The organism is Paenibacillus glycanilyticus NBRC 16618 (assembly GCF_004000805.1).
GTDB lineage: Bacteria > Bacillota > Bacilli > Paenibacillales > Paenibacillaceae > Pristimantibacillus > Pristimantibacillus glycanilyticus.
The window spans coordinates 173,015-230,685 of record NZ_BILY01000005.1 but is presented as its reverse complement, the minus strand read 5'-3'; the positions used below and the strand labels follow the sequence as shown (position 1 = coordinate 230,685).

The window sequence follows — 57,671 nt, the reverse complement described above, 5'->3', positions numbered from 1 at the left end:
TTAGCTGCCGCCCATTCCTTCACATCCATTATACCCTGATCTTCATTCACGGCGAAACTGAAGCACAATGGAAGGGGCACAATCCATTTCCCTTTTGGTTTAATGCCTATTACCGGATTGAAATAGCCCATTTTCATGATTACTTTTATATCACGAGCTGCTATGGTATGACCATTCACCAAAATTGTATTTTCATGTATGGATAACTCGGTAGGTTTTCTCAAAGCTCTAAATACGGTTAGAATTAATACGACAAAGTAAAATAAAAATATAAGAGAGTTAGAGTTTAAGAGAAGGAATTCCCACCTGTCTCTACTTGAATAATCCCTCCAGTAATGGATAATTATAAACAACCAAATGAGACACGCCACTGAAAATACGATCATATTTTTTAGCCGGGTAGGGTTTTTCACGGAATGCGTAACACTCAATGCCGTTCCTCCTCTATGATGCGTAACTGATTTTAGCCATCTGCTCCATCCAATAAATTCCACGCGATACCCGCATATCCTCCCCGTAAAGAAAAAAAACGAATACCGTCAGGTATCCGCTTGCGATACATGCGAAGGCAGCTCGTTCTGCTGCTCTTCTTCCTTATGCTCATTCATAAAGGCCAGATGCTTGAAGCCCCAACCGCACATATCGGTCAATACGGATCCAAGAGACTCCCCATGATCGGATAATTGATACTCCACTTTGGGAGGAACCTCCTGATACACCTTCCGCACAATAAGTCCGTCCCTCTCCATTTCCCGAAGCTGATTAGTCAGCATCCCTTGCGTCACATTCGGAAGCATCCGCCTCAGCTCTCCGAACCTCTTCGTACCTTCGTACAACAAAATAAACAAGATCAACGGCTTCCACTTCCCTCCTATAGCTTGAAGGGTAGCGATTATTCCTTCCGTGGAGGCAGGCCTTTGGCTGTCCTGGTTCATTGTTCTCCTCCGTTCCGCATAGCTCTCAGATGGTATTTATTATAGCAGAGCCTTACGCAACGGCAATACGGTACGGTAAACCGTACTAAGTACGGAAAAAGAGCGTACTTTTCAGCTTCGCCTTCATGCTCAATAATGGGGATACTCCACTTGAAAGGAAGATACCCATGAACATTCTGGTCATCGTTGCCCATCCCGAGCTGACTGCCTCTAGGGCCAACAAAGCTTTATTGCAAGGGCTAAACAAGATTCGAGAAGATATTCATATTCACAAGCTGTATGAGCTCTATCCGGATTGGAAAATAGATACGGAGAAGGAACAAGCGCTTCTGCTGCGTTACGACCGTATTATTCTGCAGTTTCCCTTCTATTGGTACAGCTGTCCGCCATTATTGAAACAATGGTTCGATGATGTGATGATACCAGGCTGGGCATATGGCCCGGGAGGCACCAAGCTGGTTGGCAAAGAGTTTCTTGTCGCCACGACAACCGGCGGGACGGATAAGTCCTACCGCTCAGGCGGAGACAATCAGTTCACAGTCAGCGAGCTCTTGCGTCCGATTGAGCGCACCATTGCCAAATGCAGCGGTGTTTATCTCCCTGCCTTCGTAAGTTATGCCGTTGATGCTTCAACAGACGAATGGCTCGAACAGGAAGCTAATCGTTATGCGGAGTATATTCGAACTCCTTTGCCCGTGCTTACGCATTAATCAGGAAGCGGCAAGCATTCGTTTGCGAATCATGCTCGCGAACAAGAAGATAATCGGGAAGCCCACGATAAATATCGGGAAGATTAACCTGATCCAAACCAAGTTCGCGAAATCTAGCAAACCAAAAAGATTGGCCGGAGTTAAGGTGGCCGCGAAAATAACGGGAGCCGTAAACGCAATCATTTTCCGCCATTTCTTAACTCCCAATAGTTGTGCTGTTCCGTAACTGTTAATGAACAGATAAATAGACAGCTTAACGAATACGCTGAAGATCCAAATAAAAACAATCCATACATCCATGTTTTGAATAAAATCCAGGTAATTAATAAACCTCACCATGCTGAAATAAGGGAAATACAAGGTGGATCCGATTTGAATGCCAAATGTGGAAACAACCATAATGGCCGTAATAATAGCCAGCATAGATGCGATGCAAATGGAGAAAATCACGGGTTTGAGAATCTTTTTTGGATTAGCGACAAAAGGAATCAGCATCATAATCATCATGGACTCTCCCAAAAATGAGGCATTCACAAAAGATCCCTTCAAAATGGACATCGCTCCGGTATCCATAAATACCGGTAGCATAAGCGTCAGACGCAGATTGGAAATATTGAGTATAAAGGTAATGAGAATGCCGAGCAATAGAAGCGGCCCGGCCATCTCGCTGAACCGGGCAATTGCCTCTACGCTTCCAACCAAAGCGATGTACGCCATGGCGATCATCATTAGCATGGAAATTATCCACATTGGCGTATCGTGAAACAGAACCTGCTTGATAAACAAGGAAAAAATGCGAAGGATATCCGCACACACGGAATACCAGACCAGCAAGTACAGCACGCCGATTAGTTTGCCAAGCCATTTGCCGAATAAAGTCTGCGCAAACTCTATCAAGGTTTGCGAAGCGTGTCTCTGACTTACTTTAACTAAGACCCACGACAGGGCGAGTCCGATAATTCCCGCTACGACAAGCGAGATCCAGGCGTCCTGTCTGGCAATTTCAATCGTAGGAGATACCGTTAGCCATATGCTCATGGAAATCTCCAGAGTCGTCAAAATCCAAAATAACTGCCAAGACGAAATCTTCACTCTCTTGCTCCTATTCTAGGGATACGCTTGCGAATATCCCCCGTGCTCTGAATTTTAATTCCGACATCAACGGCAACCTCTATAGTCGGGAATTTTTGATCCCATTGAGCTTTAAGCTTTTTCCATTGCTTCGGATGTTCCCGGTGAAACTCTTCTCCGAAGCCGAATACATCTTGACCGTATTCTTTTTGTATTTTTCTGATGGTGGCCTCAATTTGTTGGGCTTTGATCTTATTAAACTTCCGTTCCGTATGAATACGCTGGGAGGATACGGAAAGATCAATAGGCGTGTTGTTTTCCACAACCCTTGCATTCCCTATCAATTTCACGCGTACCTTAAGCTTATCCCCTTCGATAGTGGTACTGAACTTTCTTTTCAGATTGGATACATACAAGGAGATGCTGCCTTCCCCGGTCTCTTCCGATACGTACTGATTTTTGAGCACGCCTTTTACCCAGAACAGTTCTAGGGATTCCCGGTCCCGGACTTTCCCGACCATTTTTAAATCCTTGTTAAAAATAGCGACAGCCCTTACTTCAATGATTTTATTCTCCTCCAGCTTGTTCACCGGAGCAATATCGATCATCGGCATGGAAGGTCTGATGCCGTCCCTCCCCGCATCCAGCAGGAAATCCCGCAAGGACGTATCTCCCAGCCGGCAATAACGGTCTTGATGCACCGCCACAATCGCCGAAAACTGGTTGAAGGGACTGTTGATCGTCAAAGCGTCCTTGCCCTTGCCATCGTTAACGACGAAAATATCGGTACGCATCCGGGTATCCGGATTTCGGGTAAACTGATCCATGATATCGACCAGCCCGTTATGAGCCAGCTTTTCCCCAATAAAAATGGATCGGCGATGTCCCAAAAAAATCCGGCGGGGCAGCTTTTCCTGGATTTGTTGAATCAAATCAACAATGGAGCTGCCCGTTGCCGATACGACAATGTTGGCCCTCTCCCCTTTCCCCCCGCTTCCCTTTAGCGTCTTGAACTCGGCGGGAATGGCGATTTGAGCGCTTTTCTCCAGCTTTCCCGATTCGGTTACATCAAGAGCGGTACCGATCCAGAAGGCATATTCGTTTATTTCATTCCTGTCCCAGCAACCCGTGAGCAGCAGCGAGCAAAGAGAACAAATGATGAAACACCTGAATATTTTCATTTTCTGCGTTGTGCCGGAACGAAACGTTTATTCATGCGTACCAGCGTATCCTTCCAGAAATTCGGCAAGATTGGTGCCGTTGGTTTGAGATAAGGCGTGCCGAACGATTTCAGGGTTACAAGATGAATCGCGATAATCATGATCCCGATCGCGACACCGTATAAACCGAGAAAACCGCCTAAGATTAATAGCGGAAACCGGAGAATCCGGAATGGCAGAGCCAGGCTATAGCTAGGAAAAGCGAACGAGGCAATTCCCGTGCCCGCAACGATCATAACGATTGGCGCCGAAATAAATCCCGCCTGTACCGCGGCTTCCCCGATAACAAGCGCGCCCACGATACTGACGGCCGAACCAATGGCTTTGGGTAACCGAAGCCCCGCTTCCCTGAGGCCTTCAAACATGATCTCCATAAGCAAGGTTTCGATAACGGTCGGAAACGGAATGCCTTCCCTGGCTGCCGAGATACTGAGCATGAGATTCAGCGGTATCATTTGCGGATGAAAGGTTGTAAGGGCAACATACAAGGACGGCAGCAGGCATGACATTACGGCAAGCAGCATCCGCAGCATTCTTACCGCGGAGACGTACAAGAATCGCTCGTAATGGTCTTCCGCCGCTTGGAACCCCGACCAGAACGTCATTGGGAGAATAAGCGCGTTCGGAGAACCGTCTACAATGATAGCTATTTTTCCTTCCAACAAGCTGGAACAGACGGTATCCGGACGTTCCGTGTTTCGAATCTGCGGGAATAGCGATAACGGTTTATCTTCAATAAACTCTTCGATATAACTGGAATCCAGCAATTGATCGGTGTGGAAGGATTCAAGTCTGCTTTTCACCTCCTGGAGAAGCTCAGGCTTCACGCAACCCTCTATATAAGCAATAATAAACTCCGTATTTGACAATTCTCCGGCATGGTAGCTTTCAAATTTCAGCCTGGAGTGACTGATTTTTCTCCGGATCAAGCTTAGATTGGTTTTCAGATCTTCCGTGAACCCTTCCCTTGGTCCGCGGATGGAAGCCTCATTGGAAGGCTCGTCGATGGAACGCTGCTTGAAGGCAGTGAGGTCAGCCATATAAGCAACAGGCAGCCCGTTCATAAAGATAGCCGTACTGCCTTTAAGTACTTTGGCTACAATCTCAGAATAGCTATGAACAATCGCGTACTGCGTCAATCGGCTATAATCGTCATTCATCATGCAGGCAGAAATTATCTGCTCCAATTTGTTCGTGTCCGTCAATTCGTCGATATAGACAAGCAAGATACCCGAACGGTCAGGAAGATTAAGCGGCCGAAATACGATATCGGCGCAGTGATGGAAAATACTGCGGAGCACAGTTTCGTTATCTTTTATGTTCGCGCTCACACTCACTGGATTAAGCGGCTCCATCGCATTTACCACTCCTTTCCTGATCTCGTGGATATTTTTAGCTAATTCGGATTGCGTTATTCGCGAGCAAAAAAAGAAGCACTGCCTGTAACGGCAGTGCTCTCTCGTGTATACATTTGTATATTTCATCAAGCGGCCAGCATCATCGACGGTACGGAATCTCCACGGCGAGCTTGATTCGAGGCTGCCCGAAGTCTTCTGCCTTGCAGAGCCGCGATTGCCGGCCCCGGTTCCAGCTCTCCTTGCTGCACGAGCGTAAGCATCGCTTCAATATCGCCGCCTTCATAAGCAATAGCAAGCGCGCGCAAGACATCCCGCAGCCCTTCGTCTTTCGGAACAGGAAGCGAACCTGCTTCAACCGCCTGTCTAACCTGCGGTAATGCCGCGCGGGCCCGATGCAAAGCTGCTTTTACCGCGCCTGGAGTTAGTCCTAATCGCAATGCCGTCTCCTGAGCCGAGTACCCGATAACGTCTCTCAGCAGAAAGACCGTCCTTTGAAGCGGAGACAGGAAAGTCATAAGCGCCTGCATGACCACTTCGGTTCCGATTCGGCTTTCGTCCGGCATGGTATGATAAACCGCTGATCCCCGAACGGATTCCATCATCCGTGCATGGCTCGACTGGCGTCTTAACCGGTCAATCCAGTTATTACGGGCAATTCGAAGCAAATAAGCTTCAGGATTGGCATGCTCCGTCAGCTGCGCCGAATCCATGACCTTAATCCATGTATCCTGCGATAAATCCTCTGCTTCCACCCGGGATTTGGTTAAAGTCAGGCAATAGCGGCCGAGCACTTGTTGCAGGCGTTTCAATTCTATATGTTCATTATCCATTGTTGCTTCAGTCATATCGGACACCTCCGCTTTTTCCTATTATACGCATCCTTAATTCAGTAAACGAGTGAGCCTGCGAAAAAGATACGCAACAGCAAAATAAATTTTACGGCGTATCCTTTCGTATCCCCTTTTCGTTTGCCGAATTGTAAGAGATCAAACAAAGGAAAGAGGGATTACGATGAGCAGCTTTATCCCCTATGTGGTTGAACAGTCCAATCGCGGAGAACGTTCCTATGATATTTATTCGCGGCTTTTGAAGGACCGGATTGTCTTCCTTGGCTCAGCCATCGACGACCAGGTTGCGAACAGTATCGTAGCACAGCTGTTATTTCTTGCCGCCGAGGATCCGGATAAGGAAATCAGCCTGTACATTAATTCTCCCGGAGGCTCAACAACGGCTGGCTTTGCGATCTATGATACGATGCAGTATATAAAACCCGAGGTTCATACGATTTGCGTTGGAATGGCGGCATCCTTCGCTGCTATTCTGCTTCTAAGCGGCGCCAAAGGCAAACGGTTTGCCCTGCCGAGCAGCGAGGTCATGATCCACCAGCCGCATGGCGGCGCCCAGGGCCAAGCCAGCGATATCGCGATCAGCGCGAAGCGGATTCTCGATACGAGAGCCCGGTTGAATCGGATCGCTGCCGACCGTACCGGTCAGCCGCTCGAGAAAATCGAGAAGGACATGGACCGCGATTATTTTCTCTCCGCCCAAGAAGCGCTTGACTACGGGATTATCGATCAGGTCGTCCATACGGTTTGAGGACTAGGAAGAGGCTGCCTTCTGTGGCAGCCTCTTATATAAATGTTACCTTAGTTCACCATTCTTCTTTTGCGTTCATACGATTTAATTCGTCTTGAAGTCCTAACTTTTCCATTTGTGATACGACTGCTTCCTTTACTTCGTCATCGAAAAATCCAATTGCGTTAAAATCACGGATTAAGGCAAGTATACCTGAAACCGTAGCCTGTTCTAAATAATCCTCAAGCTCTTCGAGACCAAGATCTTCATCTGCATGCAAGCTCTTGTGCAATTTCCCCTCATCTTGAGGTAACGTATGAATGATTCCAAGACCGTCGTGGGTAGGAATCAATACGCGTTGTCGTCTCTCTTGTCTAACGCTTTTTAAATAGGTATACGGATTTTCAACCTCCGGGAGTTTTAAAGCATCAATCATTGATGCCATTACTTTCCTCTTTCTGGCTTTATCCTCGTCGGTTGGCAGCCATTCCGGATTACTTTCTGCAAGTTCAGCTTCTTCTTCCAGAACATACCTCTCGTATGTTTCTTGATTATCAAACTCACTATAGACTAGAGTACTATCGATTGCATTTATTCTCAGAAATTCTCTTATGTTATTGGCAATATACTCTACCGCTTCGTCTCCTCCCATGGGAGACACTCGGACGATAGCGGCATCTTCCAGATTTTCTACCGCTCCAAATTCAGTCAGAAAGCCATAATGCTCACCGTTCCCACCCGTATGGCCAAAAACAATAACATCGTATGGCGTACTGTTGTAAGGGCTATGATCATTACTTATGTAAAATCCTATATCATCCAATAATGAATTTCCTTCTTGTTCTAAACGAAGACCAAATTCATTCAGATCGTTCAGGATTTGAGGAACGGCATATTTGCCATAATTGATCTTTGCGCTTTCTTCCGGACTTAATTCTTCAGGCTCATCTTCATCAATGTGCTCGTCTGCAATGAATACAAAAGCGTTTGTATCCGACTCGTCGGTAATGGTAATTGTTGAAGAGCGGTCACTAATTATGATTTCCGTATTTGTTACATCGCTTAACCGGTTGGAACGAATAAAAATTTGTCCTTCAATCTTAAGAAGGGTATCGTCCCATTCATCACGCATCCACATGGTTCGTTTACCATTAGGTGAATCTAGACTCACGGCCAGAGCGCCATCCTCTTCTATCCAATAAGTCCTGCCCAATGCCGTCAGAATTGAATCGAGATGGAGGAATGCTCTTCTTCCGTCTTTAAAAGGCGTAAAATCCGTTTTAATCTCAACACCATTAACGATTATTTTCAATTGATATCCTACTCTCTATTCATTATGGAAATCCCTTACTTTATCGTCACTTTTAAAAGGAAAACGAAGATCTTATCCCTTCTTGGCATCCACCTTATGCAAATTCAAAAGAAAGACGGCTGCAATGATAACAATTCCAACGATTAGAAATGCAAGACCCAGCTTCTCGTGCCCGGTTGAGTATAATGCAGCTGAAGCCGCAACGAAGACGACAAGTTTCAGGGCTGTCCTTACCGGGTAGGAGAAAATGGCCACAGATGCTTTTGGCGAGAGAAACATCCCCCAGAGAACCGCCAGAACAAGAGGAAACGCCACTGCCAATAGAATACTTATCATTTTTACGGACTGCAGCTGATACCCCCAATAACCAAACACGACAAATGCGGCAAGCTCAAGCAGAAAAAATACCGTAAGCAAAATGGCCGTACCCGGTCCTTTCATCCCATCCCCACCTTTTCGCAACAAGGCTACCTTGTTTTTCCATACGCTATTGCCATTCTATCACCTGTACGCAAAATTGGAACAAAAAAAACCGCAATTTGCGGCATTTCATGCTTAGCAAGCTTATAGAGTTGGTGCTTTTAACATAGATCATTCCAACCCGTTCAAGAACTTAGTTCGCGACCGACATGGCATTGTAAGCAATGATATGCTCGATAGCTTCAGCAACGGAATGGACAACCGTACTCGCCTGCTCGCGGATTTCATCATGGCTTTCGACCATTGCAAAACTATGCGGGGTTAAAGCAAACATCGAAAGATCGTTAAACGAGTCTCCGATGCATGCGATTTCATGCGGAGCAATTCCCAATTCCCGAATGAGGAGCGATATCCCCGTACCTTTGGAGACGTTTAGCGGCATAATATCCAAACAATCCTTATCGCTGATAAAAGTCTCGATCTGTCCGGGGAATTGGCGGTTCAATTGGGCTTCCAGCTTGCTCAGCTTGCCTAATTCTCCGAAACAAGCAAGCTTGCTGCAACGGAACTCATCGTTTGCCAGAGCTTCCTCCAACTTGTGATGAGTAGAGCTTTCCGACATAATGCGGTTCTCGACGGAACGGGAAACTTCATTATCCACCCGCGCATAGTAGGAGTCGTCCGTGCAATGAACGAAGCTTATGAATTCCTCGCGAGGGACCACTTGAAGCAGCTGCAAGGTTAATTCGGGCGCAAAATCCATCGCTCCAAGCAGACGCTCGTTATTCAGCCGGACGGTTGCCCCGTTTTGACCAACGGCATGATAGTTATTCGGAAATGGGCGCATAATGACGGTAATCTCGGCATTCATCCGGCCGGACGCGATACATAAATCGAGCCCGCTTTCATAAGCTTTTCTTACCGCGCGGCGATCCCGCTCGTTAATTTGTTTGCTTTTATCCAGCAGCGTGCCGTCCAAATCACTGACAATAAGTTTAATCATCCAAATCCTCCTCCGATACGACGCGTAATTCTACATGATGCTCCGCAAGCTTCTCCATCATATCCCGGTCAGGCTGTTGATCCGTAATCAGGAGATCGATGGCGTCTAAGCCCCCGATTTTATAAAACATCTGTTCGCCGAATTTCGTATGGTCAGCCAAAAGAATAACCTGATTCGCCTTCTTGATCATCTCGCGTTTAACCACCCCATCCTCCACATCGGGATAGGATAAACCGTTTGCCGTTATTCCGCATGCCCCAAGGAACAATTTGTCCACCTGGTAATTAGCCAAATTATCAATCGTCGCCTGGCCATACAGGAAGCGGTGTTTGGTATTCAACTCCCCGCCGAGCAGATACGTCCTTAAGGCCTTTTTCCGCGACAAGGCATCTGCAATGTCAATGGAGTTCGTAACGGCAACCACTCGTTCCGCGGTAATGTGCTCGGCGGTGAACTGTACGGTAGTTGAAGCGTCCATCATAATATAGTCTCCATCTTTTACAAGCGATGCGGCAAGGCGTCCGATATCGCGCTTAACGTCGGAATCTTTGACAAGACGATCCTTGTACTCGAATACCTCCCTCGACTTCTTCGGCAGTACCGCTCCCCCATGCGTTCTGAGTATAAGACCAAGCTCCTCCATCCTCAGCAGATCCCGGCGTGCCGTATCGCGGGATACGTCGAACTTCTGGCACATGTCTTTAATATCGATCCGCTTGTGCTGATTCAAATGCTCCATAATGGCATTGATTCGTTCTTCCTGAAACATAACCCCTTTACCACCTCTTCCGGATTTTCTCAAATACCTAAGCCGTTGTGCAACATTGTTTAAGTTATTGTATGCTTTAATCTTCATTTATGCAACATTTTGTTCAAAATGCACGACAATGACTTATGTTTGCGCAAAAGAAAAGACAACAGCCGATTGTTCGGCCGTTGCCTGTCTAAATTTAATGTTATGTAACCTTCATCCTATCAAAATCTTCCGTTTCGCTTTTCGTCCAGATAGATATCTAACGCCGCAATACCCCGAATCAAGAATTTAATAATAAGATAAAGAGCGTATAACCCCATAAGGATAAACAACCCATATACAACTACTAAAATCATTGGCAGAATAGCAAACATGGAAAAGACGCTTTCACTAGACATTTATGATCCTCCTGGTTTTCTATACTTATGATGTTTCAAGCTTAACACAAATGAGGATTTTTTTTCCTTATTTTTTCCGGATGTAAACCTTTATGCAATTATTCCGTCTATAAAGTTATTCATTAACCGATGAACCATGGGAGTTGATTCCTATTGTTTTTTACTAAAAATCGATTTGCTGTAACACTCAGACGGAGATTATCCAGTAAATCTTCATTCTCGCTAAATTTCAAAACCTCCCCTCCGTCAAGGAGAGGAGCTTCTATTATCCTCATTGTTACGCATCCAACAAGCCGGTCTATGTCATAATCGAGCCGCCATTAACGAAGTACACCTGTCCCGATATGTAGGAAGAATCGTCGGATGCCAGCAGCACGTAAGTTGGAGCAAGCTCAAACGGCTGCCCCGGACGTCTTAAGGGAACGTCGGTAGCGAATGTTGTTACCTCTTCTGCCGTAAATGCCGAAGGGATTAACGGGGTCCAGGTTGGACCCGGCTCTACGGCGTTTACCCGTATTCCCTTTTCCGCCAGCTGCAGCGATAATGAGCGCGTAAACGAGACGATAGCCCCTTTGGTTGCGGTATAATCGACCATATTGGCCATCCCCGAAAAGGCCGTATCCGACGTTGTATTGATAATCGTGCTTCCCGCGCAGAGATGCGGCAAAGCCGCTTTGGTCATATCGAAAAAAGAGATGTATAATACGGATTATCCGATAAGGGGCGCGGAATCATCGGATATTCGAATCCCGGATGGCGGTTCTGATGCTGCGGCGGAAATACGAGCGGCACGTTGGTACATTGCTGCTTCCAGCCGATATAAGGATAATAGAGATAGGACATTTTTTCACCTCACCGAAATGATTTCCTATCTTCATAGTATTCTTCTCCATAGAATAGATGCCGAGCGGTAGGATGCAAAATAAGCCGCACTACCGTGCGGCTTCATGATCATTCCGATAAACGAATGGCATTTTCATCCGTTTTATTGTCTTTCCATAGGTCATAAGGCTTCAAATAAACAATCTCATCGGCTAGACCTTCAATATATTTCTCATCGCTTACGGGGATGATCACCGACGCACCGGATTCTCTTAAGATACCGAGCAGTTTTCTTCCAAGCACCCCTAGAATATAGAAGAGTCCATGGGGTTCGATCCAAGGAACGCAATACAGCTTTTTCTGAAAAGCATAACCGATCGCCATGGAAGCTCTCCATCGCTCGCCGCTGTTGAATTCAAGGGGACGATAAATTCGGCCCTGATAGCGCTTTGGTTTATCCATTCCGGTTAACTCGAACAACAGGGCGATTTGCTCCAGGGTTAACGGATTCCCGCTCCGCTTGATCCCCTCTTTAATTTGGTCGGCGACCGACCGTACTCCTTTTATTTTCCATGTGAAAGGACCGGGATAGTTCTTGAAGATGCGATACGGAAACTCGGCGACCCCTTCGCCTACATAACAAGAAATACGCTTCAAGACATCATTGTTTACGGGATGATCATCCAAGGTTATGATCGAGTGGGACATATCCAGGCATTCCGACAACAGTTCTTCTTTTCCGGCTAAAAAATAACTGAGGAGCCAACCTCCGCTGCCAAAGGATCCAACTAAACCGTAGATTTTGCCGGGTTCAATGGTTAGGTTGAAATCTCGAATGGAGTCGATCATCGAATACTGATGGAAAATCGTTGGCGTCGAGCTGCTGTTCAGGTTCCGGATCTGGATCTTCATGGTCGTCCCCACCACCCTTTTCCCGAGTTTCCCAGTCATTATTATTTTATGCGATAACCCTTGAAGAAAGGAAGATAGACGGATGAGAAGTGAACAGGATATGAGGCGGATGCTTTTGGATTTTGCAAAAAATCATGAAACGATCCGGGCAGCTACGCTGGAAGGCTCCCGAACGAACAAGAACATTCCCCCTGATTTGTTTCAAGATTATGATATTTCCTTCTTTGTAACGGACATGGATGCGTTTAAGGAGAATGACCAATGGCTGGATACCTTCGGCAAACGCCTTCTAATGCAAAAGCCCGAAGACATGGAATTATTCCCGTCGGAGCTTGGCAATTGGTTCTCTTATCTCATTCTATTTGAGGATGGGAATAAGCTAGACCTCACTTTGATTCCCCTTGAAGAATTGGACGAGTATTTTGCCAAAAGCGATGGCTTGGTCGAGGTACTGCTCGATAAGGATAAACGCATCGGAGCCGATGTCATTGCAACAGACCAGCAATATTGGATTAAACGGCCGACGGCAAGGGAATTTGACGATTGCTGCAATGAATTTTGGATGGTCTCCACTTACATCGTAAAAGGGCTGGCGCGAAGGGAAATCTTATTTGCCGCCGATCATCTTCATGAGATTGCTCGGCCTAATCTGCTCAGAATGATGGCCTGGCAGATTGGCTTTGAACGTGGCTATACGTTTAGCGCAGGGAAAAACTACAAGTTCATTAACCGGTATCTCCCGGCAGATGACTGGTTAGCTCTCCTTACAACTTATTCTCAAAGCAGCTATCCGGATATGTGGAATTCTTTATTTACATGTTATGCGTTATTTCGCAAATACTCGATGTCCGTAGCTGCTGCTCTCGGTTACCCCTACCCGGATTATGACGAAGCTATATCTGCTTACACGGGGGAGATTTATAAGTCCATCACACCCAATGAAAAATAAAACTCCACCGTTCCATCCTGCGCCGCATGTCCGTAATTGGCATGATGCTTCTGCAGTATGGATGCGGTGATGGACAGACCAAGTCCTGTGCCGCTCAATTGTTTGCTGCGGGATTCTTCCAAGACGAAGAATGGCTCCCATACCTGCCCCCACTTCGCTTCATCGCTTGTATCCGCTTCATTCAAAATGCTGAAATGAACGGCGGACGATTGGACTTCCGCGGCAACGCGGACCCACTTCCCCTCGGCATATTTCAATGCATTGGAGAGCAGATTGCGCAGAACGGATTCGAGCTTGCGGCTGTCCGCCATGACCCAAGCTTCCTCGGGAAGCTTGTCGTCCACGATCAGCTCCATATTCTTATGACGAAAGGCTGCGCGATAATCATCAATCGTTGTTGTCAGCAGCCGGTGGAAATCCGTTGGCATAAGCTCGTAAATTTCCGTCTGAAGCCTGGACAGCTCGAGCAGCTGATCGATCATCCCTGCCATATGCTTCGTTTGGCGCCCGATGACTTCGGCGTATGTACCATCGTCAAGCCCGTCCTGAATACCCGCCGCATAGGCTTGAATCAAGGACAACGGAGTTTTCAGCTCATGCGAGATATCGGCTATAAACGTCCGCAGATTCGCGTTTCTTGCCTCCAGCGACTGCTGCGAAGCTTTCAGCTTATCGCTCATCCGGTTGATGCTGCCGGCCAAAGACTCGATCTCATCCCCTGTCCGGATATCCGCATGAGTGAAGGATAAATCGGCAATGGATTTAGCCGTATCGTTCAGCTTCGCCAGCGGTTTCACGATCCTTGCCGTATACAAGGCTGACAGGACGATCAACAGCAGCAGCATACTCGCCCAAATATACAGGTTAAACCGGTTCACGATCCCAATGGTCTCCTTCGAATAGGAGATCGACTCTCCTACCGCCAGCACGTTGCCGCCGGAAGGCAGGAAATTAACCAGAAAGCTGGATTTCAGCTTAGCTTGATCATAGAGCTTGTTAACCCGGCTGCCCGCCCGCAGCAAAGCGATATTTTCTTCGCTTAACCAGAATTTGCTTAACGTAATTCCCTTCAGGTTCAACTGCCGCAGAATCCGGTCGTTTAGGTCATCCGTGTTCTGAGCCAAGCTTGTATAGACGATCGTCACGTCTCTCGCCTGCTCCAGCTTCGGGATTATCGAGTCGAGCGCATCAGCCGGCACACTGGACAGCTCGGCCGTCAAGGATGCCAGCTTCTCTTTCTTCTGATATAAAAAATATTTCGGCAGAAAATAAGTATTCATCGCAAAAGTCAAAATAAATACCGCCAGCAGCGCCAGCGTGATACGGGTAATCAGCTTATAGCCAAGCTTACTCATCCGGATGCTCCTCTAGACTATACCCTAAACCCCGGAACGTCTTGATCCGGTTCTCCCCGATCTTCTCCCGCAGCCTGCGGATATGGGTATCCACCGTCCGGTCATCCCCGTAATAGTCGAATCCCCATACCTGATCCAACAGCATTTTCCGGGGGACGATCTGACCTTTGTTCTGAATGAGGTACTTCATTAACTGGAACTCCTTCGAGGTTGCCTGCACATCGTTGCCGTCACGATATATTTTCTGAGCTTCCATATCCACCACCAAATCGCCTGAACGCAGCTGAGAATCCCAGTTCAACAATTTACAAGCACGGGCGATTAACACTCGGGGATCAAATGGCTTGCGCACATAGTCGTCCGCACCGGCATTTAGAGCATAGAGCTCGTCTTCCGGTTCGCCTTTCGCCGTGAGGAGCAGTACCTTCGTCCGGCTGACCCTCTTGATCTCCTTGCATACCTCTACCCCGTTCACCTTCGGCATCATCCAGTCCAACACGGCAATATCCACCCGATGCTCGTAAAACAACTCCAGTGCTTCTTCGCCATCCCCGGCCGTCAGCACGTTAAATCCTTCTTTCATAAAATAGCTTTCTAAAATTTGCAGCATCATCGGCTCGTCATCGGCCAGCAGCAAGTTCATACGTCACCCACTCTCCAGATATCAGTCTTGCCCATTCATCGGCTTTGTTTTCTACTATATAAAAATCAGGTGACGCGAATGTGACGAACCGCCTCGCATTTGGCACATTGCTGTAACATTCGTCCCTTAGACTAACCTCGATTTCGCAAATGAGAAATGGAGGAACAAAGCATGAAATCAAAATTGACGTGGATGGTCACCGCTACTCTATTAACCGTGTTGTTAGCCGGATGCGCCAACAGCAGCAGCAACCAGACCCCGCCGGAAGAAACAGGGACCCTCGTTCCCCTTCAGAAAACACCGCTTCCCGGTGGCGAGCCCTTTGAGTTCGAGGTAGACCCCGATACCTTCGCGCTTACCATTATCAAAGACGGAGTGAGAGAACAAGCATCTCTGCCGCTGCCAAAGTCGAAGGTAACGAATCTGGTCAAGAAGGACAACTCGGTATCCTGGACCTATCCCGGCAGGATGAACATCTCGATTACCAAGAAGGATCATTATCTCGATATTCAGCTGGAATCCGTCGGCGCGGAGTCCTTCGAGTGGCCGATTGTTCAAGCGGACAGCTACATGCTGCCGCTTGGCGAAGGCAAGCGAATTCCCGCGGATGACAAGGATTGGAAGACTTTTCTTCGCGATCAGACTTACACGTTCAGCGAGTCGTTCTCGATGGATTTCTTCGCTTTAAACCATAAGTCGTTCTCGATGGTGTATCTGGTCAACAACAAATTTAACGACGAGGTTCACTTCGACACGGAACCTTCGGTGCAAATGCAATTCTCGCATGACTTTCCTGCGATTAATCCGGACAAAAGCTACGGCTTCCGCCTTTATGTAACGGGAAATGATCCTCAGCAGATCGTTCAGCCCTATAAAAACAAAGTAATCGAGAGCGGAAATTTCGTTACCCTGGAACAGAAGGCCGATGGAAATCCGAATATCCGAAAGCTTTACGGGGCGCCGCAAATCTACTTGTGGAGTCCAACTATTTTGACCGTCGAGAACGTGAATTGGCCGAAAATGAAAACCGTGCTGAATGGCAAGCTAGGCGCATGGCTTAAGCATCTGATGGATGAAACCGCGGACGGCAGCAGCGAGCTCGCCGATACGCTTAAGCAGCTTTCCGATCAGGACTATATGGATAATTATCAGAAAAAGGTTGTGTTAAGCGCGCTTAATCAGGCTGTCCGAATGAAAGACTTCTATTCTGCCGAGATGTTCCCTGATACGGGCACAGAAGCGACCGCCCTTATTCAACAAGGCGTGTCCAGCCTAAGCGAGCAAAAGCTGTATGAGCTTAACAAGCTGCTGTTAAAAGACAGCTTAGGTGAAGCGGCAGCCGATTTGAAAGATTGGGGACAAGCCGGCTCGACTGACTTGATTAAAGCCATGCATGACGCCGGTATCGATAAAGCCTGGATTGGTCTATCGAATTGGGCGGATGGCTTGATTAATCCGGCTATGGTGAACGAAGCGGCGAGTGACGGTTATCTTATCGCCCCTTATGATTCCTACCATTCCATTCAAGAGAAGCCGGATCCATCCTGGAATACGGCTTCCTTCCCGGATTCAACTCTTTATGAGGAAGCTACCATTACCCGGAAAGACGGCTCGAAGGTAGCCGGTTTCCTTAACCGGGGTCGTAAGCTTAATCCTACATTAGCCTTGCCAAGTGTCAAGCAGCGCGCCGATAGCATTCTTAAGGAAGGGATTGCCTTTAATTCCTGGTTTGTCGACTGCGATGCGACGGGTGAAATTTTTGACGATTACTCCCCTGCCCATCTGACGACGCAGTCGCAGGATCTGGACGCACGGCTTCAAAGGCTAAGCTATTACGCGAAGGACAAGCAGATGGTCGTTGGCTCCGAAGGCGGCAACGATTACGCCAGCGGCGTCATCGCCTACGCGCAAGGGATAGAAAGTCCGATTATCGCCTGGGGAGATCCCGATATGCGCGATAACAAAAACAGCGAATATTACGTTGGCGGCTATTATGCCATGTCGGGGATTCCGGAACGCTACGGCAAAGCCGTGCCGGTAAAAGCGTTGTACGATAAAGTGTATCTGGATCCGACCTACTCTCTGCCTCTCTACAAGCTGGTCTACAACGATTCCATTATTACAACCAATCATTGGGAATGGGGCAGCTACAAAATCAAAGGCGCCGAAGCGGAACGGATGCTGTATGAGCTCTTGTACAACGCTCCTCCCCTTTACCATTTGGATGAGGCGGCATGGAAGCAGCAGCAAGCCAGCATTACCGGCTTCCTGAAGGTATGGTCTCCGTTTCACAGCAAGGCGATAATGCAAGAGATGACGAAATACTCCGTATTGTCCGATGACCGGTTAGTGCAAAGCGCCGAATACGGCGATCAATTAAAGGTTACCGTCAATTTCTCCGATAAAGATTTCGCCGCGGATGGTCAAACGGTAAAAGCCAAGTCGGCCGTTATTACCGAGGACGGAAAAACCACGGTTTTTGATGCGCAGGCTAATGCAAAGCTATTAACGGCAAAATAATCACGCAAAAAAAGCTGGCTCCGACAAGGAGCCAGCTTTTTTCCTTTACACTTATAAGGCGCCAACAACGCGGTGAGGAACATACCGTTCCTCCAGGTACTTAATCTCGTCCGGCGTTAACGTCAGCTCGATCGATCCGATCGTTTCCTCGAGCTGAGCCATGCTTGTTACGCCGATAATCGGCGCCGTTACCTGTTCCTTTTTCAGCAGCCATGCCAGGGCAACCTGAACGCGGGGAACGCCGCGTTGCTCCGCAATCTCCGCAACCCGCTCGGCAATGACGCGATCCTGCTCGGCGAATGCGTCATACTTCATTTTTTGAGCCTGATCGGTTTCGGAACGGTGCGTAACGGTACCCCAGTCGCGAACCAATCGGCCGGAGGCAAGAGGACTATACGGAATTGCGCCAATCTTCTCCTCTTTAAGCAGCGGCATCATCTCGCGTTCTTCCTCTCTGTACATGAGGTTAAGATGATTCTGCATCGCGACAAAGCGGGTCCAGCCATTGCGCTCCGCAACATGCAGAGCTTTCTGGAACTGCCAGGCATACATGGCGGAAGCTCCTATGTATCTTGCTTTGCCTGCCTTCACCACGTCATGCAAAGCTTCCATTGTCTCTTCAATCGGCGTATTGTAGTCCCAGCGGTGAATCTGATACAAGTCCACGTAATCGGTTCCCAACCGCTTCAGGCTGTTATCGATTTCGTTCATAATCGCTTTACGTGATAGACCCGCGCCGTTCGGGCCCGGCTGCATGCGGAAGAATACTTTCGATGCAATCACGACTTCATCCCGGTTGGCGTAATCCTTCAAGGCGCGACCGACAATTTCTTCGCTTGCACCAGTCGAATAAGCATTCGCCGTATCAAAGAAATTGATTCCCAAATCCAAAGCTTTCTTAATAATCGGCCGGCTGTTCTCCTCATCAAGAATCCACGGATGATTCCAGCGTTCTACGTCACCAAAGCTCATGCAGCCAAGACAAAGGCGTGAAACATCCAATCCTGTATTCCCCAATTTCACGTATTCCATCCATATCCCCTGCTTTCCTTTTAGTCGATCCTATTATCTCACTTGGAGTTAACTCCAAGTCAAGACACGTCTGGCAATTCGAATGCGTATTCCCTAATCCCACCTCTGGTCTAATTTATCCGCATAGAACAGTAACGCTTTTCGATAGGATTGTATACCTTGGTCTCCGCTTGTCTCTGCTAGTTGCTTCAGCAAGATTTCCATAGCCGCGTTATGCTCCTCAAGGTTATAAAGCACCATGGCATAAAAGACCTGGAACTCCCGGTTATCCGGATATTCTTCTATCGCTTCCCGGAAAATCGATCGCGCCTGGGCGTACATGCCCAATGTCCGGTAAGTGCTTCCCAGTCCCAAATAAGCGCCTTGCCGGTCCTCTCCGCTAAGGCCAAGCTCTATTGATTTTTGATAAAAAGGAACGGCTTCCCTCTCGAGTCCCATCGAATCATGCACCCACGCGCATTGATACCAGACGGACGGATTGGCGGGATATCGTTCAGTGAGCGCCAGCAGCATGGATCTGGATTCCTCTAATTGTCCCGATTCTCTTAGTTGTATGGCGATTTCCAATTCATTCAATGTTATGGCTCCTTCCGAAAAAGCCTCCCGCCATGCAAGCAGCTTGTTCGCATGCTTTTTCAAACGGTGAATACACTTAAGTATTCAAGCGTTTTTTCAGGAGGAAAGTATGGCACATCCTAAATCATCATTCGTAAAAGGTACGTTAGTCTTGTCGGCCGCCGCTTTCATTAACCGGATTCTCGGCTTTATCAGCGGCATGTACATCGCCCGCGCGCTTGGCGCGGAAGGCATTGGTCTTCTTATGATGGCGCATCCGCTTGTTCCGCTGGTCATTACGATTACGGAGCTTGGACTTCCCGTTGCCATCTCCAAGCTGGTCGCCGAAGCCAATGAGCAAGGCGACCGCGCTAAGATCAGGCGGATACTGAATGTCTCTCTTGCGATCACATCCGTACTCAGTATATCGCTGACGACCTTCTCGCTTATTTTCTCGGAGTGGATTTCTTCGATTCTGTTAAGCGACCAGCGAGCTTATCTAGCAATGCTCGCCATCACGCCAATTGCTCCGATCGTAGCGATCTCCGCCGTCTTGAAAGGCTATTTCCGCGGCATGCAGCAGATGAAGGCGATTGCCGCATCCGATGTCCTTGAGCATACGGTACAAATCGCCTGCGTACTGGCGCTCGTCCACTTGCTTCTGCCTTATGGCGTGGCTTATGCGGCGGCAGGCGCTATGGCCGCTTCCGTCATTAGCGAGATGATCAGTCTTCTCTTTCTCGCTGCCAGCTATAAGCTTTACGGCGAGCGGAAAGCCGCGGGAGAAACGTGGAGAAACCATCTCAAGCACGGAAGAAGCACGCTTAACGAGCTGCTAAACCTAGGAATGCCAACGGCAGGTCAAGGCGTTATTCACTCGTTATACAGTGCCTTTCAACCGCTGCTTATTACAACCAGTCTTGCGATGGCCGGTATCGGCACGGCTATGGCGACCAAACAGTTCGGTTTGCTGGCTGGTTACACATTTCCCTTGCTGTTTATGCCCAGCTTTATAACCAATTCTCTCTCAACCGCGCTAGTTCCTGCCATCAGCGAAGCGGCGGTCAGCAAGAACACTTTGCTCATACACGAACGGATGAACCAAGCCATGATTGTAGGCCTTTTGATCGGCGCTCCGGCAACCGTTATTTTATTTCAGTGGGCAACGCCGCTAACATCCGTCATTTACGGGGCTCCCGATGCGGGAATGCTGCTGCAGATCCTGGCTCCGATGTTCTTCTTCCATTATTTTGACGCACCGCTTCATGCCATTCTTCTGGGACTTGGCCGGACGAACGCCGCCTTATGGAACTTTATCATCTCCACCGCCTTCAAAGCCGTCTCCATCTTTGTATTCGGCAGCCAATTCGGCATTGTTGGAGTTGCGTTTGGCATCGGGATCGGCATGGTTCTGCAGATGATGCTTAATTTCTTTTCCATCTCCAGCTCGATCGGCTTCTATTGGCCGGTAGAGCCTTACATTAAGGTAGGCTTGTGCATGGTGCTCATGGCGCTCTTCGGCCGCTGGTCCATGGCGTTCTTCACCTACGAAGGCTGGCCGATGTTATGGAGCATGGTAGCCTCCATCGTCGTCTCCACTCTCTTCTATTTCATAACCCTTATGCTGACGAATACGATTAATTGGAAAAGCTTTCGGCGAGCAATTCCGCTGCCGTAACTTTAGTTACCGTAATTAATATTATGTAAACTAATATGAATAGGCATGAAAAAGCCTGCAGTCGAGCTGCAGGCTTTCTTTCTTCGTATCTTTATTTTCCTTTTGCCGATTGCCCCATCCGGTCGGCAAGCTGCTGCAGGTCCATTCCCTTCAAAGCGCCTTCGATCAACTCCGCCAGTTTATCCGGCGTGCAGCCAAAGCAAGGAATGCCGTATTGCGCCAGCTTTTTCGCGACCGATTCGTCATAGGACGGTACGCCGTCATCCGACAAGGCGAGCAGACAGACGGTTTTTACGCCGGACTCATGCATCTCCTTCAAGCGCCGGATCATTTCGGTCCGGTTGCCGCCTTCATACAAGTCGGAGACGAGAATAAAGATCGACTTCTTCGGTTCGGTTATAAACGGCTCGCAATATTGGAGCGACTTATTGATATCGGTCCCGCCGCCAAGCTGAATGCCGAACAGCATATCCACCGGATCGCTCGCACACTGCTCGCTTAAATCCACCACCTCGGTATCAAAAGCAACCACCTTTGTCTCCAGAGAAGGCATGCTCGCAAAGATGGAACCAACAAGCGACGCATAGATGACGGAATTGGCCATCGAGCCGCTCTGGTCGATATCGAGAATGACGGTCCATTCCTTGCTTTTCCGCGCGCGGTCGAAGAAGTAGACCTTCTCCGGGATAAGCAGCCCGCGTTCTCGATCGTAATGCTTCAGGTTCTTGCGAATGGTTGCCCCCCAGTCAAGACCGCTCAAGGAAGGCAGCGGAGAATGCTGCCTCCGGTTCAAAGCGCCGGTAACCGCACGGGTAAGATCCTGCTCGAGGCGCTTCATGATATCGTCCACGACTTCCCGCACGAGTGTCCGCGCGGTATCTTTCGTGCGCTCCGGAATTTGGCCGCGAAGCGACATTAAGGTGGCGACCATCCCGATATCGGGCTTAACCTGGGACAGCAACTCCGGTTCGAATAGCAGCTGGGTAAGCCCCTTGCGTTCTACGGCATCGGCCTGAATGACGGACACAACATCCGGCGGGAAAAAATGCCGCACATCGCCAAGCCATTTGGCTAACCTGGGGGACGATGCCCCCAATCCGGCAGATCGGGATTTGGAAGCATTGCCGTTGCCCTGACCGCTAAGCCCGGCTCCAGACCCCGTCCCTTCTCCTTCGTAAATAGCCGCCAGGGCTTCATCCATCAGCAGATCCTCATCGTTTAATAGAGGTCTACCTTGCGGACCGCCTGCTCCCTGCAGCTTTTGTTCGGCGGAAGCTCCCAATATAAGCCTCCAGCGTCTGACTTGTTCCGGATCCATTGTCGTCATAAGCTAAATATCTCCAAAGTCAAAATCGTTAAGTTCATCCAGCCGCTCCTTCTCTTCTTCGTTAAGCGGACGTTGAAGGGCTTCGCCGGTTGGTTCCGCTCCGCTTCCCCACAAATCGCCCAGCAGCTCGGCAATCGCCGCTTTCTCCCTCGGTTCGAAGCCGCCGAATGCGCGCCGCAGAAACACAAGCGAGCGCTTGAACGGCTCTTCCTCCAGCGAATTCACGTATTCATCCAGCTGACGCCATAAATAATCTCTCGACAATAATGCGTAACGGTTGCGCATCGACATGCCTTCGAACCAGCCGGAACCAATGTCCGCCGGAATACCCGGCGACAGACGGCGCGATACCTCCCTCGCGCAATCCTCTTCGCCAGCTTCGTTCTTCTCGAGCACGATCGCAAAGGCGAAACCGGACAGCTTGGCGTTGCGGTCATCCCTGGCCGCAAGCTCCTTCAGCTTGTTCATCCAAAGCGATCCGTCCACGAGCTGGTAATGCTCTTCCGCCGCCGCATCCATCGCTTGAATAGCGGTTACCATCGCTGCCGCCGCGTCGTCATTGCAGCCGGCGGCATCCTGCAGCATCAGGGTGCCTCGCAGGAACAGCTGCTGCATTATGGGCACCAAAGTCTCCGTCTCGATCCGGCGGATGGAGCCGTACTGCAGCAGGATGGACAGCTCTTGCACCGTTTCGGCAATTTGCTCGAAGCTGCCGGCGTCAACGGCAAGCCGCTGCAAAGCGCCGGTCGCCTGCCCCATCACCTGCGGCAGCCCGCATTCGCAAGATTTGCGGATCAGCTTGGCTGCCTCGGCGATGTTCGTGCAAGCCAGCAGCTCTTCATGAATTACGTAAGCGGCTGCAAGCTCAACCGTTTCTCCTTTTAAGGTAGATTCGACCGTCTCGATCTCGGCTTCCGGCGACCATTGCAGCACCCAATGCTCCGCCCAGGTTGCGTCCGCCTGACTGACCCGCTGCTTGCGGACAAAACGGATTCCCAGCACGGCAAGCCGGTGCAGGAAAACCGATCGGTTCAAATCAAGGAAGGCGGATTCCTCGGATTTCACCCGCCTGTTTTCCCTCAGATCCAGTTCCAGGCCGGCGGCAACAAGCGTCTTGTATTTATCCAGCTTCAGCCGTTTGAGCTCGCGGTTCAAATCATCCTGCACGGGTGTCTGGCTTACGCCTTCCGGTAAGCTGCCGATTACCGTTCCGATGTCCACTCTCGCAAGCGCTTCTGCGACAGAGGACAATTCTCCAAAGCCAAAAAGGACAGTGGCCGCGTCCCGCAAGTCCTTCCAGGTCGGCAGCACGCCGTCATGCATATACGCCAGCGCATCTGCCATTCTCACAGCCTCAATGACCAAAGCCGTCGAACGCCATGTTCCTAGCTCCCGCATTTGCATGGCGACGGAGGACAGATACAAGGCCGGCAATTCCTTCATCTTCCCTTGCTTCATGCATTGCCACAGCAGAGAATAATAGGCAGGGGCCTGATTCCCTGCCCCATAGCCGGAATGCGAGGATAATTTATAGTAGGAATAAGGCATTAACGTCATCTTGGACGGTACGCGGGGCAGCTTCTTGAGCTCGGCATCCGTCATAGCAGGCAAATCCAAGGTGAGGGCTGATGTGTGATGGGCGCCGCTGACCACTACTATCTTATCCGGCTCATGACCGGCTTTAATCGTATCCAGAATTTTTCGGCGCATGAAGGCTTCCCGGATCTCATTATAGGCGTAGCCGCGCGGTGTCAATTTCCGTTCGTCCCGGTCCGTTAGCTCCCTCATCTCCTCCGCATACGTTCGGATCGCGCTGCGGTAGCTGTCCGGCTGCAAACGATGCTCGAAATGCCGCTCCCAATACGCTTCGTAATCCGGTTCGCCGGACAACTCGGCAATTCTGCCATAGAGATCGGCAGGAGTCTCGGCTTCCTGAACGCTGCTGTCTGACAGATCCGGTGCCGTATCCCTTCTCGCGTCGGCAAGGGCAAGGGATACCTCCGTCGGCAGATCGATAAATTCCGAATGGCAGTTATGGTTTCTAGCCCATAGCAGAGCCTGATATTCCGGGGAATAGTCGGCGAACGGGTACAGAAGCGTACGAACGGGCAGACGGTCCGTATAGGCAAGCATCGCCACCGGCGGAACTACGCCGCGGGCGGTCAATTGCTCGGCCAGAATACCCGCGTCGCTGGGACCCTCGATTAATACCGCGGTCGGCTTCACCTCCCCGAGCAGGGCGAGGAGATGATAGGAGCCTGCCGGCGACAAGTGCCTGATGCCGAAATAATGCGGTCCGCTCAACCGTTCATCTCCGCGCACGCGTTGTACAGGCTTCGCCATGACGCCCCCCGTTTTTTCATCACGTTATCGAGATATTCCTTCCATACCTGCTGATCCTTCGCGTCATCCTTTACGATAGCCCCTTGCAGCCCGGCTGCAATATCCTCGTCGGTCAGTTCTCCGGTGCCGAAGCTTCCGGCAAGCGCCATGCTGCCCGTAAGCAACGAGATCGCTTCGGCTGTCGAGATTACGCCGCTTGGCGACTTTACCTTCTCTTTGCCGTCAAGCGTCAGGCCGCTGCGGAGCTCGCGGAAAATCGTCACGACCTTGCGAATCGCTTCGTCGTCCGGCTGCGAGGCGCGCAGCTCGTAGTTCGCGGATATTTCGCTTACCCTGCGTCGCACGATATCGATCTCGGTATCCAGGCTTGAAGGTGCCGGCAGCACCAAAATATTGAAGCGCCGCTTCAAGGCAGCCGACATCTCGTTTACGCCCCGGTCTCTTGTATTTGCGGTCGCAATAATGGAGAAGCCGCGTTCAGCAGGCACCTCCCTGCCAAGCTCGGGAATGGCTATTGTCTTCTCCGACAGGATAGAGATCAAAGCGTCCTGCACTTCGGACGCGCAGCGGGAGATTTCTTCAAAGCGGGCGATTCCTCCGCCTTCCATGGCACGAAGAATCGGGCTGCGGATCAGAGCTTGATCCGACGGACCCTGCGCAAGCAGAAGCGCATAGTTCCAGGAATAACGGACATGCTCCTCGCTAGTGCCTGCCGTTCCCTGCACAACCTTGGACGAATCTCCGTGGATGGCAGCGGTCAAATTTTCCGACAGCCAGGATTTTGCCGTTCCCGGCTCGCCGATCAAGAGCAGCGCCCGGTCCGTCAAAAGAGTGGCAATCGCCATCTCGACCAGACGTTTATTGCCGATGTATTTCGGAGTAATCGTGGTTTTGCCAGCCTGGCCGCCCGTAATAAAGGTAAGCACCGCTTTGGGAGAAAGCTGCCAGCCAGCAGGCTTTTCGTTATTTTTATCGGCCGCTTTCAGCGCTTCCAGCTCATGCGCATACAGCTGCTCCGCCGGCAATCTTAATACATTTTGTTTTTGATCCATTGCCATACTCCTTTTCCACTCTCCCCTGCCTGATCGTCTGGCATCGCTTCCAATGCCTCAACAATCTCCAGCAATTCATTTTTAACCGATTCGTACGCAAGTGCTTCCGCAAAAGCGCGAAGACGAGGCGCATAAGCCTTCGGCATCGAGGCAAACAGCTGCTTCATCCGCCAGTCTATGTAATAGAAGCTGCGGGAGGTTTTGTTCTCAAGCAGCCCCATGAAGAGCTCGGGCGCTTCCTTGAACCCAACGCGGAATAACGTCAGCAGTACATTTTGCGTACGGTAGTCGTTAACTCTTGAGCCGTCCTTCAGCTTCGAAACAAGATAGGACGTCACGTCCCGGTCATTCTGATGCGCAAATGCGCAGACCAGATCCGTCAAGTCCTGACCGGCGAGCGCTTTGACCCAGCGGCGATCCCAAGCCTCTTCCGGAACGGTTTCGGCGCGTTCGTCACTGCCTGTCAGCTGTTCGTGAACGATTTGCTGAATCGCTTGCTGCAGCAGCTTTGCGGACGCTGAACGTCCCTTGATGGCATCCGCATACCGGTCGAAGAGCTCTGCCGGAGATAATTGCCTAAAGGCAGCGCGGAAGCTGTATCCGATAAATTTGCCTTTATAGGCGGAATGCAGACCAATCGCGAACCGGTCGGAGGGCTCCGATTCCAGCGCCAGCAGAAGCTCTGCCGCCGTGTCCTGCACGACGCCCGCGTCGGCGGTCATAAATTCATCGGTCGCCATCAGTCTGCCAAGCATGGGGAAGGCTATCTCGGCGAGTTCATGCGCATGGCTGTTCAAGCAGCGCAGATTTGTATGGAGCTGCTGCAGTGCAGCTTCTCTGGCCTTGCCTTCGCTTGCCGAATAACGGTCCAGCTGTTCTTCCGCGTGCGCGATGATTCGCTTATGAAGCGTAAGCGCCGAACATTTGCGGATCGGGTAAATAACAAGCTCCGCATCCTTGGATGCAACAGCCTCAAACAAGCGGTCCTGGCAAGGAATGGATGCGAGCCGCGCCAGAGCGTAATAAGCCGCTTCGCGTACTTCTTTTCTTTTTTCCCGGCTTTGCTCAAGCAGGAAGCCCTCTTGACCTTCGTAGCCGCTCAGCAGCTCGATAGCCGCAATTTTCAATTCAGGCGCGCCCGATGCGCCGGCTTCTTGTACGAGCTCCAGCGCGGACTCGCCTTGCAGAAGATGAAGCAGCTGAAGACGCCTCGCATCTCCTTTGCCGCCCTGCAGATTTAGCTGGCTCTGAAGCAAAGGGACAGCCGCTTGCCCGAACTCCGGCAGTATTTTCAGCTGAATGAATTCCGGAATTTCGGAATAAACATCGTCCAGCGCGCTGCATAAAGCGGGCAATGCCCGAAGATCGAGGAAGCTCCGGTCTTCGTAAGCTTGTCGGATCTGCTCCAGCCTGCCCGAGCCCTTCGTCGTTAAGGCCTCTAGCAGCGGATGCAATCTCCGGAAGGTCACCTCCGTGGGAAGCGACAGTCCTGCGCTGCTCACTGGTTGCGTCTCTCCCGCAACATCGGTTTTGCCCTGCGTATGCAGGACGGCGCTGAGCAGTGTGGCCAGCTCCAGCAGCTTCAAAGCGCTTTCGGCACGAGGAGCTTGAATAAGTGCCTCCGTTGTATCAGCCAACCGTTTGAATACGGGGGCGGCTTCCCCGGCTTTCTGCAAGGAAGGAAGCAGCTTCGATAACCGGATATCCCCCTCGGCCAGGCTGCTGCCGGCAATAAACAATCTTCGCACCTCAACTTGAAGGTCAAGCAACAAATCAACGCTCATGGTAGTCACTCCTCTAGTACAACAGCCGAATAATCCGGCTATCCGTGATGATGCTCATCGGCTGCGCCGACAGACGTCCGCTGTCCACGTCATGTCGGAACATGACCAGCGCAGCTTGGTCCCGCAGCTCCTCTTCTTGCAATAACGGGACAATCGTCTCGAGTCGCGCAGGCGTAGCGATCATTTCCGATGTCATCGGAATCGGCTTGCCTTGCTTATCCCGGAACAAGTAGCCTTCTCCGGACTTCTCGATGGTATGGTAGGCGATTAGCACAACCGGATTGCGGTTAGCGAGAGGATTCTTAATGATGTTCTTCACTTGTTTAATCACCTCAGGGAATGAACCGTTCGCCGCTTCCTTTACCGCTTTGTAGTCCTGAACGGCAGCCTCGCGAAACGTTCCCTTATCCCACCTTACGCGGGCATTGATCTCACCCGGATACTGGTACAGCTCATCCGTTTGCACAACGGCGTGCACGGTATCCTCTTCTTTAAGCTGCTTGGCCGCACGGAACGGGCGGAGATTGCGGGTGGCATGAACCGTCCCATCCTGCAGGTCTGCCCACCATCCGGCATCCACGTACTCTCCTCTTGCCTGATCGGTATACGACAAAAAGGAAAGCTGCAGCAGCTCGGATGCTTGCCGCACGCAGCCATACTCTTTCAGTTCGGCTAACTGCCAAGCGTGGCCAAGCTGTTCCTCAAGCGTTGATTCCGTGTCTAACGGCATATCCGGTTCCGCTAAACGCCGCTCCAGATAAGCTTTTCCCCTCTTCGCCAACGAATGGATACGGATCAGCTGCTCGATCGCCTTGGAATAAACCGCATCACGGTTCGATTCCTCGTCAAATAGCAGGATGAGCTCTCTCAACTCCGCCTGAACGCCGGGAATATAGTAATTGCCCAGTTCCTTCGCTTGATCCTCGAAGAGCTGGATATTCTTCTTGCTCAGGCTGCCGAGTCCGCCTTGAACGGTTTGCAGCACCATTTTCTCCAATAGTTGAAGGCCTTCCAGCTGTGCATTGATTTTTTTGGCCAGCGCCGACTTGTTAACCTTGCGTTTGGCTGGTGCCGCACCGCTTGCCACTGATGCTTCGGTTTCTTTCTTCTTCTCTTCCCGCTTTTCCGCTTTGCCCCGTTTCTCCGCGATATCCGGAGGCAGCTCTGCTTGTTCAAACGGCTTACCAAGCGCATAGGCATACATTAAACCAAGCGTATGCTTGCAGGGGAACTGCCGGCTTGGACAAGAGCAGCGCGACACCGGACTATCCGCCTGAACAAAATCAACCGAGCAGCGGTACGGTTCCTTGCCGCTTCCTTTGCATTCCCCAAACAGCAGGGTCCCGTCTTCCGTTCTGCGGAGCACCGGGAAGCTGTTCTTTTTGACCAGATCCCGGCCGTTCTTCATCGCTCCCGCATTGGGAGCCAAGCTATCCACATAAGCTTCCGTTAATGACGTCATAATCTACCTCTCAGACTTTAAAGAATGCTATTAACTTCGACAAAATAGGCTCCATTTCCTGTTTGAGGAAACCACCAACTAATGTATGAGCCTATGATTTCAATTATGATAGAGCATTCTCCAGCAGAAAAAAAAGGAGGCATTGATATGCCTCCCGATCTCTCACTGTTTCACAAATCTTTCTCCAGCCCATGTATAGGTGCTTTTCACGTGTTGCCCCGTAGAATTATCATAGTAATCGGTTTGGAACGAAGAATCGCCAATTTTCTTCAAATGGGTGGAATACATGGAGTCATCCGCACTAATAAACATGCCATCCCTTCCTCCCGCGTCTAATTCCTTAAATTCGTTGCTGCCCGTCAGAGTAAATAGCTTGTAGTAATTCCCGTTGCTTGTTCCATACTGCCCTATCGTAAAATCAGGGTTTCCATCCCCGTTATAATCATCGAACGATAGATCAAATGTAGAGTTGAACAGCAGCGGATCCGTATAGAAGTCATTTAAAGCGACCCGGTTCAGCTCATTGCCGATGTCATCCCGCAACACGAGATGAAATTCTCCGCTCCAATTCGGTCCCATGAACGGTCCCGGAGACCAATCTTCGGAATATGTCCCGTTAACCAGCTCGATATCGATGTAATAAGGCTTGCGCATAATCGTATACATATCGTTTCTGGATAGCGTCATCGTTCCGGATACCGTTACGGACGAAGCGTCGGCCTCTGCTTTCTCCGCGCGCAGATTGCTGAAGCTGGATTCATTGTCAACTTCAATCCGGTTCCCCAATAGGGATGCGCGGCCAAACACGGCAGCCGACTCCGTCCGAAGCATAAACCTCCATTGCCTGCCCGAAGGATCCGGGTAGGTCAGCAAGGACTCCATATGATCTTGTTTGTACCTTTCCTCCAAGCTGTGTTCCAGGCTTATCTTGGAATAGGTCAACGTTCCGATATAGACGATGGATGTCAGAACGCCCGCAAGCACTAAATACCTGCCCTTCCGGAACCATAGCCCGATCATCACGGATAGCAGCATCGGGAATAAAACAAACGGATCATCCCGATCGATAACGCTGAATTCGTATTCATGTTCAATGAGCGGATAAAACAAAGCTACCCCGTTGCCGATATAATCGATCAGCAAATGAGTTCCGGCACTAATCATAAACGTCAGCCACATCCGCGAGAACGGGAATTCCTTTTGGAACTTGGAAAAAAAGTAAGCCATGATCCAACCGATGAGCGGGATCAGAAAGACGGAGTGAAAGAACAAATCGCCAAAAAACTTCGTGAAATCAGGCGCCAGTCCTGCAATCGCACCAAACAGGAGCAATAGGGAACGCCTGCCAATCGAATCCGTGAATGCTCTGCCGAACAAATATGCGGTACTGGCACCTGCTGCGGCATGAATGAACGTATGTAAGATTAGATCCAAAATACTCCCCCATTATCCGAATGTCTTCCTAAATATGTAAACGAATGAATGGGAGCTATTGTTGCAACGATGCAAAGTTTCTAAGGATCTTCTCCATCTCCATTTTTGACTGCTCGAATTGTCGTTGACGATTACCGTTCGCGCCGGATGGGTGAGGAAATCCCCATAAGATTTGTTCCTCGCTGATCTTATTTTCGCTTAGCAACCGCATGAATACCGTTTCCACCGCTTTTCCTAACGGAATAATAAGCGGAGTACGGCACAAGGCGTGAAGCTCACTGTTCATTAGTTGATAGGCATAGCTATATAGCAAGGCGTTTTTGGAAAGCTCTGGGTTATGGCCGCTGTAATTTTTCTTGTTCACAAAGACGGGATAACGAAGCAAGGAAGTTGTTTGAAGCAGCGGGGAACCGTCTTCAAACAATGCTTTGCTGTCCGCAAGTCCGTAATACGCATGCAATTCCAATTCATTCAGCATGTGGATCAGGTTGCTTCGCATGGACCCGGCAAATCGCGCAGCCATTTTCGCTTCTTTGCATATTTCTTGCGCGGATTTGTTCTCGAGCATAGCCAGCTTCGCTGTTCGTATCGCGATCTCCATTTGATTCCAGCCTGGAGTGAGACCAACGATCATGATTTGGGCTGTGGGATTGCAGTAATCGTTGTGCGGAGCATAATACATCTCTATTGGCCCTTCCCGTAACACGTTTAATTCCGGAACCAGCAAGTCATCCGGCGAGTATCGGGGCTTGAGCGGCAATCCGCGAATAAATGCTTCGTACTTTTCAAAATTCGAATTGATAAGCATGCTTCCCTATCACCTTCCTCTCTTTGGAGTCACCCGCTTCTCTTATCTTGATCTTGCGTAGAAGATCGAAATTTATTCGAATCGTAAAATGCCATTCACAAAATAACGCCAATCTCCTGCCCTCATGGCTTGGAGATTGGCGTTTGTATCTTAATTTTTCTATTTTTACTTTTCTATTTTAACTTTTCTATCTTAAATGATTTCTTTCCTTTTGGACAAATGAATATAGAGAATAATTCCGGTAATTGCGCATAATGCCGCGCATAAGCCAATGAATCCGTAACCGGCTTGAAGACCGCGAAGCAAGCTGTTTGGTGAATTTTCGCCGACTATATGCTTGACAAGCTCCGTAACACCGCCAATCAGATAATTGCCGATTACGCTGCCTAAGCCCATCATGGTGACGGTAAAGGTGATCGCCGTATCGCTGCCTTTCGGATAGCGCTTTGCGATAAACGCCATTACGGTCGGATAGATCATCGCAATGCCGATGCCGGAAGCGGCAAACAGGAACGCAACAATCTCGCCGCCTGCTATTGCGGCAAAGGTGCATAAAGCCGAGAACCCGGAAAAGATGATGAGAGATAGGACGAAGCCTATCCGGTCCGTCAGCGGACCAAGCAGCAGCCTGGCCAGCGCAAAGCATAAGAAGAAAATAGACAACATGCCGGAAGCATTTACGGTATCCCAGTTATATGCCTTCTCCAGGAAGTTAACAAGCCAGCCGCCAACGGCAAGCTCCGAAACAACGCCAAACGTCAGGACAAGCACCATTAGCCATAGTACCCGGTCTCTTAGCAAGGTCTTTAGAGGAACGCGGTCTTCATGCGAGATATCATCCCCCGGGAACGTACTGAACATGGCGATAAGAATCGGGATCACCGACAACATTAGCATCGCCAGGTACATTCCGCGCCAGTCCAGCGTATGCCCGGCAATCGTCAATTTCATCAGGCCGGTTGCGATAAGCGGCGCAACCGTAGAGCTTAAGCCGTAGAAGCCATGCGTCATGTTCATCATGGTGCCGGTATTTCTAACGAAAATCCGGGCGCTTAGAATAGCAAGACCAATCTCCAGCATCCCGTTGCCGATATACATAAGGAAATACGAAGCCGAGAACATCGAGTAATGATGGGAGAAGAAGATAAGAATGCCGGAAAACGCCATTGAAGCGAATGCGGCAACGGTAACCCATTTAATTCCCCATATTTTCGTCAAATAGGCGGTAAACGAACAGGCTATCAAATAACCCAAAGCGTTTAAGGATAATAAGGTTCCAAGCTGGGACTCATTCAGCATAAAGTCGAATTGAATGCGCGGTATAGCCGGACCCTTAATATTTTCCGAAAACCCGAAAATAATGAATCCGATAAATATGGTTGCCAGCTGCATGGCGTAAATCTTGTTGAACTTGCCTATACTTTTTTCCACTCTTCGCGTGCTCCTAATCTGTTATCTTTTCTCCGTGAGCTGCAGCCGGTACGTAAGGCTTTCCAGCGTAGCCGTTACAAGTCCCGTCATGTACTCCCGATGCGTGTTGTTCTGCATAATCAGCTGCGGCATATGCTCCTGAGGAATATCCTTCAGACAACCCTCCTGCAGATCCTTCAGCTGCGACTCGCGCGGCAGCTCGCCCGTTATCGCGATGGTTACCGGATTAATGATGGCAATAATCGAGGTTAGCGTCATAACCGCCAGCCGGATAAAGCCTTCCTCCGTATGCAGCTGCCTCAGCTGCTCCTCTCGCGCGATGCCGAATGGCAGGAACGATACCTCGCCGCCAAATGTCGTGTTACCCGACAAAATCCGGCCGTCCACGATAAAGCCGGCTCCCGGAAAATGATTCTTCGGAAAAGTCACCACGGCAAACGTCTTGTCTTCTTCAAAATTTTGAAGATGGTAGAAGCCGTAGACCGTCATGTTCATGTCATTCTCGATCGTAATCGGGATCCCGTACTTGTCTTCCAGATAAGGTCCCACAGGCTGTCCGGCAAGTGCAGGCACATCGCATACGCCTATCACTCCCCGGTGAACAACGCCGGGTATACCGATACCGATGGCCTGCACATTCTCATTGTCGTTGATTAGGCCTTCAATTAACCGATCAATAACATCCGTGTCGATGCGCGGCAGCTCCAATGCCGTCTCGCTGATCGTCTCGCCAAGTAAATTCACTATGCTGTAGCTGATGGAATGAATGCCGCCTTCCGTCCTGACAAGCAGACAAATGACGCAGCCAAAATTGGCGTTGTATCTGTATTGTTTAGCAGGTCTCCCGCCATTTGCCCCATCCGGCTCAAGTTCAGTGATCTCGCCGATGGCAAGCAGCTCATTCAGAATCGTCCCGCAGGTAGCCACGCTAAGCTTGGTTAGTCCGGCAATCGATGCTTTTGTCGCAATCCCTTGCGCCTTCAAAGCGTTTTTGACCAGTTCCACGTTCATCTTTTTCACTTGAATCGTATTATGCGTGTGAGATGACATGCTCTCACTCCTTTTAGCAAACACTTTTTAAAACATTTTTAATAAGTGGAGTATAAAGTCCTCTGACCCATAAGTCAACAGGGAATATAGGAAGACAAAATAAAAAACCGCGGTACGCGGTTTTTCGTCTTACGTATCTTATTCGGTTCCGATCGTTACTCCCAGCTCTTTCAATCTGCGCCGGTAAGCGATGGCGACGCGGTCGCATTTGAGATGCAGCTCCGCCTGCAGATCGAGCGGCAGCAGCTCCGGCTTTTGCTCCTCGACAATTCGTTTGTCCTGCTCGAGCAGCGTATTCTGGAAATCGATAAATACCTGATCCGGAACGTCCGGCGCATAGTTGCGGAGCTGCAGCATAAACGCCGTGCAAGTCGTTTCAGTCTCCGGCAGTACGATCAGGAACAGATGAAAGATCTCGTCGGAGCCTTCGCTGCCCTTCACCAGCTTGACGCAGCATGGCGTATAGATCTCATAGATATACCGGTTGTCGACGCCAATCCCGCGTCCGTCCGGGTCGGGCTGATAGACGACAATCTCATCCGTCACTAGCGCTCCATCCACCTGATGTACGTTATAGTCATTAATCTCGGCAAATTCGCTGTCGCCAAGCAGCCCTTCATGCACAAACATCAGATGCGAGACATCCAGGAAATTCTCGATGACACGCGGGGCGGATGCTTGAACCGGATAAGGTCCCATCCAGATCGGCAGAAGCCCCTCCTCTATTTTCCCTTCAAGCGGCGGGTAATCCTCTCTTGGCTCTCCTAGGCAGACCCAGACAAAACCGTACCGTTCCTGACATAAATAAGTTTGCGTTTTCGCTTTGAGCGGGATCGCCTGCGACTTAGGCAGGGCCGGGATGCAGACGCATTGCCCTTCGCCGTCATACCGCCACCCATGGTAAGCGCAGACGATCTCGTCGTTGTCGACGCGGCCAAGCGACAGCGGGACGCCGCGGTGAATACAAAGGTCTTTCATGGCTTTAACGCCTTGCTTCGTGCGGAAAATGACAACCTTCTCTCCCAGAACGATGACCTGCTTGGGAGTGTCGCTGACATCGGCGGCAATCGCTACCGGATGCCATTCATGCTCAAGTACGGGATCTTTTCTAATCATGCCGGCCACTTCCCCTTCTGTCTTGGACTATTGCGGTATGGTCCCTTCTATGCCTTTGACGAACCAGTTCATGTTCAAAATCTCGTCTACGGTCATCTCTTTGCCTTGCGGCACTTTCTCCGTTCCGCTCTGATCGGCGATAGGTCCGTTAAATACGTCGAAGCTTCCTTCCAGAATCTCTTTTTTCTTCGCTTCGACCAGATCTTTGACATCCTGCGGCACGTTCTTGCCGAACGGCGCGATATCCGTAATGCCGTCCTTCATGGAACCGAAATAGCTTTCGGACTTCCAAGTGCCATCCATAATGGCTTTTACCGTCTGCACGTAATAAGGACCCCAGTTCCACTTCGGATTGGATATATAATAATCCGGCGCGTATTTGCTCATATCCGAGTCATTGCCGATTCCCCATACCCCGCGTTCGGCGGCAGCTTGAATGCTTGCCGGCGAATCCTGGTAAGCGGCCAAGACGTCTACGCCTTTGTCGAGCAAGCTTGTTGCAGCCTGACGCTCGGCTGTTGGATCAAACCAAGTATTGCTCCACACGACGTCTACCTTCGCTTCCGGGTTAACGCTTTGTACGCCTAGCGCAAACGCGTTGATCGTATAGATGACCTCCGGAATTGGATAAGCCCCGACATAGCCGAGATGATTGTTTTTCGTCATTTTGCCTGCCGCCATCCCAACGAGATAAGCGCTTTGGTATTCCTTGCCCAGGTAGGTGCCAAGATTGTCGGCTGTTTTGTAGCCGCTTGCGTGAAGAAACTTCACATTGGGATGCTTCTTGGCTACGGCAACCATCGCATCCATGTAGCCAAAGCTTGTGCCAAAAATAATATCGTTCTTCTCGGCAAGCTCTTCGAATACGCGCTCCGCGTCTGCCCCTTCCGGTACATTCTCAACCGTAGTTGCCGTAAGGCCAAGCTCTTTCTCCATCATCTTGCGGCCTTGATCATGCTCGTAAGTCCAGCCTCCGTCCCCCGGAACGCCAAGGTAGACAAAAGCGACTCTAGGCTTAGTCTGGTCACCGCTTGCGACAGCACGCGCGTCCGTTGAATTCGTCTTTGTTTCCTTCGAGCAAGCAGCCGTAAAGACAAGCAATGCTGCCGCTGCCACCATAATGAGCTTCTTCATGCCAAGACCCTCCCCCAATTTGCCGAACGAATGCAACCTAATTTCGGAAAGCTTAGAGGTAATATAGGTCATCGTTATATTCACGTCAATATTACTGACATCAAATATAGATGAGATGCTAAAAGAGGTTCGATAAATTGTGCTTGGTGCACATTCCCATAAAATCCACGTCAGGTTATGTACAATAACTCTCTCTTGGTTTGCATAAAAAAACACCTCATGGTATGAGGAGTTCCCCTAACAATAAATCCGGAGAGATTTGCTTGAGATGATGCTCTAAATGCTCTAAGTAATCTTTTATCAGCCATTCCAGCGTATGCGTCTCGCCGTTAGGCAGTTGGATATGGCATGAAGTTAACGTATCAACGGGTACTGCCGAAATCACTCTCACCATCGATCTGTTCAGGCTTTCCCATAAGGCGATAATTTCTTCTGCCGGCGCCGATGCATATTGCTGCGCTTCAACCCAATTGTCCTGGTTATATGGAGTAATAACGTATAGTCCTGCGGCAGTCGGAGCCTCAACGATCCTTTTGCAGTTGTTGATCGCCGAATCGCACAGATGTCCGAGAATTTGCAGACTGGACCATTTGCCAAGGGCTCGCGGCGTTGCCATTCTCTCCTCGGACCAAGCTCTTAATTGCAAGGGTACGAATTCCACGTATCTCCCAAGTTGCTCGACGGTTTTCGTTATCATCTATATCGCCCCTTTTTCCGTAGTTGCTCCATTATATCAACTATCGCTCAAGAGCATTATGGAGAGTATTCGATGGTTAACTTCAAGAATTTTGATAATAAAAAAACCTCCCGAAGGAATGTCGCCATTCCACCAAGAGGTTATAAGCTATACGCTATACCTTACAAGCCCAGTCCATCAAACGAAGAGACGTCTTTACCATCCACGTCAACGTGTAGGGTATCGCCGGCTTGCGGAATCAAAGCCCAGATATTCGGCAGATAACGGGGAATATTATTGCGGGAAGAAGGAATCGTAATGTTATCGCCGTTAAAATACATCGAAGAGGAAGAACCGCCATCCATGCACATGGCATTTACCGCTCCACGCTCGTAGAGCAAATCCTGTACTTCTTTGATGCTAGCGCCAACGGAACGGGTTTGACGGCCGTCAATCACGACGAAAATGATGCTGCCGTCGGCTTTTTGTCCAATTGCCGTACGCGGCCCCCAGCCCCAACCGCCGTCGCCTTCAACCATTTTTTGGCCGTTTACGATAAGCTGCGGCTTGAAGCCTGCTGCATATTGTACCCCTAGGTTAACCAGCTCATTCGCGCTGTACTTGCCCGTAATCATGACGCCATCTTTCGTTATGCCAGCAACAAATTCTTTTGTATTCTTATTCTGGCTTTTGATAACGCCGTCTTCAATAACGACACCGGTAGAAGCTCCGCCGTTGCCATGCCCATCCAAGTCGACAAAGCCACTCGCGTTAATGGCGGCAAGGGCTTTGGCCCGCTTCGCGATAACAAAGATTTGTTCGCCATGGTCACTCAGCTTTGAGCTAACGAGCTTTACCCGATTCGGATTGGAGATCGTAATGACTTTTCCTTTGTAATAATGCGTGGGATTGGTGTAACTCTCAATCGACTCCACGTGCACATACAAATCCTTATCGGACTTAACGTTCACCATGCCACCTAAATTGCCCGATCCCGATGCGCTGTTCACATAATTCGGATTATTTATATTTTCCAGCATAGCGTCCAAGTCACTTTGGGGTAAAAAAGTGTACTTCGCCCACTGCCGGTGTTGTGACGATAAGATGGTCTCCGCCGCCATCGCCCGAAGACGATATCCGGAATCTGTAAAGAACATAAAGATACCCGAGATAATCGCCCAAACGAGAATAAAGACACCTACAATACCAAAAAATTTCTTCACAAGTTCCATCCTTTCTTTGCGGACTTCACCCTTTCGATGATAGCCCATTATAAATGCAACAGCTGCGTAAATACTAGAAGTAAATATTATCAGTACAACCATTACGATGACATCCACATCTATCAGACGTAACAAATCGATAAATAAGTGCAGTTTTTTGCAATTTTTTTGTTGTAAATTTTCCCATAAAAAAAGCAGCCTCGCGTTTCGAGACTGCTTAGCGTAATCATTCAACTTAATCTATTAGTCATGCTCCTCCAGCCAAACATCTTTGAAGTCAATCCAGCCCAATGGGTTCAGGTTCACACCTCGTACGGAAGGATGCAAATACGTGCTTAATCGTCTGTGGTGCAGGAAGGATACCACCGCTTCCTCACGGAGTCGCTCTTCTATTTCTTTGAGCACACGGCGTCGTTCATTCAAGGAATCGACTGCTACAGCCAGATCGATCCGGCCGATTATCCACTCTGTCCTCTCCGAGTCAAAAAAGTTCTTCATCACACAATCTCGATGCTCGTAAGCCTCGATTTCGCAAACTTCATCCTCCGGAAATACGAGCCCGGTAATACAGAAGTCGGCTTGCATTAAACAATCGTAAGGCAGCTTCTCCGTCTGAATTCCCCAATCGGCCAAACGGTTCATCACCCAAGCGCCGTCCTCCTCGTACTTCGGATGAAAAGCAAAGCGTAAAATGTCTCCGCCGTAACCCGATTCACGCAAAAGAGTGCGAATCCGCTCAGGCTGGATTGGCTCAAGCTCCAGCGAATCATTCTGCTGCGGCCTAAAGCCAAACGCGGGGAACGCCCTTTCGCCGCCGAGCTCATCGATCATCTCCTGCGGGTGCAACATCCGGCGTACGGCCTGGCGGAAGGACTCGGACTGCTGCGGCCCTTGGGCAGCAACATTCCAATTCAGAAGAACGCAGCCCTGGCAGATCTTCTCGAGCTCCTGCCACTCTTCCTGCGTGCTTTCGCGGTCCATCCTCATCGTATCCAGACTATGATGTACCTTCGCAAGCTTATCGAGCTCTTGACTGCAGTCCTCCGGCATGATAACGACTTCCACTTCATCCAGATAAGGTCTGCCTTGAAAATAAGCATCATAGGCATTCAGCCGAATTCGACCGTTCATCCACTTCGCGAGCTGGAATGGCCCCGTCCCAACCGGCTGATTCCAAAACCTCTCCTCTTCCATGCCCGCAAATTCGAACGGAAGAATACCTGCAGCTGCCGAACACATAAATCGGTCGAAGATCCGGTTCACCCGGTTCAGCTTAATCCGCAGCACGCGAGAACCAATTGATTCTATGCTTTTAACCTCGCGCAACAGCCAGCTGTTCGCCGTTTCCCCCTGAAGTCGCTGCATAGTAAACTGTACATCCCTGGAGGTAAGCTCCTGGCCGTTATGGAAGCGAACGCCTTTACGGAGATAAAACGTCCACTCCGTGGCATCCGGATTTGAACTCCACGAATGGGCAAGCATCGGCACAATCTTCTCCAATTGCTCGTCAAACCTTAACAGCCGGTCAAAAATCTGGCGAGTCAGGTGGGAATCAAAGGAATAAAGCAGATCGGCCGGATCAAGCGTCACGGGTGCTTTTAATACGGGGAAGATTAGTGAATCCCGACATTGCTCCCCTTCACCGGTCTCTTCTTTTTTGTAGCCAAATTGATTGTCTAGCCATTCCAAAAACTTGTTTCGGGCATTCGTACCGTTGCCGTATTGTGTAATTAGATCGAAAGCCCGCTTGTAATCTCCTTGTTCCGCTGTATGGGCGGCAAACTCCAATAAATAAGGTTCTTTGGCGGCATGAAATGCGATTCTGGACCGGTGGCCTCTGCCGACTCCCGGAAGCCACTCAATCAGCTGTTCGCTTTGCAGCTTTTTCGGAATAAGCTTGGCATTGCGCGGCGTGCAGTATAACAATTCGGATAATTCCTCAAGAGTAACCTCGATAGGCCCCGCTCCGCCTCCAAAGCGTTCATATAACGTAAGATATCTCTCATCCAGCAACATGTCTGCAGTCCTCCCTAGCTTTTATCCAGGATAAGAAGTTGGGGCAAGTATACACTTCTTCCATGCGTTTGGGTAGCATAAAAATTACACCTCTTACATAAAAAAGAGGAGCCTCGCAGCTCCGCTTAAAATAATTACCTATAAATGAACCAGGAGACTAGAAAAAGTATGGCGCCAAGAACAATAACCGTGTAGAAAAAATAAGAGAACCACCGCAATGCCTTTGGCATGCTTTTTAAGTCCGCCCGTTGGCTCGGAACCCCCATAATCTTCTGATAATGATCCGTAGCTTCATTGAAAGATACGACAGTGGAAGAAGCCGATGATTCCTCTTTCTCCCATTCTTCCTTCTCCTTCATCTTTGATCATCCCTTTCATTGGTAAATGCAGCATCTCTATAAACGCCTGCCCTCTGGCTTACTCTCTTCACACTATATTCGGCAATCGGCAATCAACTTCCTTTAATTTCCACATTATGATCCTCGAAAGTCGACTGCAATCGGACAAGCAAGATCCCTGTCGGAAATTCTTCTATCGGTCAGGCTTAAAGAATATTTATATACAATGCTGCTTGAAAGATAACTTGCCATCCCCCAAAAAAGGAGGTATCCACACTCGCAATGCCAGCTACAATTACGGGAATCGTTTTTAACGATGTGAACCATGACGGAGTATTTACCGCTGGAGAGCCCGGAATACCGGGTGCATTTGTCGTGCTGTTCAGCAGTACCGGCAGCACTTGCACTTCCGTTCAAACCGATGTGGCCGGGAACTACAGCTTTTCGATCTTGGCAGCGGGTACGTATACGGTGTATGAGACCGTCGGCAATCCCGGGGCCACCTGTCCCCCGGTTGCTTTTTCCCAGCCTGCAGGTTTTACCATGTCCAATGGACCACGCAAAATAACGTTAACCGTTACGGCGGCACAGGTTACGGGAAACGCCGTACTTAGCGGCAACAATTTCAGTCATGACACGATTAATAACCCGCTGGGTTGCACCACAAGCATGATTCAATTCTCCGGCCGTCCTTCTGTCTGGTACAACATTAATATCGTTACGGGCACAGCCGTCGTCCAAGGAACCGTCAGTCCGCCTGTCGATATTAACGGCATTGGCTATAATACGATTGATAATTACATCTATGGCTATGATCAATTAAATAACCGTATCGTCCGCGTAGACAACAACGGAAATGTCATCACCCTGTCTCCCCTTCCGCCTGGCCTACCGGCAGACACTTACAATGTCGGAACATTTGACTTGAATGGATTCCTTTATTTGTTTGTTAATAATGAAACGAGATTTTATGTCATTGATCTTCGCCCGAATTCCTCGACGTTCATGAAGCTGGTCAATCCGGCTAACGGCTTTTTGGAGCAGACCAGCAACTTTGGAGTAGCCTTAAGCCGTGCGCTCAACTCCAGCGACTGGGTATATCGGCAGCAGGACGGTAACCTGTACGCCATTACGCCAACCGGGCTCATGCAGCGGATTGTTCCCAATACGGGCACAATCACGAATATTACAACTACTCCATTAAATACGGGACCTTTTGGTGCGGTTGCTCTAGATGCAACAGGCACAATTTATGCCATTTCGAATAACGACGGCACTATATACCGTTACACCATATCGGGGAATACTGCTGCCGCAAGCCGCTTTTCTTCAACGGTCTCTTCCTCCTTCAACGATGCCACGATGTGCGCTCTAGCAACTATTAATCTGGACTTTGGCGATGCGCCGGATGTTGCTTCGGGCAATGGGCCGGACAATTATTCTACGCTGCTTTCCTCCGATGGCCCCCGCCACGGTCTCGTTAATAATCTGTTTCTTGGCACGAGAGTTACGGCGGAGACCGATGCTCATCAGAATTTTGACGCAACCGGGGATGACTTGACGCAAGGCATCCAAGACGATGGTCTCGCCATTCCCCTGCCGCCATTGATTGTAAATATAGGATTTTATTCCTTCCCGGTGACCGTGACGAATACGACAGGTACATCGGCAAATCTGTATGCGTGGGTAGATTTTAACGGCGATGGCATTTTCCAAGTAGATGAGGCTTCTCCCGTATTGACGATTCCTTCGATTCCCGGCACTCAAACCTATGAGCTACATTTTTTTCCCCCCTTTGGCGTGACGCCAATCCTGGATCATACCTTTGTTAGACTGCGTTTAACAACCGATACGCTGGTGAATGCGAATCCGCCGGGACAGCTTGCGGATACCAGAAGCTTAGGGCCGGCAACCGACGGGGAAGTAGAGGACTATATTGTTTTTGTCCAGAAAGCTATTGAAATCTTTATTAACAAAACCGCTGAGCCTACGGAAGCATTACCGGGGCAGGTCATCACCTATACCTTCTCGATCAAAAATCCGGCGCCGTTTCCGCTAACAAACGTTCGTATTGAAGACTCGCTTCTTGGCCTGGTCGATATCATCTCTTTCCTTCCTCCCGAATCGACCGTGGAGCTGCATGCCACATACGTTGTTCCGCCCGGAACGCCAGCGGGCTCCGTTATCGTGAACACGGTATTTGCGATATCGGATCAAACCCTCCCGGTTCAGGATCAAGCTGAAGTGATCGTGCTGCCTGATTACCAGTTATCTATTACTAAATCGCCTGACCGTCTTACCGTTCCTCCCGGCGACACGGTTACCTACCGGATTACCGTCGCCAACTTATCAAATGCTCCCGTAACCAATGTTATCGTTAAGGATGATCTTGTTGGCTTTACGGATGTAATCCCATCGCTTGCTGCCGGGGAATCCCGCTCCTATAATGTACCGTTCCTTGTTCCTGCCGGCACTTTAGCAGGCACCGTCTTCAACAACCTGACGGTTGCTACTTCCAATGAAGCGCCGCCTGTATCCGATACCGCAACGATCGTCGTTCCTCCGATTCTGGAAATTTATCTGGTCAAATCGGTTAATCCTCAGGTTGCGGCTCCGGGAGAAACCGTACTCTATACGATAAACGTAACGAATGCGGGGAATGATAGACTCACGAATATCCGCATCACCGATCCCGTACTGAATGTTGACCAGATCTACGAGGCGATAGATCCCGGAGACTCGATCATCGTTACTGTTCCTTTTGTCATTCCGGCTAATGCCCTGCAGGGCGAGACCATAGTGAATGTCGCATCCGTTACGACGGACCAGATTGGACCCGCCCAGTCGGATGCCGTTGTAAAAGTGCTGGGACAGCCCGCTATCTCTCTCACCAAATCGGTTTCACCTCCGCAGGCTGCGCGAGGGGATCAAGTTACGTATACTTTGGTCATTGCAAATAAGGGAAATACGGTTCTTTCCGATGTTCGGTTAACAGATCCTTTGATTGGACTAGACGAAGTGATCGGCACTTTGGCGATTGGAGAGGAAAGGACGCTCAACATCCCGTTTATCGTCCCGGATTTGTCCGTAAATCCAATCGTAAACACAGCTGCCGTATCGGGTACATTTGAGACATTAACGGTAACGGACATCGATGAAGCTTCTTTGGATATATTAATTCCTGAGCCTTCTATCGCGATTAATAAATCAGTTGACCAGACCCAAGCAATTGCTGGCAGTACGGTCCTTTTTACGTTCACCGTGACCAATACCGGAAATACAGCGCTGACCAATGTCGTTATTAACGATCCTCTTCTTGGCTACATCAATACGATTGCCGCACTTGAGCCTGGCGTATCCGTCATCGAGACTGTCCCGTTAACGATACCTCCTACTGCCGCAGCCGGAACAATCATTAATAACACGGTTATTGTTACTTCAACGGAAACCCCTCCTCAGGAAGAATCGGTAATCGTAACGGTAGTGGGAGTTCCCGAGCTCTCGATTACGAAGACGCCAAGCGTGGAAAACGCGCTGCCAGGTGCTACTGTCACCTACACCATTACGGTTACGAATACCGGCAATGTTCCGCTCACCAACGTTATTGTTCAGGATGCTTTGCTGGGCTTAAGTACGGTTATTCCAACTCTCGGAATAGGAGCCTCTCAATCGTTTACGCCATCATTCGTCATTCCGGTTGGCACGCCAATAGGAACGGTTATTCAAAATCGAAGCACAGCCGCTTCCGATCAGACCGATACGATAGATACCACAGCAAATGTGCTTGTAGACCCGTTGCCTCCGGTTATGACCGTTACCAAAACACCGGACAGGGAAATTGTTGCTCCCGGCGGCACCGTTACCTATACGATTACGGTTGCTAATGCGGGGACGGTTGTATTGACGGGTGTTGAACTCAGGGATGATACCATTGGCGTGGCCAGCGATATCGGTACGCTTAACCCCGGCGAGAGCCGGACGCTTGTGTTCCTTTACGTTGTACCGTCAAGCATCCTGCCGGGTACAGTTATTGTGAATACCGCCGTTGCCACCTCCGATCAGTCCAATCCTGAAGAAGGCACTTCTACGGTAACTGTAGATCCAACCGCATTGCTTCAAATCAGCAAAGTTTTTGAGCCGGCCGAGGCACCCCCGGGTCAGACAGTAACAGCCATCATTCGCGTTCAGAATACGGGAAATGTGGAATTAACCAACGTCATTGTGACGGATGCTGCTCTTGGACTAAATTCGGTTATTCCAGCTTTGCCCGTTGGCTCGGTCTATACCATTCCGCTTCCGTTTATCGTGCCTATCGTCCAGGCAGGAACCATTCTTACCAATACGGCAACCGCGACGTCAACAGAGACGGGAGAGACTTCTTCGACCGCAACGCTTACCGTGCAGCCTGAATTTGTTCTTAGCTTGACCAAAAGCGTCGAGCCCTCAGTCGCTTTGGCCGGAGATACGGTAACCTTCACCTTCCTTATCCAAAACAATTCAAACACTTCGCTTACTAATTGGCGGTTCATGGATGAATTACTGGGAATTGACGAGACTGCGGATACAATTCCGCCCGGATTCACTATCCAGCTATCCCGGACATTTACCATTCCTGCAGGTACTCGCGGCGGAACCGTTCTCACCAATACGGCCGTTCTAAGTTCGAATGAGACACCTCCCGTTACCGCATCCGCCAATGTGACCATCCCGGCGGATCCAAGACTGGAGGTCACGAAGACCGTATTTCCACCAATCGCGTTGCCTGGAGAAACCGTCTTCTTCCGAATGCGCGGTCAAAACACGGGTAACGTTCCGCTAACGAACATCCGTGTTTCCGATCCGTTGCTTGGCATCTTTGCTACCGTCGTCTCGCAGGACGTTGGCGAAGCATTGTCGCTTATTATCCCGTTCACCGTTCCGGACAACGCGGTGCCGGGCACGCCGATTGTGAATACGATACTGGCGGAATCGTCCCAAATCGGCCTGGTACGCGCCGACGCGGTCCTTCGGGTCATCGGACCACCGCTTGTCGTAACGAAAAGCGCCGATTCTCCTACGATTTTTGTAGGCGATAAGGTTAGATTTGCAATAACTGTGGCTAATGTGAGCGATCTGCCGATTAATGATGCGGTCCTTCACGATGTGCTGCAAGCGGGAACCTTATTTGTTCCGGGCAGCGTGGATATTAACGGCAGGAACGTAAGCGGAGCGGATCCGGCACAAGGCATACCGCTTGGCAATCTGTCTCCCGGCCAATCGCTGACCGTCAGATTCATAGCCGAGCAGTCCCTTCTGCCGCCGGATGAGCAGGTCGAGAACCAAGCCTCCGTCAGCTTTAGAATCGATGATTTATTGAAGAGGCTTACCATTCGTTCCAATCTGCTTGTTCTGCGCGTGGAGCAAGAGGAAGAGTAAGAGTCTGTGGCGCCGTCAGGTCATAATACTGATGGCGTTATTTTTTTGAACAACGGCTAACGAAACTACATATCGCTATTTGCTTGAAATAGGCGGTGTGGAAATTATAACGAAACCTGGTAGCGCTATTTACCGATTATCAGCATGATAATGCCTGAAAAAGGGCAAATAACGATATGACGTTTCGTTAGATTCCAGAGGCGGCCGCATTTGGGCAAATAAGGATATCCAGTTTCGTTAGAGATCATAACGCCGATAATTGGATGACTTTCCAAACACAAACTACCGGTTACGTTTCTTCATTGTTCGTACCGGTCTCCGCCCTCTTCGTTATCCGATATTTGCTGGGCGACATGCCATTATGCTGTTTGAACATTTTGCTGAAATGATATTCCTCGTAATACCCGCACAGCTTGGCCACTTGATTGACGGGATAATCGGTAAAGACGAGATAACCGCATGCCTGACGGTTGCGTATATGATCCAAATATTGTTTGGGTCCCATACCCGTATGCTTCAGGAACATCTTGCGAAGATACGAAGGAGAAATGCTGTGCGTGTGGGCCAATTGTTCAATTCGCAAATTTTCTTTGTAGCTGCTCTCCAAGGTTTGTTTAATCTTCTCATACGAAGCAAATACGCCCGACTCTTCGATATTCCAATCCGGCGCCTTGCTGTGCTGCAATTTGTTCAGTAACAGAAGCAGCCGAGATTCAGGAACGCTAGAGCCGTCTGTTACTCGGGCAGTCCAGCTCCGATTGATTTCACGGAAACACGCGCCAAGCTCTTCGGCTTGCGGATCTCCGTATCGACTTAGAAAAGGGAGGCTCAGTTTGCCAACCGGCATCGCATTCTTCCATACCGCCTCGTAGACTAGCTCCGCGCAATCGAACAACACCATGGTCATGCGAAGCGGCGCCTCCGGATCCGAACGCATGGACATCTCCAGTCCCGGTCTTAAATACGCCAGCATGCCTGCCTCCACCTGATGCTCGATGTTCGTCAGGAAGGTCCCTCTCCCCTCATGAATCCAATAGAAGCTATGGACATTCACAAGGTTGCGAATATCCTTCCAGCCGGGATACGTTGATTTATCGAGAATGAGATGAATATGGACAACAAGATGTTTGGTAGCTTGGCTAAGGTCTGCCATCTTGCATTACCTCCTGGAATCGTTCAGTAAATAAACAGGCTCGAAAATGACATGCGAATATCGGTTTCTTCCATTCAGCTGCCCGGGCCGTCATGCTATATTAACCATATTATCAGACGATTACCACGCCGGCTATGAATAGCTGAAGCTTAAGGAGGATCCGCATTGATTCGTACTTTTCCGGAGCATCATATTCGTAAAACCAAGCTGTTAGACGGGCCTTGGGACTTTATAAGAGATCCTGAAAATAAGGGACGGCAAGAGAAGTGGTTCGAGCGATTTCCACATGCCGAGAAATCTCTCTATGTGCCTTCCTGCTGGAATAACGAACTTCATTTGTATGATTACGAGGGCATCGCCTGGTACAGGAAAAAGCTGCGGACCGAAGATACCCGGCATGTCCGGCTTATTTTCCATGCCGTATTAGGCCATGCCGATGTCTATCTCAATGGACAACATCTTGGTTACCATTATGGCGGGTATACGCCGTTCGAATTTATCCTCCCTTCCCTTCCTGCCGGAGAGCATGAGCTGATTGTCCGGGCAGACAGCACGCTCGACCGCCTGACTATTCCGACCGAAGTGGTGGACTGGTTCCATTACGGCGGTATTATCCGCTCGGTTGAGCTTCAGACCTTACCGGATATTTATATCGATAAATTCGCAATTAACTATGAGCTGGATGGGGCTGCAGCAGACGTTAAGGTTCAAGTGCGTTTTAATTCGCTCTCGCAAGCCGATGGAGCCGCACTTTTCACCCTATCCGTAGACGATCAAGTCATCCGTTCTGAACAAGTACATGTGGGAGCCGGTCAAACGAAAGAGCTTCAATTCGAATTCCGATGGAATGACGTCCGGTTGTGGAACCCTGGTCAGCCGGAGCTCTATCTGTTCCGGGCTGCCATTGAACATGACGACAAATATGAACGGATCGGCTTCCGCAAAATCGAAACAAAGGATCACCGCGTACTAATCAATGGCTCTCCCGTCTACCTTAGAGGCGTTAACCGGCATGAGGAGCATCCGGAATGGGGCTTCGCCTTCCCTCCCAAGCTCATGCAGAAGGATCTGGATATCATTATTGAGCTTGGCTGCAATACGGTACGCGGCTCCCATTATCCTCAAAGCCCATATTGGTTGGACTTATTGGACGAGAACGGGATTGTTTTCTGGAGCGAGATTCCGATCTGGGGAGCTGCTCTTCCCAATGAGACCGTCTGCGAACCTCTCTTTCAGGAGCGTGCGTTGTCGATGTTGGAAGAGATGGTCCATATGCATATCCATCACCCTTCGGTTGTATTCTGGTCCGTTCATAACGAGATTGATACAAGAACGCAAGACGCTTACGAGTTGACGAAGAGGATGGTCGAGCTCGTGAGGAAGCTGGATTCCAGCAGGCTTGTGACCTATGCCACCATGCATCCGCTCGAGGATGTCCTGCTTCCGTTGTTTGACGTCATTGGCATAAACAAATATTACGGCTGGTATGAAGGCCAAGTTGAAGGCTTTAGGGAGATGCTTCAACAATTCCATAAACGGGCGGAACAGTTGAGTGCGGGAGATAAGCCGATCCTGATGACCGAATTCGGCGGCGCCGGGATCTTTGGCGATGTCGGCTGGGAGCCAAGGCTGTTCAGCGAGGATTACCAGGCGCATATCGTCACCGAGGCGCTAGGCATTTTCAGAGAGGATCCTCGCATAGGAGGCACTTATATCTGGCAGTTTGCGGATATCCGCGGTGATCTGAAGAGCAGCGGCAGACATTTCCGCGACCGGGCACGCAGCTTCAATAACAAAGGGCTGGTCAACGAATACCGCAAGCCGAAGCAGTCCTTCCGCGAAGTGCGCCGCATCTACCGGGCTTGGAGCGAGCTGGATCAATAGACAGCAAAAAGAGACAGCCGGAGCTGTCTCTTTTGCTGTCTATTATGTCATTCTCCTTCTTAGCTTTGAATAACCGAAATAAGCTCCTTAAGCGACTCAATGGCATAGGTGGGTTTAATCTCGTCCGAAACGGATACTGCCCTGCGATTGTAGAAGCAGAAGTCGATTCCAGCGTTTTGGGCTCCGTGATAATCATCGCTTAACGAATCTCCCACAAAGAGAACCTCGCTTTTTGTCAGCTTTAGCTCCTCAAGAGACAGATCAAAGATTTCTTTTCCCGGTTTCCGTACGCCCGCTTCATCCGATACGATGATGGAATGAAATTTCTCGTAGATTTGACCGGCGGCAAGTCTCTTTCGTTGCGCCAGGCCTAATCCATTGGAGATAATGCCCAGCTTATGCGTCGCATGAACCTGTTGAAGCAGCTCTTCCGCTCCAGGCTCAAAATAGCAAGTATTGCAAAAATGATGCCAATAGGTAGCAGACAGCTTCTCATAGGCAGAATCTTGAAGACTAATCGTATCTCGGAACGAATGAATAAGAACATCCTCAATGGTTTGATGAGACCCGCGCTTATGAACAAAATCCAACCAATGCTTGAAGTTATGTCCGAGGTACGCTGGCCAGAATGCATTCCAGCTCGCTTCATTATCCAGGTCCATGTTATGTTCGCGGACCGTCCGTCTCATGCATTCCGCTTCGCTATACGTATAGTCCAGCAAGGTGTTGTCCAGATCGAAAATAATCGCTTTATACATAACGGGTTCCCCATTCTACCATTCCGCAATACTGCCGTCACGGTGGCGCCACACCGGATTCCTCCAGTTATGCCCGACCGCAGCCATTTGTCTGACATGCTCCTCGTTAATTTCGATTCCGAGGCCCGGGCCTTGCGGGATGGTCACATGCCCATCTTGATAGTCGAATACGGCAGGATCCTTCAGATAATCCAGCAAATCTCCGGTCTCGTTATAATGAATGCCAAGGCTTTGCTCTTGGATAAAAGCGTTATGGGAGGTCGCATCAACCTGCAGACAAGCGGCGAGCGCGATTGGTCCAAGCGGACAATGAGGCGCAAGCGCCACATCATAGGCCTCCGCCATCGAAGCGATCTTTTTGCATTCGGTAATTCCGCCTGCATGCGACAAATCCGGCTGGATAATATCCACCGCCCCATCGCTGAGCAGCTGCTTGAAATCCCAACGCGAGAACATCCGCTCGCCGGTCGCGATCGGAATCGACGTATGCTTGGTAAGCTCCTTAAGAGCTTCGTTATTTTCCGGCAATACCGGCTCCTCTATAAACATCGGGCGATAAGGCTCAAGTTCTTTGGCCAAAATCTTGGCCATTGGCTTATGGACGCGCCCATGGAAGTCGATTCCGATCCCAATGGATGACCCTACCGCATCGCGTACGGCTGCGATTCGGGCAACGGCCTCATCGATTTTGTCGTAAGAATCAATGTATTGAAGCTCTTCCGTACCATTCATCTTCACTGCGGTAAATCCGGCGGCAATGATTCTTCTCGCTTCCTCGGCCACCTCGGCCGGACGGTCTCCGCCAATCCAGGAATATACGCGCATGGTGTCGCGGCAGGCGCCGCCCAGCAGCTGATAGATTGGAGCGTTATAGAATTTCCCTTTTATATCCCACAGGGCTTGGTCAATTCCCGAGATCGCGCTCATCAGAATTGGACCTCCCCGGTAAAATCCCGAACGATACATCATCGACCAATGATCTTCAATTCGCATCGGATCCTTGCCGATCAAATATTCCATCAGCTCGTGAACGCAAGCTTTTACCGTTTCGGCGCGTCCTTCCACGATAGGTTCGCCCCAGCCCGTAATGCCTTCATCCGTTTCAATCTTCAGGAACAGCCAACGCGGCGGAACTTGGAACAATTCATAGCTTTGGATTTTCATAATGTCCTCCCGGAAAGTGAGTGAGTGATTGAAATACAGCAGTTTTGAAAGCGGTCACATGAATAAAAAAACAATTCCCGTAACTTATTCTTCGCCGGTACGGCATTTCCCCCCTGAGCCAAAAAGAAAAACGTGCTCGTCCAAGAGGACGGCACGTTTCACGTTTAATAATGAATCATATGGGCAATAACCATCAGAACCGCTCCGATTACGATCCACATGCACATCAGCGGCCAGAAGAATTTTACCCACTTCTGATACGGAATGCCTGACACCGCCAGACTCCCCATGAGTGCCGAAGAGGTTGGCAGGATCATATTCGAGAATCCGTCGCCAAGCTGGAAGGCAAGCACGGTCGTCTGACGCGTTACTCCAATGAGATCCGCCAGCGGCACCATGATAGGCATCGTAGTTACGGCCATCCCGGTGCCCGATGTAATAAAGATGTTCATGACGTTCTGGAACAAGTACATGCCCAGCACCTGCACCGGACCCGGCAGCTCGCCAACCAGAGTGGATAAGCCGTATACAATGGAATCGATAACGCTGCCTTGATCCAATACAACCATAATGCCCCGGGCAAAACCGATAATTAACGCTCCGTATGTGATCGCCTTCGCGCCTTTTACGAATTCCGAAGCAACCCGGCTTGGTCCGTATCCCGCGCAAAATCCGCTCACAACCCCCATCGTCAAGAACAAGGCGGCAAGCTCCTCCATCCACCAGTCCTTCTTCGATACTCCCCAGATCAGAGTAGCGAAACCAATGATGACAACTGCCAATGTCAGATAATGCTTAAGCTGCATGCGGGGAAGCTTGTTCAGATCAAGCTCTTTCGTCACGACTTCCTTTTCGAGATCGCGAACGAGGCTTTTCTCCGGATTCGAACGAACCTTGCCCGCATAACGGACGATATACAAGCTTGTTACCGTAATGAGGCAGAGGAGAAGGATAATCCGCAGCCATGCCCCGGAGAATAACGGAACCTCTGCAATGGCTTGCGCCAGTCCCACGTTAAACGGATTCAGAATGCCTGCGGTAAACCCGCTCGCGGCACCAAGCGAGACCATCGCCGTCCCGGTAAGCGCATCAAACCCAAGCGCTCTTGCAACGGCAATACCGATTGGCACGAAGACCATAACTTCCGTCGACATGCCCATCGTAAATCCGGCAACCGAGAACAGCATAATAAAGATCGGGATAACCCATCTGCCTTTATTGGCGAAGTTTTTGGCAACCCTGCCCGTAATGGCTTCGATTGTCCCCGTAGAAGAGATGATCTCGAACGTGCCGCCAATAATAAGGATGAAAAAGACGACGTCAGCGGAATCCACTAGTCCGTGAACGATAGCTTTCGGGATGCTTACCAGGCTTACGGGGCTGGCATCGACTTCGTGATAGGAATTCGGCACAACAAGCGTTTTGCCCGTTGCCTGATCTTCGGCCCGTTCGAACTCGCCTGCCGGAACCACGTAAGTCAAAGCAGCAGCGACAAATACGAGAAAAATAAGAATGACATACGTATGAGGCATTTTAAACCATTGCCGGGATGCCGGTTTAGCCAGGTCTTTCATTGTCTTATCCCCCATTTTTAGAATTGCTCCATTCCTCGAACTCTTTGCGGACAAGCCTTAATGCATCACGGTCCGAACAAAGATCGTAAGCGGTCATAGCCAGAGCTTTCGCCGATTGGTTCAGCTGAATCATTCCTTCCTCTGAGCCGGCGAGACGCGCGAATTCCGGCGTATGCGTCGTTGCGTCTCCAAGCCGGATATAAGGATGGATAACAGCGGTCATTTGACTGACATTGCCAATGTCCGAGGAACCAACGCCGCCCTTCTGCGGGGGATCGTTTACCTCAAGGCCAAGCTCTTCCTCCAGGTTGCGTGCGAATAAGCCTGCCAATGCTTTATTATTGTTCCGCTCCGCATAAATCAGACCTTCCTTAATGTCGACCGTTACCCCTACGCCTTCTGCCGCGCAGCGGACGGCGCGATATACCTTTTCCCGGACCGTCTCCAGCTCCTGCACGGTGGATGCCCGCAAAATAAACACCATTTCGGTCAGCTCGGGCACAACGTTAGGCGCGTCCCCGCCCTTCGTTATAATGCCGTGAATCCGGACATCCTCCTTCATAAACTGGCGCAAGGAATTGATTGCCACATAGGCGTTCACTAGAGCGTCAAGCGCGCTGATTCCTTTTTCCGGCGAGGAGGAGGCATGGGCCTGTTTTCCGTGGAACGTAAACGTGGCATCCACGCACGCAAGCGCGCCTCGAAGCACCATCGTTTTGTTCTGCGGATGAACCATCATCGCCGCGTCAACTTCATCAAATACTCCGTCGTTGCACATGATGATTTTGCCGCCGCCTTCCTCTTCGGCAGGCGTGCCAAGCACGATGATTTTACCCGGCAGCTCCGGGAAAGTACGTTTAAGCGCGAGGGCGGCGCCAACCGCAGCCGTTCCGATCAAGCTATGGCCGCAGCCATGGCCAAGTCCCGGAAGCGCATCGTATTCGGCCAGCAGCGCTATTGTTGGTCCGCCTGCTGCCCCTTCCCAAGTTGCGCGGAACGAGGTCTCAAGACCCGAAATCCCTTTTTCCACCGCAAAGCCCGCTTCCATCAGCGGTTCCGTGAGCCATTGCTGCGCTTTATGCTCGTGAAAGCTAAGTTCCGGATACGCATGAATGCGAAGAGACAGCTCACGCAGCTGCGCGTCAAGCGAATCTACCGCTTGCGCAATCCGTCGTTTGGAATCTTTGTTGCCCATCAAGTTCCCACCTATCCTAAAATGCCGTATATTTATGCATCAATATGTATCAAATAATAAGGAAACCGGCCAGATAAGTACAATTAATTGTTTTTTGGGGAAGCGCATAACTTTTTTTATGGGTCATGGGAACATGAAAAAGCCCTGCATGCTCTCATGCAGGACCTCATGTGCGTGTATGCTCGCTTGTCATAAAATCAACGAATCTATCCACGATTGCCAGCTCGCGCGTCTGATTCCGGTATAACATCCATGTATTTCTGCGGATCGGCTCTCCGTTCTTCTGCTTTAATTCCAGCGAATATAAACCATCCTCCGGTGAAACGAATACGCCGGGTACAATGGAATAGCCAAGCCCTTGCTTGACCATCTCCTTGCAAGTCTCGTAGGCATCGACCTGCATGGCTATGTTCGGAGGAACCTGATAATGCTCATGCCACCATTCCCGAATGGTATTGCCCAATGTGGACGCGGATGCGCGCACCGTCTTGGACTTGGGTTCGCTGTAATGGATATGCGGTAGCTCCGGAAGCCGGTCAAGATGGATAGGCTCACGGGAAATCAGGCAGATGGGCTCGTCATGAAGCAGCTCCTTCGCTTCCTGCCACTGGTAATTTCCGCGCACGATTCCTATATGAATCTCCTGCTCGGTTAACAAATCGAGAATCTCCGAGCTTAAAGCGCAGGTGACGTGGAATTGCACTTCGGGGTACAGATCCTTGAACATCCTAAGCAGAGGCGGCAGCTTGTATAAGCCGTAATAGCTCGCTACTCCGAGACGAAGCGTGCCTTTTACGTGACTCCTCATGTTAAGAAGATAATCTTTCATCGCTGCCATCTCGTCGCGCATCTTCTTGGCAAAGGAGGCCAGAGCCTCGCCTTCCGGCGTCAAATACGTTCCTTTCGTATGCTTGACAATAAGCGGAACGCCGAATTCCCGCTCCATCTGCTGAATCCGGTACGTTAAGGCAGGCTGCGTCATATAGAGCTTTTCCGCCGCTTTCGTCAAGCTTTGTTCCTCGGCTACGTATTGCAGAATAACCGTGTCTTTATCGTCCAATCCTTAACGAGCTCCTTTTTAATTCCTCGGATAGCTGACATTCATAATATCCATAAACGGGACTTTATCCAATCCCGATGACGTCTCGATATGGACTTTGCCCGTCCTTGAATCCATCGCCGTAATAACGCCTTGAACAGGTTCCTCCCTGCCCCATACGGTAAGGACGATCGTGGACGTTTCATAGAAAGCTTCGCTTAACTGATTCCCTATCTCTTCCAGTACAAACTCGTCCCTCGTTGGACGCTTTGGCACTTTTGCTTTCGCCATATTTGTCTATTACCTCCATTAAGCCTTTCCTCTTGTTGTCCAATCATAACATATCCCGGAAGATTTAATGTCCGATTGGGGTGAAAAAAATCTTCCATCCGGCCTCCGTCCGATAGGATTGAATAATAGGCCATATTCCAAACGCATTTTACTTCGCTCGCGAGAATAGACATAAAGGTGGCAAGAGATTGATGAAGGAGGTATATAGATGGACAATAATCAAGGTTTTCCGGAGAATAATGCCCCGATGCCTAAGCAGAAATCAGCTAAAAAAGAGCATCACCATGGTTTATCGCCATCGCAATGGAGCGCGATTGACAGTCCGGCCGCTCTCCATTCGCAAACCGTAGGCGCTCGCGGCCCCATTCTCGAACAAGACAGCGTGCTGCATGAGACAATGGAGACCTTTATACATAACAAAATTCTCGAAAGACCCGTACATGTCAAAGGCTGGGGCGCTTTTGGCTACTTTCAGACCGTAAATTCCATGGCCGCCCATACGAAGCTGTGCTTCTTGCAAAGGCCTGGCCATCAGGTCCCCGTTACGGTCAGGTTCTCCCTTGCGGTCAGCAATAAGGGAACCCCGGATACATCCCGCAATGTACGCGGATTCGCGACCAAATTTTATACGGACGAAGGTGTCTTCGACCTGGTTTTCAATCATATTCCCGTCTTTCTGATCAGAGACCCTATTCGTTTTCCGGAATCCATACAGGCTTTCTTGCCTTCGCCTATCAACAATTTAATTGACCCCGAGAGGTTCTGGAGCTTTATCGCAAGAGCGCCGGAATCCACTCATTTTATCGTATGGCTGTATTCCGATGCCGGAACGGTCAAGAGTCTCCGCCATATTCCCGGGCATAGCGTAAATACATACGTCTGGAGGAATGCGCAGGGCGTCCGAACCTATGTTAAATACCACTGGATTCCTTATGCCGGTGTCGAGACCATAGACGCCGAGGAATCTGCGGAACTAAGCTGCAAGAATCCCGATTACGCCGGTCAGGATCTATACGATACGCTTGCTTGCGGAAAAACGGTAGAGTACGGCTTATACGTCCAGCTGATGGATCCTTCGGATGAGGGTAGCCTTCCTTATGATCCGCTCGACGATACGAAAATTTGGGATGAGGATCAGTTCCCGCTACTGCCGGTCGGCAAGCTTGTCCTCAACCAGAATCCGGACGATTATCAGGAGCAGGTGGAGAAGCTTGCCTTCTCTCCATCCAATCTGCTGGATGGCGCCGAGCTGTCGGATGATAAAATGCTGCAAGGACGTTCGAATATATACGCAGATTCGCAGCGTCACCGGATCGGGCCGGACTTCCGCAAGGTGCCGGTCAATCATCAGGCGAACTGGACTCCGGGCTCTATGCAGACCAGCGGCAACGGACGGTACGTGGAAGGGCATCTTGTGAGGTCCGACATTCCAAAGTCCGATGATTTCACGCAAGCGGGTCAATATTACGATCGTCTGCAGCCTGTACAGAAGGATCATCTCGTCAAAAATCTGGCCGGCGATCTCTCCGCGGCATGCGAGGAAACCCAAGCCATTGTACTCGGTTATTTAAGCAAAGCTTCAACCGAATTAGGTGAACGCGTCGCCAAGCAAATTCACGCTCAGAAAAGCTGACGTTTACATGCAAAAAACCGTTCCCGGAAAAAGGGAACGGTTTTGTTTTTCACGCGGTTACTTTGGCTGAGGCATGAATACGGTAGGTTCCTGACCCAAGGGAAAGCACTAGCAATCCGCCTTCCTCCCGGAAACCGATAACGCCGGGAGCCAAGCGAAGATCGGCGCCATTAACCGAGATGGCATCAGGCAGCGCACCTTGCAATCTCACTTCCGCCGTCGTGTTGGGAGGAAGCTCAAACTCGTAGCTCACAGCCCCGTCTACGCCCGTACTCCATCCGCTACGGATCAATCCATAAACGGATTTATAGGAGGCTTTGGCGTAAGTAAGGCCAGAATCCGTGCGCGGACGGAAAATAATGCGCTTATAGCCCGGCTGAGATTCATCCAGATCAAGTCCGGCTACAACCCTGTACAGCCATTCGCCGATAGAGCCGTAAGCATAATGGTTATAGGAGTTCATATCGTCGCTCCAGAAGGAACCATCCGCTTTAATGCCATCCCAATGCTCCCAAATCGTAGTTGCCCCTTGGTGAATGGAATAGAGCCAGGACGGATAGTCCTCCTGCTGCACCAGCTTAACCGCCACATCGTGATAGCCGTTCTCCGACAGAACATGACTTAAGTAAGGCGTTCCTACAAAACCGGTCGTTAGATGGAACTTTTGCTCCGTTACGTAGTCCGCCAGCGTTTTGGCCAGCCGATCTCGCACTGAGCCTTTGACAAGTCCAAACATCAACGGCAGAACGTGAGCGGTCTGCGTATGAGCGGCAAGCCTTCCGTTAGGCGTAAGGAATTCACGCTCGAAGGCTGATACAATTCGATTGTACAGCTCGCGGTAATGCTCCGCATCGTCCGTGCGGCCGAGCACTTCGGCGGTTTTGACGAAGAGTTCCGTAGAGTAGGCATAATAGCAGGTTGCAATCAGATCTCTAGGCGTTGCTCCGACATAATCCCCTTCCTTGGCGTCCAAGCCCAGCCAATCTCCGAAGTGGAAGCCGGTATTCCAGAGGTATTCGTCGCTGCCTTGCTTGCGAATGTACTCGACCCACGCCTTCATGCTGTCATATTGCTCTTCAAGCACGCGCTTGTCTCCGTAACTGAGGTACACCGTCCATGGACAGATCACCGCGGCATCGCCCCAAGCTG

The 57,671-nt window shown here is 50.0% G+C and carries 48 protein-coding genes and 1 pseudogene (2 of these 49 running past the window's edge); 8 read left to right on the top strand and 41 right to left on the bottom strand.

Going from position 1 to position 57,671, the window contains the following annotated elements; genetic code table 11:
• Both PGL01S_RS05735 and PGL01S_RS05730 read right to left on the bottom strand, forming a co-directional pair.
• On the bottom strand, window positions 1-431 hold the 5' portion of the coding sequence (locus tag PGL01S_RS05735; RefSeq protein WP_127492334.1) for a hypothetical protein. The gene continues 43 nt to the left of window position 1, outside the view; 431 of the gene's 474 nt are visible here — the first part of the coding sequence; its start codon is at window positions 429-431; its stop codon lies beyond the left edge, outside the window.
• A gap of 108 nt (window positions 432-539) precedes the next feature.
• Window positions 540-935, bottom strand: a complete 396-nt coding sequence (locus PGL01S_RS05730) for a winged helix-turn-helix transcriptional regulator (RefSeq protein WP_127492332.1) — start codon at window positions 933-935, stop codon at window positions 540-542.
• 167 nt (window positions 936-1,102) lie between these two features.
• On the opposite strand from PGL01S_RS05730, the gene PGL01S_RS05725 reads away from it, so the two are divergent.
• Complete coding sequence (locus PGL01S_RS05725) at window positions 1,103-1,645, top strand: NAD(P)H-dependent oxidoreductase (RefSeq protein ID WP_127492330.1); 543 nt, start codon at window positions 1,103-1,105, stop codon at window positions 1,643-1,645.
• On the opposite strand, the gene PGL01S_RS05720 is transcribed toward PGL01S_RS05725, so the two are convergent.
• The 4 genes from PGL01S_RS05720 to PGL01S_RS05705 form a co-directional block, all read right to left on the bottom strand.
• The gene (locus PGL01S_RS05720; protein ID WP_127492328.1) at window positions 1,646-2,737 is read right to left on the bottom strand and encodes a GerAB/ArcD/ProY family transporter; all 1,092 of its coding nucleotides are present in this window, start codon (window positions 2,735-2,737) and stop codon (window positions 1,646-1,648) included.
• Window positions 2,734-3,897 carry a Ger(x)C family spore germination protein gene (locus PGL01S_RS05715; RefSeq protein ID WP_127492326.1) on the bottom strand — a complete coding sequence of 388 codons (1,164 nt, stop codon included), beginning with the start codon at window positions 3,895-3,897 and terminating at the stop codon, window positions 2,734-2,736. Before PGL01S_RS05715 ends, PGL01S_RS05720 begins: the two co-directional genes overlap by 4 nt.
• Window positions 3,894-5,291, bottom strand: coding sequence for a spore germination protein (locus tag PGL01S_RS05710; protein WP_127492324.1), 1,398 nt, complete (start codon window positions 5,289-5,291; stop codon window positions 3,894-3,896). Before PGL01S_RS05710 ends, PGL01S_RS05715 begins: the two co-directional genes overlap by 4 nt.
• A gap of 128 nt (window positions 5,292-5,419) precedes the next feature.
• On the bottom strand, window positions 5,420-6,139 hold the full coding sequence (locus PGL01S_RS05705; protein ID WP_127492322.1) for an RNA polymerase sigma factor: 720 nt from the start codon (window positions 6,137-6,139) through the stop codon (window positions 5,420-5,422).
• A 166-nt stretch (window positions 6,140-6,305) separates the two neighbouring features.
• Here PGL01S_RS05705 and clpP point away from each other — a divergent pair, with 166 nt between their 5' ends.
• A complete protein-coding gene (clpP, locus tag PGL01S_RS05700) occupies window positions 6,306-6,890 on the top strand; it encodes an ATP-dependent Clp endopeptidase proteolytic subunit ClpP (protein ID WP_015844630.1) in 585 nt (194 codons plus the stop codon).
• Window positions 6,891-6,945: 55 nt separating this feature from the next.
• Here clpP and PGL01S_RS05695 read toward each other — a convergent pair whose 3' ends face one another.
• The 8 genes and pseudogenes from PGL01S_RS05695 to PGL01S_RS05670 all read right to left on the bottom strand — a co-directional run bounded on the left by PGL01S_RS05695 (window position 6,946) and on the right by PGL01S_RS05670 (window position 12,490).
• The gene (locus tag PGL01S_RS05695; RefSeq protein WP_127492320.1) at window positions 6,946-8,181 is read right to left on the bottom strand and encodes a hypothetical protein; all 1,236 of its coding nucleotides are present in this window, start codon (window positions 8,179-8,181) and stop codon (window positions 6,946-6,948) included.
• A 72-nt stretch (window positions 8,182-8,253) separates the two neighbouring features.
• Window positions 8,254-8,622 (bottom strand): YrdB family protein, encoded by a 369-nt coding sequence (locus PGL01S_RS05690; protein ID WP_127492318.1) that lies wholly within the window; start codon window positions 8,620-8,622, stop codon window positions 8,254-8,256.
• A 172-nt stretch (window positions 8,623-8,794) separates the two neighbouring features.
• Window positions 8,795-9,604: an HAD family hydrolase gene (locus PGL01S_RS05685; protein WP_127492316.1), complete on the bottom strand. Its 810-nt coding sequence runs from the start codon at window positions 9,602-9,604 to the stop codon at window positions 8,795-8,797.
• Window positions 9,597-10,373 (bottom strand): DeoR/GlpR family DNA-binding transcription regulator, encoded by a 777-nt coding sequence (locus tag PGL01S_RS05680; protein ID WP_127492314.1) that lies wholly within the window; start codon window positions 10,371-10,373, stop codon window positions 9,597-9,599. The genes PGL01S_RS05685 and PGL01S_RS05680 overlap by 8 nt, the downstream gene beginning before the upstream one ends.
• Window positions 10,374-10,579: 206 nt before the next feature.
• Window positions 10,580-10,756 carry a hypothetical protein gene (locus PGL01S_RS30750; RefSeq protein ID WP_015844625.1) on the bottom strand — a complete coding sequence of 59 codons (177 nt, stop codon included), beginning with the start codon at window positions 10,754-10,756 and terminating at the stop codon, window positions 10,580-10,582.
• 298 nt (window positions 10,757-11,054) lie between these two features.
• Window positions 11,055-11,450 (bottom strand): annotated as a pseudogene (locus PGL01S_RS05675) (SDR family oxidoreductase); the annotation flags it as partial.
• On the bottom strand, window positions 11,435-11,599 hold the full coding sequence (locus PGL01S_RS31570) for a hypothetical protein (RefSeq protein ID WP_373864148.1): 165 nt from the start codon (window positions 11,597-11,599) through the stop codon (window positions 11,435-11,437). The gene PGL01S_RS31570 and the pseudogene PGL01S_RS05675, both read right to left, overlap by 16 nt.
• 108 nt (window positions 11,600-11,707) lie before the next feature.
• Window positions 11,708-12,490, bottom strand: a complete 783-nt coding sequence (locus PGL01S_RS05670) for a P-loop NTPase family protein (RefSeq protein WP_127492312.1) — start codon at window positions 12,488-12,490, stop codon at window positions 11,708-11,710.
• Window positions 12,491-12,572: 82 nt separating this feature from the next.
• Here PGL01S_RS05670 and ant(6) point away from each other — a divergent pair, with 82 nt between their 5' ends.
• Entirely contained in the window at window positions 12,573-13,439 is an 867-nt protein-coding gene (ant(6), locus tag PGL01S_RS05665) for an aminoglycoside 6-adenylyltransferase (protein WP_127492310.1), read from the top strand.
• On the opposite strand, the gene PGL01S_RS05660 is transcribed toward ant(6), so the two are convergent.
• Together PGL01S_RS05660 and PGL01S_RS05655 are read right to left on the bottom strand one after the other, a co-directional pair.
• A complete protein-coding gene (locus PGL01S_RS05660; RefSeq protein WP_127492308.1) occupies window positions 13,409-14,794 on the bottom strand; it encodes a sensor histidine kinase in 1,386 nt (461 codons plus the stop codon). The genes ant(6) and PGL01S_RS05660 overlap by 31 nt on opposite strands.
• Window positions 14,787-15,437 (bottom strand): response regulator transcription factor, encoded by a 651-nt coding sequence (locus tag PGL01S_RS05655; protein WP_127492306.1) that lies wholly within the window; start codon window positions 15,435-15,437, stop codon window positions 14,787-14,789. The genes PGL01S_RS05660 and PGL01S_RS05655 overlap by 8 nt, the downstream gene beginning before the upstream one ends.
• A 171-nt stretch (window positions 15,438-15,608) precedes the next feature.
• Between PGL01S_RS05655 and PGL01S_RS05650 the strand changes: the two genes are divergently transcribed.
• Complete coding sequence (locus PGL01S_RS05650; protein ID WP_127492304.1) at window positions 15,609-17,957, top strand: glycoside hydrolase; 2,349 nt, start codon at window positions 15,609-15,611, stop codon at window positions 17,955-17,957.
• A gap of 51 nt (window positions 17,958-18,008) precedes the next feature.
• On the opposite strand, the gene PGL01S_RS05645 is transcribed toward PGL01S_RS05650, so the two are convergent.
• Both PGL01S_RS05645 and PGL01S_RS05640 read right to left on the bottom strand, forming a co-directional pair.
• Window positions 18,009-18,989 carry an aldo/keto reductase gene (locus tag PGL01S_RS05645; RefSeq protein WP_127492302.1) on the bottom strand — a complete coding sequence of 327 codons (981 nt, stop codon included), beginning with the start codon at window positions 18,987-18,989 and terminating at the stop codon, window positions 18,009-18,011.
• A 93-nt stretch (window positions 18,990-19,082) separates the two neighbouring features.
• A complete protein-coding gene (locus tag PGL01S_RS05640; RefSeq protein ID WP_127492300.1) occupies window positions 19,083-19,565 on the bottom strand; it encodes a tetratricopeptide repeat protein in 483 nt (160 codons plus the stop codon).
• A gap of 109 nt (window positions 19,566-19,674) precedes the next feature.
• On the opposite strand from PGL01S_RS05640, the gene spoVB reads away from it, so the two are divergent.
• Window positions 19,675-21,222, top strand: a complete 1,548-nt coding sequence (gene spoVB / locus PGL01S_RS05635; RefSeq protein WP_127492298.1) for a stage V sporulation protein B — start codon at window positions 19,675-19,677, stop codon at window positions 21,220-21,222.
• A 91-nt stretch (window positions 21,223-21,313) separates the two neighbouring features.
• On the opposite strand, the gene PGL01S_RS05630 is transcribed toward spoVB, so the two are convergent.
• The 15 genes from PGL01S_RS05630 to PGL01S_RS05560 all read right to left on the bottom strand — a co-directional run bounded on the left by PGL01S_RS05630 (window position 21,314) and on the right by PGL01S_RS05560 (window position 40,437).
• Window positions 21,314-22,549, bottom strand: a complete 1,236-nt coding sequence (locus PGL01S_RS05630; RefSeq protein ID WP_127492296.1) for a VWA domain-containing protein — start codon at window positions 22,547-22,549, stop codon at window positions 21,314-21,316.
• Window positions 22,550-22,552: 3 nt separating this feature from the next.
• Window positions 22,553-24,892, bottom strand: coding sequence for a DUF5682 family protein (locus PGL01S_RS05625; protein ID WP_127492294.1), 2,340 nt, complete (start codon window positions 24,890-24,892; stop codon window positions 22,553-22,555).
• Complete coding sequence (locus PGL01S_RS05620) at window positions 24,850-25,944, bottom strand: ATP-binding protein (protein WP_127492291.1); 1,095 nt, start codon at window positions 25,942-25,944, stop codon at window positions 24,850-24,852. Before PGL01S_RS05620 ends, PGL01S_RS05625 begins: the two co-directional genes overlap by 43 nt.
• Entirely contained in the window at window positions 25,920-27,728 is a 1,809-nt protein-coding gene (locus PGL01S_RS05615) for a hypothetical protein (RefSeq protein ID WP_127492289.1), read from the bottom strand. Before PGL01S_RS05615 ends, PGL01S_RS05620 begins: the two co-directional genes overlap by 25 nt.
• A gap of 13 nt (window positions 27,729-27,741) precedes the next feature.
• Window positions 27,742-29,190: an SWIM zinc finger family protein gene (locus tag PGL01S_RS05610; RefSeq protein ID WP_127492287.1), complete on the bottom strand. Its 1,449-nt coding sequence runs from the start codon at window positions 29,188-29,190 to the stop codon at window positions 27,742-27,744.
• Window positions 29,191-29,352: 162 nt separating this feature from the next.
• Window positions 29,353-30,624, bottom strand: coding sequence for a metal-dependent hydrolase (locus PGL01S_RS05605; protein ID WP_127492285.1), 1,272 nt, complete (start codon window positions 30,622-30,624; stop codon window positions 29,353-29,355).
• Window positions 30,625-30,679: 55 nt separating this feature from the next.
• On the bottom strand, window positions 30,680-31,432 hold the full coding sequence (locus PGL01S_RS05600) for a hypothetical protein (protein ID WP_244935517.1): 753 nt from the start codon (window positions 31,430-31,432) through the stop codon (window positions 30,680-30,682).
• A gap of 192 nt (window positions 31,433-31,624) precedes the next feature.
• On the bottom strand, window positions 31,625-32,824 hold the full coding sequence (locus tag PGL01S_RS05595; RefSeq protein ID WP_127492397.1) for an MFS transporter: 1,200 nt from the start codon (window positions 32,822-32,824) through the stop codon (window positions 31,625-31,627).
• A gap of 60 nt (window positions 32,825-32,884) precedes the next feature.
• A complete protein-coding gene (locus PGL01S_RS05590) occupies window positions 32,885-33,913 on the bottom strand; it encodes an ROK family protein (protein WP_127492283.1) in 1,029 nt (342 codons plus the stop codon).
• 138 nt (window positions 33,914-34,051) lie between these two features.
• Window positions 34,052-35,029 carry an aromatic ring-hydroxylating dioxygenase subunit alpha gene (locus PGL01S_RS05585; protein WP_127492281.1) on the bottom strand — a complete coding sequence of 326 codons (978 nt, stop codon included), beginning with the start codon at window positions 35,027-35,029 and terminating at the stop codon, window positions 34,052-34,054.
• Window positions 35,030-35,056: 27 nt separating this feature from the next.
• On the bottom strand, window positions 35,057-36,163 hold the full coding sequence (locus PGL01S_RS05580; protein WP_127492279.1) for a BMP family ABC transporter substrate-binding protein: 1,107 nt from the start codon (window positions 36,161-36,163) through the stop codon (window positions 35,057-35,059).
• A 217-nt stretch (window positions 36,164-36,380) separates the two neighbouring features.
• A complete protein-coding gene (locus tag PGL01S_RS05575; RefSeq protein ID WP_127492276.1) occupies window positions 36,381-36,860 on the bottom strand; it encodes a DinB family protein in 480 nt (159 codons plus the stop codon).
• A 161-nt stretch (window positions 36,861-37,021) separates the two neighbouring features.
• Window positions 37,022-38,062: a phosphodiester glycosidase family protein gene (locus tag PGL01S_RS05570; RefSeq protein ID WP_164775386.1), complete on the bottom strand. Its 1,041-nt coding sequence runs from the start codon at window positions 38,060-38,062 to the stop codon at window positions 37,022-37,024.
• A 243-nt stretch (window positions 38,063-38,305) separates the two neighbouring features.
• Entirely contained in the window at window positions 38,306-40,078 is a 1,773-nt protein-coding gene (locus PGL01S_RS05565) for an SgrR family transcriptional regulator (RefSeq protein ID WP_127492272.1), read from the bottom strand.
• Between the two features lie 134 nt (window positions 40,079-40,212).
• On the bottom strand, window positions 40,213-40,437 hold the full coding sequence (locus PGL01S_RS05560) for a hypothetical protein (RefSeq protein ID WP_127492270.1): 225 nt from the start codon (window positions 40,435-40,437) through the stop codon (window positions 40,213-40,215).
• 261 nt (window positions 40,438-40,698) lie between these two features.
• On the opposite strand from PGL01S_RS05560, the gene PGL01S_RS05555 reads away from it, so the two are divergent.
• Window positions 40,699-45,831, top strand: a complete 5,133-nt coding sequence (locus PGL01S_RS05555) for a CLIPPER-2 domain-containing protein (RefSeq protein ID WP_127492267.1) — start codon at window positions 40,699-40,701, stop codon at window positions 45,829-45,831.
• Between the two features lie 289 nt (window positions 45,832-46,120).
• Here PGL01S_RS05555 and PGL01S_RS05550 read toward each other — a convergent pair whose 3' ends face one another.
• Entirely contained in the window at window positions 46,121-46,984 is an 864-nt protein-coding gene (locus tag PGL01S_RS05550; RefSeq protein ID WP_127492265.1) for a helix-turn-helix transcriptional regulator, read from the bottom strand.
• Window positions 46,985-47,149: 165 nt separating this feature from the next.
• Here PGL01S_RS05550 and PGL01S_RS05545 point away from each other — a divergent pair, with 165 nt between their 5' ends.
• A complete protein-coding gene (locus PGL01S_RS05545) occupies window positions 47,150-48,868 on the top strand; it encodes a glycoside hydrolase family 2 TIM barrel-domain containing protein (protein WP_127492263.1) in 1,719 nt (572 codons plus the stop codon).
• 59 nt (window positions 48,869-48,927) lie between these two features.
• Here PGL01S_RS05545 and PGL01S_RS05540 read toward each other — a convergent pair whose 3' ends face one another.
• The 6 genes from PGL01S_RS05540 to PGL01S_RS05515 all read right to left on the bottom strand — a co-directional run bounded on the left by PGL01S_RS05540 (window position 48,928) and on the right by PGL01S_RS05515 (window position 54,889).
• The gene (locus tag PGL01S_RS05540) at window positions 48,928-49,626 is read right to left on the bottom strand and encodes a YjjG family noncanonical pyrimidine nucleotidase (RefSeq protein WP_127492261.1); all 699 of its coding nucleotides are present in this window, start codon (window positions 49,624-49,626) and stop codon (window positions 48,928-48,930) included.
• A 15-nt stretch (window positions 49,627-49,641) separates the two neighbouring features.
• A complete protein-coding gene (dgoD, locus tag PGL01S_RS05535) occupies window positions 49,642-50,790 on the bottom strand; it encodes a galactonate dehydratase (RefSeq protein WP_127492259.1) in 1,149 nt (382 codons plus the stop codon).
• 164 nt (window positions 50,791-50,954) lie between these two features.
• The gene (locus PGL01S_RS05530) at window positions 50,955-52,364 is read right to left on the bottom strand and encodes a YfcC family protein (protein WP_127492257.1); all 1,410 of its coding nucleotides are present in this window, start codon (window positions 52,362-52,364) and stop codon (window positions 50,955-50,957) included.
• Window positions 52,365-52,368: 4 nt separating this feature from the next.
• Window positions 52,369-53,559: a M20 family metallopeptidase gene (locus PGL01S_RS05525; protein WP_127492255.1), complete on the bottom strand. Its 1,191-nt coding sequence runs from the start codon at window positions 53,557-53,559 to the stop codon at window positions 52,369-52,371.
• 166 nt (window positions 53,560-53,725) lie between these two features.
• Window positions 53,726-54,619 carry a LysR family transcriptional regulator gene (locus PGL01S_RS05520; protein WP_127492252.1) on the bottom strand — a complete coding sequence of 298 codons (894 nt, stop codon included), beginning with the start codon at window positions 54,617-54,619 and terminating at the stop codon, window positions 53,726-53,728.
• Window positions 54,620-54,637: 18 nt separating this feature from the next.
• Complete coding sequence (locus PGL01S_RS05515; RefSeq protein ID WP_127492250.1) at window positions 54,638-54,889, bottom strand: YolD-like family protein; 252 nt, start codon at window positions 54,887-54,889, stop codon at window positions 54,638-54,640.
• Between the two features lie 247 nt (window positions 54,890-55,136).
• Here PGL01S_RS05515 and PGL01S_RS05510 point away from each other — a divergent pair, with 247 nt between their 5' ends.
• Window positions 55,137-56,522 carry a catalase gene (locus PGL01S_RS05510; RefSeq protein WP_244935521.1) on the top strand — a complete coding sequence of 462 codons (1,386 nt, stop codon included), beginning with the start codon at window positions 55,137-55,139 and terminating at the stop codon, window positions 56,520-56,522.
• Between the two features lie 49 nt (window positions 56,523-56,571).
• Here PGL01S_RS05510 and PGL01S_RS05505 read toward each other — a convergent pair whose 3' ends face one another.
• A protein-coding gene (locus PGL01S_RS05505; protein ID WP_127492246.1) for a family 78 glycoside hydrolase catalytic domain crosses the window boundary here: on the bottom strand, window positions 56,572-57,671 show its 3' end. 1,588 nt of this gene lie beyond the right edge of the window; the window shows 1,100 of its 2,688 coding nt (coding positions 1,589-2,688); its start codon lies off the right edge, out of view — the gene reads right to left on this strand; its stop codon occupies window positions 56,572-56,574.

What these genes read in the sequence shown, in the direction of transcription:
- PGL01S_RS05580 (WP_127492279.1), bottom strand. Translation starts at nt 36,163, where the DNA reads ATGAAGAAGCTCATTATGGTGGCAGCGGCAGCATTGCTTGTCTTTACG.
- PGL01S_RS05705 (WP_127492322.1), bottom strand. Translation starts at nt 6,139, where the DNA reads ATGACTGAAGCAACAATGGATAATGAACATATAGAATTGAAACGCCTG.
- PGL01S_RS05530 (WP_127492257.1), bottom strand. Translation starts at nt 52,364, where the DNA reads ATGAAAGACCTGGCTAAACCGGCATCCCGGCAATGGTTTAAAATGCCT.
- PGL01S_RS05550 (WP_127492265.1), bottom strand. Translation starts at nt 46,984, where the DNA reads ATGGCAGACCTTAGCCAAGCTACCAAACATCTTGTTGTCCATATTCAT.
- PGL01S_RS05670 (WP_127492312.1), bottom strand. Translation starts at nt 12,490, where the DNA reads ATGAAGATCCAGATCCGGAACCTGAACAGCAGCTCGACGCCAACGATT.
- PGL01S_RS05725 (WP_127492330.1), top strand. Translation starts at nt 1,103, where the DNA reads ATGAACATTCTGGTCATCGTTGCCCATCCCGAGCTGACTGCCTCTAGG.
- PGL01S_RS05660 (WP_127492308.1), bottom strand. Translation starts at nt 14,794, where the DNA reads ATGAGTAAGCTTGGCTATAAGCTGATTACCCGTATCACGCTGGCGCTG.
- PGL01S_RS05510 (WP_244935521.1), top strand. Translation starts at nt 55,137, where the DNA reads ATGCCTAAGCAGAAATCAGCTAAAAAAGAGCATCACCATGGTTTATCG.
- PGL01S_RS05575 (WP_127492276.1), bottom strand. Translation starts at nt 36,860, where the DNA reads ATGATAACGAAAACCGTCGAGCAACTTGGGAGATACGTGGAATTCGTA.
- spoVB (WP_127492298.1), top strand. Translation starts at nt 19,675, where the DNA reads ATGGCACATCCTAAATCATCATTCGTAAAAGGTACGTTAGTCTTGTCG.
- PGL01S_RS05690 (WP_127492318.1), bottom strand. Translation starts at nt 8,622, where the DNA reads ATGAAAGGACCGGGTACGGCCATTTTGCTTACGGTATTTTTTCTGCTT.
- PGL01S_RS05620 (WP_127492291.1), bottom strand. Translation starts at nt 25,944, where the DNA reads ATGGATCAAAAACAAAATGTATTAAGATTGCCGGCGGAGCAGCTGTAT.
- PGL01S_RS05650 (WP_127492304.1), top strand. Translation starts at nt 15,609, where the DNA reads ATGAAATCAAAATTGACGTGGATGGTCACCGCTACTCTATTAACCGTG.
- PGL01S_RS05565 (WP_127492272.1), bottom strand. Translation starts at nt 40,078, where the DNA reads ATGTTGCTGGATGAGAGATATCTTACGTTATATGAACGCTTTGGAGGC.
- PGL01S_RS05560 (WP_127492270.1), bottom strand. Translation starts at nt 40,437, where the DNA reads ATGAAGGAGAAGGAAGAATGGGAGAAAGAGGAATCATCGGCTTCTTCC.
- PGL01S_RS05610 (WP_127492287.1), bottom strand. Translation starts at nt 29,190, where the DNA reads ATGACGTCATTAACGGAAGCTTATGTGGATAGCTTGGCTCCCAATGCG.
- PGL01S_RS05615 (WP_127492289.1), bottom strand. Translation starts at nt 27,728, where the DNA reads ATGAGCGTTGATTTGTTGCTTGACCTTCAAGTTGAGGTGCGAAGATTG.
- PGL01S_RS05730 (WP_127492332.1), bottom strand. Translation starts at nt 935, where the DNA reads ATGAACCAGGACAGCCAAAGGCCTGCCTCCACGGAAGGAATAATCGCT.
- PGL01S_RS05645 (WP_127492302.1), bottom strand. Translation starts at nt 18,989, where the DNA reads ATGGAATACGTGAAATTGGGGAATACAGGATTGGATGTTTCACGCCTT.
- PGL01S_RS05630 (WP_127492296.1), bottom strand. Translation starts at nt 22,549, where the DNA reads ATGACGACAATGGATCCGGAACAAGTCAGACGCTGGAGGCTTATATTG.
- PGL01S_RS05540 (WP_127492261.1), bottom strand. Translation starts at nt 49,626, where the DNA reads ATGTATAAAGCGATTATTTTCGATCTGGACAACACCTTGCTGGACTAT.
- PGL01S_RS05710 (WP_127492324.1), bottom strand. Translation starts at nt 5,291, where the DNA reads ATGGAGCCGCTTAATCCAGTGAGTGTGAGCGCGAACATAAAAGATAAC.
- dgoD (WP_127492259.1), bottom strand. Translation starts at nt 50,790, where the DNA reads ATGAAAATCCAAAGCTATGAATTGTTCCAAGTTCCGCCGCGTTGGCTG.
- PGL01S_RS05715 (WP_127492326.1), bottom strand. Translation starts at nt 3,897, where the DNA reads ATGAAAATATTCAGGTGTTTCATCATTTGTTCTCTTTGCTCGCTGCTG.
- PGL01S_RS05685 (WP_127492316.1), bottom strand. Translation starts at nt 9,604, where the DNA reads ATGATTAAACTTATTGTCAGTGATTTGGACGGCACGCTGCTGGATAAA.
- PGL01S_RS30750 (WP_015844625.1), bottom strand. Translation starts at nt 10,756, where the DNA reads ATGTCTAGTGAAAGCGTCTTTTCCATGTTTGCTATTCTGCCAATGATT.
- PGL01S_RS05555 (WP_127492267.1), top strand. Translation starts at nt 40,699, where the DNA reads ATGCCAGCTACAATTACGGGAATCGTTTTTAACGATGTGAACCATGAC.
- clpP (WP_015844630.1), top strand. Translation starts at nt 6,306, where the DNA reads ATGAGCAGCTTTATCCCCTATGTGGTTGAACAGTCCAATCGCGGAGAA.
- PGL01S_RS05600 (WP_244935517.1), bottom strand. Translation starts at nt 31,432, where the DNA reads ATGCTTATCAATTCGAATTTTGAAAAGTACGAAGCATTTATTCGCGGA.
- PGL01S_RS05525 (WP_127492255.1), bottom strand. Translation starts at nt 53,559, where the DNA reads ATGGGCAACAAAGATTCCAAACGACGGATTGCGCAAGCGGTAGATTCG.
- PGL01S_RS05585 (WP_127492281.1), bottom strand. Translation starts at nt 35,029, where the DNA reads ATGATTAGAAAAGATCCCGTACTTGAGCATGAATGGCATCCGGTAGCG.
- PGL01S_RS05655 (WP_127492306.1), bottom strand. Translation starts at nt 15,437, where the DNA reads ATGAACTTGCTGCTGGCCGATGACGAGCCGATGATGCTGCAAATTTTA.
- PGL01S_RS05515 (WP_127492250.1), bottom strand. Translation starts at nt 54,889, where the DNA reads ATGGCGAAAGCAAAAGTGCCAAAGCGTCCAACGAGGGACGAGTTTGTA.
- PGL01S_RS31570 (WP_373864148.1), bottom strand. Translation starts at nt 11,599, where the DNA reads ATGTCCTATCTCTATTATCCTTATATCGGCTGGAAGCAGCAATGTACC.
- PGL01S_RS05680 (WP_127492314.1), bottom strand. Translation starts at nt 10,373, where the DNA reads ATGTTTCAGGAAGAACGAATCAATGCCATTATGGAGCATTTGAATCAG.
- PGL01S_RS05625 (WP_127492294.1), bottom strand. Translation starts at nt 24,892, where the DNA reads ATGGCGAAGCCTGTACAACGCGTGCGCGGAGATGAACGGTTGAGCGGA.
- PGL01S_RS05590 (WP_127492283.1), bottom strand. Translation starts at nt 33,913, where the DNA reads ATGTCATCTCACACGCATAATACGATTCAAGTGAAAAAGATGAACGTG.
- PGL01S_RS05595 (WP_127492397.1), bottom strand. Translation starts at nt 32,824, where the DNA reads ATGCAGCTGGCAACCATATTTATCGGATTCATTATTTTCGGGTTTTCG.